We start from the raw sequence: 55,227 nt of genomic DNA, 5'->3' as shown, positions 1-55,227 counted from the left end.
TCCGACCACGAGGTCGCCGACGACCGGCACGCGATCGAGGCCACGCCCGAGGTCAAGGCCAAGGTCATGGCCGACTTCGCGGACGGTGCCCGGGAGTCCGTGATCGGCCGGCGCCCGCTGATCCGCAACACGATGTTCGGCGCGCTGGCCATGGTGCCCCTCTCCGGTGTGGTGCTGCTGCGCGAGCTGGGCCCGCTGCCCGAGAAGAAGCTGTTCCACACGTCGTGGGACAAGGGCAAGCAGCTCATCAACATGAACACGAACGAGCCGCTGCGTCCCGAGGACGTCGTCGTCGGTTCACTCACCTTCGCCAAGCCCGAGGGCCTGGAGGAGGACGACCACGAGTTCAACAACAAGATCGCCAAGGATGCCTTGATGATCGTCCGGATCCAGCCGGAGGACATCAAGGACAAGCGCGAGCTGGAGTGGTCGCACGAGGGCATCGTGGCCTTCTCCAAGATCTGCACCCACGTGGGCTGCCCGATCTCCCTGTACGAGCAGCAGACCCACCACGTCCTCTGCCCGTGCCACCAGTCCACCTTCGACCTCTCCGACGGCGCCCGCGTCATCTTCGGCCCGGCCGGTCACGCCCTTCCGCAGCTGCGGATCGGCGTGAACAACGAGGGCTTCCTCGAGGCGCTCGGCGACTTCCCCGAGCCCGTCGGCCCTGCATTCTGGGAGCGCGGATGAGCACCACGACCGCAACACAGTCACCGGGCGCCGACGCGCCGGGCAACCGGAAGGCCCCCGCCGGCGAGCGGGTGGCCGACTGGGCCGACGGCCGGCTGGGGATCTACTCGCTGGCCAAGGCCAACATGCGGAAGATCTTCCCGGACCACTGGTCCTTCATGCTGGGCGAGATCTGCCTCTACAGCTTCATCATCATCATCCTCACGGGTGTGTACCTGACGCTGTTCTTCCACCCGAGCATGAACGAGATCGTGTACCACGGCTCGTACGTGCCGATGCACGGCATCCGGATGACCGAGGCGTACGCCTCGACCCTGGAGATCAGCTTCGACGTCCGCGGCGGTCTGCTCATCCGGCAGATCCACCACTGGGCCGCCGTCATCTTCATCGCCGGCATGTTCGTGCACATGATGCGCGTGTTCTTCACGGGCGCGTTCCGCAAGCCGCGTGAGATCAACTGGCTGTTCGGCTTCCTGCTGTTCGTCCTGGGCATGTTCACCGGTTTCACCGGTTACTCGCTCCCGGACGACCTGCTCTCCGGCACCGGTGTCCGCTTCACGCAGGGCGCGATCCTGGCGACGCCCGTCGTCGGCACGTACATCTCGATGTTCCTGTTCGGCGGCGAGTTCCCCGGCCACGACATGGTGGCCCGGTTCTACTCGATCCACATCCTGCTGCTGCCGGGCATCATGCTCGGCCTCGTGGTGGCGCACCTGATCCTGGTCTTCTACCACAAGCACACGCAGTTCCCCGGCCCCGGCCGGACGAACAAGAACGTCGTCGGCATGCCGCTGCTGCCGGTCTACATGGCCAAGGCCGGAGGCTTCTTCTTCCTGGTCTTCGGTGTCATCGCGGCCATCGCCGGCATGTTCACCATCAACCCGGTGTGGGCCCTCGGTCCGTACCGTCCGGACCAGGTGTCCACCGGCGCCCAGCCCGACTGGTACATGGGCTTCGCCGAGGGTCTCATCCGTGTGATGCCGGGCTGGGAGATCAACCTGTGGGGCCACACGCTGGTCCTGGGCGTGTTCATCCCGCTGGTGCTCTTCGGCGTGATGCTCATCGCGATCGCGGTCTACCCGTTCATCGAGTCGTGGATCACCGGCGACAAGCGGGAGCACCACCTCCTGGACCGGCCGCGCAACGCGCCGACCCGGACCGCTCTCGGTGTCGCCTGGGTCACCGCCTACATGATCATGCTGCTGGGTGGCGGCAACGACATCTTCGCCACCCACTTCCACATGTCGCTCAACGCGATCACCTGGTTCGTCCGGATCGCCTTCTTCGTCGGCCCGGTCGTCGCGTTCATCGTCACCAAGCGGATCTGCATGGGTCTGCAGCGGCGTGACGCGGAGAAGGTGCTGCACGGACGTGAGTCCGGCATCATCAAGCGGCTGCCGCACGGCGAGTTCGTCGAGATCCACGAGCCGCTCAGCCAGGACCAGCTGTACAGCCTCACGGCGCACGAGCAGTACACGCCGGCCGAGGTCGGTCCGTCGGTCGACGAGAACGGTGTCGAGCGCAAGGTGACCCGTGGCCAGAAGCTCCGGGCCAAGCTCAGCAAGGGCTACTACGGCGAGGGCAACCAGGTCCCCAAGCCGACCGCCGAGGAGTACAAGGAGATCACCAGCGGCCACGGCCACCACTGATCCCTCTGGTCTTCGGCCAGACCGGCCTGACACAGGTCGCCACAGCAGGAGCCCCGTCCACGCGCCGGACGGGGCTCTTCGCTGTCCCCGGGCTGGATAGGGTAGGAGGCACTCTTACTGGCTGTGGACCCTGGAGCGGACCATGAACGTTGTGACCCCGGTCGGCGGCGACAGCGTGGCGGCCGGCTCCTGGCCGGGCGTGCTGAACCCCCTGCTGCGCGGCGAGAACCTGTCCGCGGACGACACCGCCTGGGCCATGGACCGCATCATGAGCGGCGAGGCGACCGACGCCCAGATCGCCGGTTTCGCGGTGGCGCTGCGCGCCAAGGGCGAGACGGTCGGTGAGGTCACCGGGCTGGTGCGGGCCATGTACGCGCACGCCAACACCATCGAGGTGCCCGGCCGTACGGTCGACATCGTCGGTACGGGCGGCGACCTGGCCAAGACGGTCAACATCTCCACGATGTCGGCGATCGTCGTCGCGGGCACCGGGGCCAAGGTCGTCAAGCACGGCAACCGGGCCTCCTCGTCCGCGAGCGGGGCCTCGGACGTACTGGAGAAGCTCGGCGTCAACCTGGAGCTGACTCCGAAGCGTGTCGCCGAGGTCGCGGAGGAAGCGGGCATCACCTTCTGCTTCGCGGTGAAGTTCCACCCGGCCCTGCGGTACGTCGCGAAGGCGCGCAAGGAGCTGGGCGCGCCGACGACGTTCAACATCCTCGGCCCGCTGACGAACCCGGCGCAGGTGAAGGCGCAGGCGGTCGGTGTCGCCGACGCCCGGATGGCCCCCATCGTGGCGGGTGTGCTCGCCGAACGGGGGAATTCCGCGCTGGTCTTCCGGGGCGACGACGGCCTGGACGAACTGACCACCACCGCGACCTCGCGCGTGTGGATCGTACGGGACGGGGCGGTCCGGGAGCAGTCCTTCGACCCGCGCGACGTGGGCCTGGAGATCGTGCCCGTGGAGGCGCTGCGGGGCGCGGACGCGTCGTACAACGCGGATGTCGCGAGGCGGCTGCTGGCCGGCGAGACCGGCCCCGTGCGGGAGGCGGTGCTGCTCAACACGGCGGCGGCGCTGGTCGCCCTCGACCCGACCGACGCGTCCCTCGACGAGCAGATCGCGGCGGGGATCGTCAAGGCGGCGGAGTCGATCGACTCGGGGGCGGCCCGTGCGGCGCTGGAGCGCTGGGTGGCTGCCAGCAACAGCTGAGCGACCGGTGCGGGACGCAAGGCGCAGTCCAGACCTCTTCGGTCTCACACAGTGGACTGCGCCTTGCGTCTTCTTGATCGTGTGGCAGGATGCTTGACAGGTCATGAGTGACAGCGTTTTGGCCCCGGCTTGCTGTCCGGCAACCCTCCGTCCGTGGCGGGGTGCCCCGGGTGAAGACCAGGTCGTGGACAGAAAGGTCCACGGCAAGCGCGGACCCCTCGAAACCTTGGGGTCCTGGTCCTCAGGGAGCCTCTTGTGAGCAAGCGAATGCGATAGGGCCTTCCGCCCCTTCTTCGCACACCCCTTTTCTCTTTCTTCTCCAGCGCTGCCGCGTATCCGCCGGCGCGGGGAATTCGCCTGCCTGTTCCGGGAGTTCGCCATGTCTGTCTCCACCGCTGCCGCCGACCAGACCGTTTGTACGCCCCTGCCCGTTCTCGGACGAGATGTCCTCGTGCCGCTCGTGACGGGTGGTGAGGTCACCTACGCCGCCCTCGACTACGCGGCGAGCGCCCCGGCCCTCCAGCGTGTGTGGGACGACGTGGCGGCGTACGCCCCGTACTACGGCAGCGTGCACCGCGGCGCCGGCTACCTCTCGCAGCTGTCGACGGACCTCTTCGAGAGCAGCCGCGCCACCGTCGCGGAGTTCCTCGGCTGCCGCGACAGCGACCAGGTCGTCTTCACCCGCTCCACGACCGACTCGCTCAACCTGCTCGCCGCGGCCCTTCCCGCCGGCTGCCAGGTGTTCGTCTTCGAGACCGAGCACCACGCCTCGTTGCTGCCCTGGCGCGATGCGGAGGTCAACTTCCTGAACGCGCCCCGGACTCCGGCCCAGGCCGTCGAGACCCTGGAGCGGGCGCTGGCCGACCGTGATCCGTACGGCCCCGCCCTCGTCTGCGTCACCGGCGCCTCGAACGTCACCGGTGAGCTGTGGCCGGTCAAGGAGCTCGCCGCCGCAGCCCACGCCCACGGCGCGCGGATCGTGCTCGACGCCGCGCAGCTCGCGCCCCACCACCCGCTGGACATCGCCGAACTGGACGTCGACTGGGTCGCGTTCTCCGGGCACAAGCTGTACGCGCCGTTCGGCTCCGGCGTACTCGCGGGCCGCGCCGACTGGCTGCAGAGCGCCGAGCCGTACCTCGCGGGCGGCGGCGCCTCGCGCAAGGTCGCCCGCCGCGCCGACGGCGGCGTGGACGTCGAGTGGCACACCACGGCCGCCCGCCACGAGGCCGGTTCGCCCAACGTCATCGGCGTGTACTCGATCGCCTCCGCCTGCAAGGCGCTCACCGAGGCCGGCTTCGACTCCCTCGTCGAGCGCGAGCAGGCGCTGGTGACGAAGGTCCTGGAGGGGCTGGCCGGGGTCGGCGCGGTCAGGGTGCTCTCCCTCTTCGGGGACGACGCCCCGCGCGTCGGCGTCATCTCCTTCGTCGTCGAGGGCTGGAACAGCTCGCACTTCGCGGCCGCGCTCTCCGCCGAGTACGGAATCGGCGTACGCGACGGCCTGTTCTGTGCCCACCCGCTGGTCCGGACCCTGCTCGGCAGCGACCCGCAGGACCCGGGCGAGTGCGGCGCGCCGGAGGCCGAGCCGGGCGAGCGCTCGCTGAACGCGATCCGTGTGAGCTTCGGTGCCGGTACGCCCGACGAGCACGTGGAGCGGTTCCTGCGTGCCGTCAGGGAACTCGTCGAGGACGGCGCGAAGTGGAACTACCGCACCGAGGAAGGCCGCTGCGTCCCGGCGGTCTGAACGGCCCGGGCTCCCATCAGGACCATCCGCAGCGCCCGCTCGGTCGCGTCGGTGAGGAACTCGGCCCCGCGCCCGAGCGCTTCGGTCAGTGACATCGGCGCGGGCAGGATCGAGCTGTACGCGTCGACGCCCGCCGCGCGCACCTCGTGGGCGCCCTCCCCGATCGTGCCCGCCAGCGCGAGCACCGGGCGTCCCGACAGCTTGGCGCGGCGGGCCACTTCGGCCGGGATCTTGCCGCACGGCGTCTGCTGGTCCAGGGCTCCCTCGGCGGTGACGACCAGGTCGGCGCGGGCGAGGCGGGCGTCCAGGTCGATGTGGTCCAGCAGAACGTCGAAGCGGGGGAGCAGCCGGGCGCCGAGCGCGGCGAGCCCGGCGCCCAGGCCGCCGGACGCGCCGGTGCCCGCGCCGAAGCGCAGGTCGGTCCCGGTGGGGGCGAGGGTGCGTTCCAGGACGTACGCCCACTGGTCGAGGGCGGCCGCGAGCTCCTCCACCTGGGGCGGGGTCGCGCCCTTCTGCGGGCCGAAGACGCGGGCCACGCCGCGGGGGCCGCACAGGATGTTGTACGGGTTGCAGGCGACCAGGATCTCGACGTCCCCCAGGCGCGGGTCGAGTCCGGTCGCGTCGATGTCGTGGAGGCGGTTCAGCTCCCTCCCGCCGGGCGCCAGTTCGCGGCCGTCCGCGTCCAGCAGGCGGGCGCCGAGGGCCTGGAGCGCGCCGGCGCCCCCGTCCGACGTACCGGAGTCGCCGCAGCCGACGAGGATGCGGCGCACGCCCTGGCCGAGCGCGGCGCGGATCAGTTCGCCGACACCGTACGTCGTCGTCGCGCCGGGGTCGCGCAGGGAGCGCGGGACCAGGGACAGGCCGGCCACGGCCGCCATCTCGACGACCGCGCTCCCGTCACCGAGCAGCGCGAAGTGGGTGCCGACGGGCCGGCCGACGGGCCCGGTGGCGGACAGCGCCACGAGGCGGCCGCCGGTGGCCGCGGCGAGCGCACGGGCGGTGCCCTCGCCGCCGTCGACCAGGGGGATCAGGTCGATGTCCGCGTGGGGAACGACACGGCGCACCCCGGCGGCGATGGCCTCGGCGGCCGACTGGGCGGACAGCGACTCCTTGAAGCCGCTGGGCGCCACGGCGAAACGGGTGAGGGCGAGAGGCATGGCTTCAACTTCCTTGGGTGAGGACGGGGACGCCGAACAGCGGCCAGACGGCGAGGGCGAACGCCAGCACCACGGCCGCCGTCAGCGGGGCGAGCACGGCCGACAGCCGCAGCAGGTCGCGCGAGGTGTACGTCGGGGTGCCCGGGAGGTCGGAGAAGAGCGTCACCGGCTTCGCGGACGCGGGCAGGGTGTGGCAGAAGCCGGCCGCCGCGGTCGACGCGAGGGCGGCCGCGACCGGGTTGACGCCGGAGCCGGCCGCGGCCGCGACCACCAGCGGCACCAGCACGCTGGAGCGGGCCGAACGGGACTGGAGGACCAGGTGGGCGGCCGTACTGACCGTGATCACGGCGGCCAGGAAGAGCCACGGCGGAACGCTCACCGGCAGCCCCGACACCAGCCAGCGGGCCGCGCCCGAGTCGGCGAGGGCGACGCCCATCGCCATCGTGGCCGCCATGAAGAGCAGCAGTGACCACGGCACGGTTCTGAGGGCGTCCTTGAGGCGTACGGTGCCGAGCGCGGGGGACGACGCGACGACCGCGCCGATGAGGGCGACGACGGCGGGCGGCACCTGGTGCAGCGGCTCGCTGCACCACAGCACCACCACCGTGGCGAGCAGTGCCGCGCACCGGGTCTCGGCGGGGCCGAGCGTGCCGGTGACCGGTTTCTCGCTGTGTTCCTGGATCTGCCCGGCGGTGATGCGGACCGGACCGCGGCGGTCCGTGCGGCGCGTGGTCGTCAGCAGCACCGCCTCCGCCGCCAGATGGGACGACACGGCGGCGAGCGGCAGCCCGAGCAGCAGCCACTGGGTGAAGCCGATGCGCTCGCCGGTCGCCTCCCAGAGCACGGAGACCGTGATCAGGTGGGCGCCGGCGCCGATCAGGGTGGCGACCGCGGACAGCAGGATCACCGTGGGGAAGAGCAGGGCCAGCATGACGACCAGGCGGCGGCGGTCCGTGAGGACCTTGGCGAGGGCGAGGAAGACGGGCAGGGCGAGGGCCGCGCGGCCGGAGGTGGCGGGCACGGCGAACGCGGTGACGACCAGGGCCGCGGTGGTGAGGTGCGTGAGCTGGCGTACGGTACGGGCGCCGCTCACCAGGAACGCCGCGGCCCGGCCCGCGAGACCGGTCCGCGCCACGGCCGCCGCCAGCACGAACGCGCAGATCAGCAGCCATACGGTCTCGTCGCCCAGGGTTCCGAAGAGGGTCTCGCTGCTGATCACACCGGTCGCGGTGAGGGCGAGACCGGCGCCGAGGGCGATGTAGGTGTCGTCCACGGGGGTGGCGATCCAGGCGCAGGTCGCCAGGGTGAAGACGGCGAGGGTCAGGCGGGCGTCACCGGACAGGCCGGGGGACACGCCGGGGACGGCGAGCAGTGCGCACAGGGTCAGCGCGGTGCAGAGCGCCGCGTACTGCCACGGCTTCAGCGGGGTCAGGGTCACACCGAGAAGCCTCGGAGGCCCGGGTGAGCCTCCCATGAGCCGTACATGAAGGGAACTTCACCCGGTACGGCCGGCCTCCTGCCCCGTGGGAAGGCGGTAGCCCATGCCGCGCACCGTCTCGACGCGCTCCGCGCCCAGCTTCTTGCGCAGGGCCCGGACGTACACGTCCACGATGTTCGAGCCGGGGTCGAAGTCGTAGCCCCACACGTGGGAGAGGATCTGCTCGCGCGACAGGACCTGGTCCGGGTGGCGGAGGAACAGCTCCAGCAGCACGAACTCACGCGCCGTCAGGTCCACCGTCCGCTCGCCCGACCGCGCCCTGCGCGTCCGCAGGTCCAGTGACAGCTCGCCACTGCGCAGCACCGTGACCTCCGGCGCCCGCGCCGCCGTGCGCAGCCGCAGCCGGACCCGGGCGAGCAGCTCCTCGAAGCGGAAGGGTTTGGTCATCCAGTCGTCGGCGCCGCCTTCGAGGCCGGCCACCGTGTCCCGTACGGAATCGCGCGCCGTCAGGACGATCACCGGCACGCTCACCCGGGCCTCGCGCATCTCGCGCAGCACCGTGAAGCCGTCCTTGCCGGGGAGCCCGATGTCGAGGACGACCAGGTCGAAGCCGCCGGTGCAGGCGTAGTCGTACGCCGTCTCACCGTCGGAGGCGACCGTCGTCGTGAAGCCGTTGGAGCGCAGGCCCTTCTCCACGAAGGAGGCGATGCGCTCCTCGTCCTCGACGATGAGAATCCTGCTCATTGGTCCTCCAGTCCGACGACGAGTACGAAGGTGGCCCCGCCACCCTCGGTGGGGCGCAGCTCGACACGGCCCCGGTGCCCCTCGGCGATCGCCTTGACGATGGACAGGCCGAGCCCCGCGCCGGTCCCGCGCGCCCCGCGCCGCGCCGTCCCGCGCCGGAACCGTTCGAAGATCACTTCGGTGTCCTGCTCCTGTACGCCCGGCCCGCTGTCGGCCACGTACAGCTCGGCCCGGCCCTCGCGGACCCGCGAGCCGATGCGCACCCGCTGCCCCGGCACGGTGTGCTGCACGGCGTTCTGCGCGAGCTGCACCATCGCCTGCGTGATGCGCTGCGGATCGAGGTGCGCCTCCCGGTCGGCGACCGTGTCCAGTACCCACGCGCGGTCGCCCAGGGTGCGCGCCTTCACGTAGACGTCCGCCGTCAGCTCGGCCAGCTGCACCGGCTCCGGCGTCACGAAGTCGGGACGCTCCGCCTTGGCGAGCAGCAGCAGGTCCTCGACGATACGGCTCATCCGGTCGAGCTCGTCGGTGACCAGACGTACGGTCTCCTCGCGTTCGGCCGGGTCGTCGCCCATCAGCTCCAGGTGGCCGCGCACGATCGTGATGGGTGTGCGCAGCTCGTGGCCGGCGTCGTCGACGAACTCCCGCTGCGCGGCGAAGGCCCGCTCCAGCCGGTCGAGCATGGCGTTGAAGGTCTCGGCGAGCGCCGCGATGTCGTCCCGTCCCTGGACGGGGATGCGCCGGGTGAGGTCCTGCTCGGTGAGCTGCGCCGCTGTCATGCGTACGACCCGTACGGGGGCGAGGATGCGGCCCGCGACCGCCCAGCCGATGCCGGTGGTCATCAGCAGTGCCACCCCCGAGATGGCCAGCAGCGTACGGAACGCCTCCTCCGCGATGGCCCGCTCGTTCTCCGCGTGGAAGGCGACGACGAAGGCGGCGGGCGGCGCGGCGCCGGCCGGGGCGATCTCGACCTTGGCCCAGCGGACCTCGCCCTGCGGCCTGCGCAGGGTGCCCGAGGACGCGTCGGAGGCGAAGACCTCGGCGAGCGAGGCCCGGTCCCGGTGCAGGGGGGTGCCGACCGGGATGTCACGGGGCTGGCGCAGCACGTCCGGCACGGGGTTCGGCGACCGGGTGAGGCCGAGCAGTTCCTCGTCCGGGTCGGAGTACTGGCGTTGCAGGAAGACCTCGAGCAGCCTGCGCGGTTCGCCGAAGCGGCCGCCGGTGGCCGGGTCGACCCCCTGGTCCACGAAGTTCGCGAACTCACGGGTCTCCTGGGTGAGCAGCCGGCCGATCCGGTGGTCGAGGTCCCGCAGCAGGATCGAGCGGGTGGTGGTCGCCACGGCGCCCAGCGCCACCGCCATCACCGCCAGCAGCCACAGCAGGATGCGGACCCGCGCGGAGATCCTGCGTGATTCAGTCCTTTTCACCGGGATCGTCGTCGTCGGAGTCCGGGTCGTCGTCGGCGTCGTCGTTCGTGGCCGTGGGGCCCGGGACGACCGCGTCGCTCGGAGTGGTGCTGGGGGTGGCGCCGGGTGTGGTGCCCGGAACCGTACGGGGCGAGGGCGGCCGGGTGTCCGGAGCGGTGCTCTCCAGCTCGACCTTGGACGGCACCTTCGGCGGCTCGGGGCTGTCGGTCAGGGCGTAGCTGGTCGCGGCGATGCCGAGCGGGATCGCGACGACGGCCGCGAGCGTCGCCAACCGGTGGGAGAAAGCCATGGACGCCATCGTGACGGGGGCGCGTGGAACCCGGATGAGGCCGGGATGAAGAATCCTTCATGTGCGCGCCGGGAAGCCGGAGGCGTTACGCGTCGAGCCCGATCGCGAAGGCCGCTTCCAGGTCGTGCTGCGAGTACGTGCGGAACGCGACATGCGTGTCGGTGCCCTCGACGCCGGGGATCTTGCTGATCCGGCCGGGGATGACGTCCGCCAGGTCGTCGTGTTTGGCCACGCGGACCATGGCGATCAGGTCGTACGTACCGGTGACGGAGAAGACCTCGCTGACGCTGTCCAGCGCGGCGATCGACTCCGCGATCTCGGGGATCCGGTCCACGCTGGTCTTGATGAGCACGATCGCGGTGATCACGGTTGGCTTTCTCCCTGGGTGGCCGACGCTGAGGTCTTCACTCTATCCGTACGCCGGTAGCGCCCCCAGGTGTAGAGGAAGCCCGCGCAGAACCCCGCCACATGTGCGAGATACGCCACTCCGGGGCCCGGGTCCGCGCTGCGCGCCGCCAGCCACTGCAGGACGAACCAGAAGATCAGGACGATCCACGCGGGGAAGCGCAGCGGCAGGAAGAGGAGGAAGGGGAACAGACTGGTGACGCGGGCGCTGGGAAAGAGGAAGAGGAAGGCGCCGAGCACCGCCGAGATCGCTCCCGAAGCCCCTACCAGCGTCTCGTCGGAACCGGCGTGGGCGACGGCGTACGCGAGCAGGGCGAGGTAGCCGCAGCCCATGGAGAACAGGATGAACTGGACGCGGCCCATCCGTTCCTCGGTCATCACCCCGAAGACGTACAGGAAGAGCATGTTGCCCAGCAGGTGGAGCCAGTTGCCGTGCACGAACAGGGCGGTGAGCGGAGTGAGCAGCGCGGCCGGGGTGCCGCTCAGCAGCTCGCTCGGGATCACCCCCCAGCGCTCGAAGTACGCGCTCTGCGCGGCGAGGAGGATGTCGCCGGTGCCGTAGGACGGATTGAGCCCCGAGAGGGGGCCGAGGGCGAAGACCAGGCAGCAGAGACCGATGGCGCCGTACGTCACCACGGGCCCCCGGGCCGCTTCCCGCCAACTGATCATGCCCGGATCATCCCGTAACGGGAGCGGGCGGGGCGGACCGCCTCGCCGGGCCCCGTCCCGCACGGTGGACTGTCCGCCGCACGGGGTACCTGTGAGGCCGTAGGGTTACGGGCAGTAGGCACGAAGAAAGAGGACGCACGATGACCACGGTTCCCCTGCCGACTGCCGAGACCCGGTGGCGCTGCGCCCTGTGCGGCAACCTCACGCGTTTCGATGTGACCCGCTCGTCCAAGGTGGTCGAGTACGTCCACCTCGACCTGGCCGGAGAGCCGAAGGTCGAGGAACGCGAGGTGGTCAGTGAGACCATCGAGTCCGTGCGCTGCCGCTGGTGCAACGCGGTGGACCAGATCGAACTGGTGGACAGGCCGGGTGCCGGCTCCTGAGAGGACCGGCCGAGAAGTAGTGGGGTGACGGATTGTGGAGCATGCAAGCGGCGCTGAACCGGCCGAATCGGCCGGGGACGCCGCGGAGGTGCTCGACCGCCCGCTGCCCGAAGGCGTACGGCACAAGGTCGTCGCGCTGGTCTCGGACGCCTTCGGCGGGCTCACCGTCGCCGAACTCCCGGCCCAGCTGAGGCAGTACGCCCGCTTCACCCCGACCCGGCGTGCCAAGTTCGCGGGGAACGCGATGGCCGCGGCGCTGGAGGGGGACCCGGTGTTCCGCCAGCGCATCGGCGAGCGGCTGCGCGAGGCGCAGCCCGAGCTCGCCCGCGCGCTGGAGTCCGGTGCCCCCCCGGCCGCCGCCGACCCCGCCGACGTGGCGGCCGCGGCGTACGTGCTGCGTCCCGTCGGCTGGGTCAAGCTGGTGGCGGCCGCGGGCGAGGAGGCCCTGCGGGCGGACGCCGAGCGTGCCGACGAGGCCGCCCAGCGCGAGCTGGAGCGGCTGCGCGGGGAGCTCGCGCAGGCGCGCGAGCACACGAAGAGCGAGACCGAGCGGCTCCGCACGGAGCTGGAGGCCGCCCGCAAGGAAGCCGACGTACTCCACCGCAAACTGCGCAGCGCGCTGAGCGACGTGAAGCGCGGCGAGGCCGCCCTGCGCCGTACGAACGCCGAGACCGAGGCGCTCAGGACCGAGGCCGCCGCCCAGGTCGCCGCGGCCGAGAGCGAGGCGCGGCGGCTCAGGACCCGGCTCGGCGAGGCGGAGGCGGCCGTCGAGTCGAGCCGCAGGGCGGTGCGCGAGGGCCGCAGCATGGAGGACATGCGGGTGCGGCTGCTGCTCGACACGGTGCTGGACGCCGCCCAGGGGCTGCGCCGCGAACTGGCCCTGCCGCCGGCGTCCGTACACCCCGCCGACACGGTGGAGGCCGTCGAACCGGGTCGTATGACCCCCAAGGACATCGCGGCCAGGGCGCTCTCCGAGACCGACCCCGCGCTGCTCGACCAGTTGCTGGAGCTGCCGCAGTGCCATCTGGTCGTGGACGGCTACAACGTCACCAAGACCGGCTATCCGCAGATGCCGCTGGACAAGCAGCGGTTGCGGCTCCTGGGCGGTCTGTCGATGCTCGCGGCGCAGACGGGCGCCGAGGTGACGTGCGTCTTCGACGGGGCGGAACTGGTGGCGCCGGTGCTGCTCGCGCCGCCGCGCGGCGTCCGCGTGCTGTTCAGCAAGCCGGGGGTGACCGCCGACGAGCTCATCAGGCAGCTCGTACGGGCGGAGCCGCCGGGGCGGCCCGTGGTGGTGGCCTCCACCGACCGCGAAGTGGCCGACGGGGTCGCGAAGGCGGGCGCCAGGCCGGTCGCGTCCGCCTTGCTGCTGAAGCGGCTTTCGCGCGTCTCATAACTCTTCGGCGTAATGCCCGGATTGAGGAAACGTAACGTCAAGTGGCCATTACTACGCGTGTGATGTAAGTAAATAATGTGACCAGGGGGTGAGTTTTTAGCCCTTGGGATTTGATCTGATCACAAGAAGGTCACTAAGGTCTGCCCTCGAACCTTCGCACGGTTGATCGCCCACCCGGGGCGGCAGCGGAGGTACCGCCGAGTCCATGCAATTCGGTCCAAAGTTCCGCGGGGGAACCGAATCGTGGAGCCGGGGACGACGTCCCCCGCCCCGGTAGGCGGCTCGAGGAAGAAGGAGCTCGCCTTCGTGGCGTCCCACCGTCGTCCCAAGCAGCCGAGCCGCACTCGTGTGACTGTGCTCACAGCGACCGCAGCCGCAGCCGTCGCTCTCACGTCCCAGACCGCTCAGGCCGACCCCAAGCCGTCCAAGAGCGAAGTCAAGGCCAAGGTCGACAAGCTGTACCACGAGGCCGAGGTGGCCACGGAGAAGTACAACCAGTCCAAGGAGCGGCAGGACAAGCTCAAGGAAGAGGTCGACAACCTCCAGGACAAGGTCGCCCGCGGCCAGGAGGACCTCAACGACCTGCGCGGCCAGCTCGGTTCGGTGGCCAGCGCGCAGTACCGCTCCGGCGGCATCGACCCCTCCGTGCAGCTCTTCCTCTCCACCGACCCGGACAGCTACCTCGACAAGGCCGGCGCGATCGACCAGTTGAGCGCCAAGCAGGCCGAGTCGCTGGAGAAGATCCAGGCGAAGCAGCGCGCCCTCGCGCAGCAGCGCGCCGAGGCGACCGACAAGCTCGCCGACCTCGAGGACGTGCGCAAGGAACTCGGCGACAAGAAGAAGAAGTTCCAGGGCAAGCTCGCCGAGGCGCAGCGCCTTCTCAACACGCTCACCGCCGAGGAGCGGGAAGAGATGCGGGAGAAGGAGCGGGAGAAGGAGCAGCGCGCCAGCCGCGCGGTCAGCGACCGGGTGGAGCTGGGCAAGGAGCAGGCCGCTTCCGGGCGCGGCGCCGCGGCACTGGCCGCCGCCGCCACCCAGATCGGCAAGCCGTACGTCTCCGGCGGATCCGGCCCCAGCTCGTACGACTGTTCCGGGCTGACCCAGTGGGCGTACGCCCAGGCCGGTGTCTCCATCACCCGGACCACGTACACGCAGCACAACGACGGCACCAAGATCGGCCGCGGTGAGCTCAAGCCCGGCGACCTGGTGTTCTTCAGCAACCTCTCCCACGTGGGGCTCTACGCCGGCAACGGGCAGGTGCTGCACGCCCCTTACCCGGGAACCAACGTCCGCTACGAGGCGATGGAGTACCTGGGCACCTTCCAGTTCGGCGTGCGTATCTGACGGCGCGCGCCCGACGAACGCCGAAGGCCGTCGCCACACCGCCCGTTCGGGCGAATTCCGGCAACGTCCGCTGACTGTCCGCCCCGCCGGTGACCTGGTTCTCCGGCGGGGCGTCACTGTCTGTGCCCGGCCGCGGTCTTTGGTCACTGTGTGATCGCACCGCTACTGTCTGCACGCGCAGCTCCCCGGTCCATCGGTCCGCCCGCCCGGGCGGCAGGGGGCTGCACGCAGCGGAAGGGAGTGCGGCTTCCTGTGGCGACCCATCGGCGTCCTTCACAGTCCGGCCTCACACAGAGCGCCCGGGTCACAGTTCTGTCCGCTGCCGCGGCCACGGCGGCGGCAGCGTTCGCCGCCCCGCCGGCGGGCGCCGACCCCCACGACACCTCCTCGGCCACCACCACGGCCACCCAGGCGCGGGTCGACCGGCTCTTCGCGCAGGCCGAACAGGCCACCGAGAGGTTCAACGAGGCCGACGAGCGCGCGGACCGGCTGCGGGAACAGGTCGACCGGGCCCGGGACGAGGCCGCGCGCGGCCAGGAGCGCATCAACCGCATGCGGGGCGCGCTCGGTGCGATCGCGGGCGCCCAGTACCGGGAGGGCGGCATGGACCCGGCACTCGCCCTGCTGCTGACCGAGAACCCCGACAGCTACCTCGCCAAGGCCGCGGCGCTCGGCCGCGTCAGCGCCCGCCAGGCCGCCGCCCTGACCGAACTGCGGTCCGCGCAGCGCGAGCTGAGCCAGGAGCGCGCGGAGACCTCCGCCGCCCTCGGCGAGCTGGAGCGCAGCCGGGCCGCCGTCGCCCGCCACAAGCGCACCGTGGAGCGCAAGCTCGCCGAGGCGCGGCGGCTGCTCAACTCGCTGTCGTCCGCCGAGCGCGAGGAGTTCGACGACCGGGCGTCCCGTTCCGGCCGCAGCGGGACGCCGCCCACGGCCGTGCCGGCCGGGGCGGCGGGAGCGCCCGCCTCGTCGCGCGCCTCGGCGGCCGTGTCGGCCGCGCGGCAGGCCGTGGGAAAGCCGTACGTCTGGGGCGCCAACGGCCCGACCGGCTTCGACTGCTCGGGCCTCACCCAGTGGTCGTACGCGCAGGCGGGCGTCTCCCTGCCGCGCACCTCGCAGGCGCAGCGGTACGCCGGACGGCAGGTCCCCCTCGATCAGGCGCAGCCCGGCGACCTCGTGGCGTACCGCGACGACGCGAGCCACATCGGGATGTACATGGGCAACGGCCAGGTGGTGCACGCGCCCTACCCCGGCGCCCCGGTGCGCTACGACCCGGTCGGCATGATGCCCGTCTCCTCGGTGACCCGGGTCTGACCCGGTCGCGCGCCGGGGCCCGTACGATCGGCCGGGTGGCAGGACGGCGGCGCGGGACTCGGTGGCAGCGGTGGGCGGGGCCGGGCCCCGCCGCGCTCCTCGCCGCGCTCCTGCTCGTGTCCGGGTGCGCGGCCCCCGGGGAGCCGGCGGACACCGCGGCCCAGGACATCCGGCGGGCACTGGACCGCAGGGCGGCGGCCGTCGTCGACCGTGACGAGAGCGCGTATCTCGCCGCCCTCGACCCGGCGGCGGCGAGCCTGCGGGCGGCGGGGCGCAGGGAGTTCGCGAACCTCGCGCAGGTGCCGCTGCGCTCCTGGGAGTACCGGCTGACCGCCCTCGACCGTACGGGCGCGGAACGCGCCACCGCCGAGGTCGAGCTGCGCTACCGGTTCGACGGGTACGACGACGCGCCAGTGAAGGCGGCCGAACGGCTGGACCTGGTCCGGCGGGACGGGCGCTGGTACGTCGCCGCCGAGCACCCGGGCAGCGGCGGCGGGCGCCAGTTCTGGGAGCAGGGCGAGGTCACGGTCGTACGCGGCGCACGCAGCCTGGTCCTCGGCGCCGGCCAGGACGAGCAGCGGCTGCGCGCCATGGCGGACGCAGCCGACCGCGCGGTGCAGGCGGCGGACCGGGCCTGGCCGGGCCGGTGGGCGCGGCGCCTGGTGGTCCTGGTGCCCCCCTCGCTCGACTCCATGGGCTCGCTGCTCGGCGCTCCGGCGGCCGGGTACCGGGGCATCGCGGCCGTCACCACCGGGAAGACGGGCGGCTCGGGAGCCGCGCCGGCGGACCGGGTGATCGTCAACCCCGAGGCGTACGCGCTGCTCGGCGGCTTCGGACAGCAGATCGTCCTCACCCACGAGGCCGCCCACGTCGCCACCCGTGCCGACACCTCGGCCGCCACCCCGATGTGGCTCTCGGAGGGCTTCGCCGACTGGGCGGCGTACCGGGAGACCGGGCGCACCGCCAGCGAGGCCGCCCCCGAGCTCGGGCGGGCCGTGCGGAAGAAGGACCTGCCCGCCGCACTGCCGACGGACCAGGAGTTCGGCTTCGGCTCGGGCGCGGACACGGACACGCTGGCGCGCTCGTACGAGGGCGGCTGGCTGGCCTGTGCGCTGATCGCGCAGGAGTGGGGCGAGGAGAGGCTGACGGCCTTCTACCGGGCGGTCGGCGGGCACGGGCGGCGCGAGGGCGCGGTCGAGAAGGCGATGCACGAGGTGCTGGACACGACTCCGGAGGACTTCACGGCGCGGTGGCGCGCGTACGTGCGGGAGCGGCTCGCGTAACCGCGGAGCCGGGGCGGGGCGGTCGGGGGAGAGGCTCCGCGGGGTGCGGTGCCCGGCCTGTCGCGCCGGCGGGCCGGGCCGTTCGGTACTGTCGGCGGCGATGCACAAGACCTTGATCGTGACCAACGACTTCCCGCCCCGCCCCGGCGGCATCCAGGCGTTCCTGCACAACATGGCGCTGCGCCTGGACCCCGAGCAGCTCGTCGTCTACGCCTCCACCTGGAAGCGCGGCAGCGAGGGCGCGGCGGCCACCGCGGCCTTCGACGCCGAGCAGCCGTTCACCGTCGTACGCGACCGGACGACGATGCTGCTGCCGACGCCGCGCGTCACCCGGCGCGCGGCCGGGCTGCTGCGCGAACACGGCTGCGGGTCCGTGTGGTTCGGGGCGGCCGCGCCGCTCGGACTGATGGCTCCCGCCCTGCGCAGGGCGGGAGCGGAGCGGATCGTCGCCACCACGCACGGCCACGAGGCGGGCTGGGCCCAGCTGCCCGCCTCCCGGCAGCTGCTGCGCAGGATCGGCGAGGGTACGGACACGATCACCTATCTCGGCGAGTACACCCGCTCGCGGATCGCGGCCGCGCTCACGCCCGAGGCCGCCGCGCGCATGGTCCAGCTGCCGCCCGGCGTCGACGAGAAGACCTTCCACCCCGGCTCCGGCGGCGACGCGGTCCGTGAGCGGCTCGGGCTCGCCGGCCGACCCGTGGTGGTGTGCGTGTCCCGCCTGGTGCCGCGCAAGGGCCAGGACACGCTGATCCTGGCGATGCCCCGGATCCTGCGCGAGGTGCCCGACGCGGTGCTGCTGGTCGTGGGCGGCGGGCCGTACGCCAAGGAGCTGAGGAAGCTGGCCGCCGAGACCGGTGTCGCCGGCTCGGTGCGCTTCACCGGGCCGGTGCCGTGGGCGGAGCTGCCGGCGCACTTCGGCGCGGGCGACGTCTTCGCGATGCCGTGCCGTACGCGCCGGGGCGGGCTCGACGTCGAAGGGCTCGGCATCGTCTACCTGGAGGCGTCGGCGACCGGACTGCCGGTGGTGGCGGGCGACTCGGGCGGGGCGCCCGACGCCGTACTGGACGGGGAGACGGGCTGGGTGGTGCGCGGCGGGCCCGCTGAGGCCGCGGCCGAGGAGTCCGCGGAGCGGATCGTCGCGCTGCTCCAGGACCCGCAGCTGCGGCGGCGGATGGGGGAGCGGGGCCGGGAGTGGGTCGAGGAGAAGTGGCGCTGGGACCTGCTCGCGGAGGAACTGAAGGCATTGCTGTGAGGCAATGAGGCGGTGGGGGCCGGAGGCTGGGGGGCGACGCCGTGCGGGGCGGCCGGTGGAGGCCCGGTTCCGGGACTCCACCGGCGCCGGGCCGTCAGCTCCGGTAGAGCGCCTCGATCTCGTCGGCGAAGTCCTTCGCCACCACGTTGCGCTTCAGCTTGAGCGACGGCGTGATGTGTCCGGCCTCTTCGGTGAACTGGGCCGCCAGCACGCGGAACTTGCGCACCGACTCGGCCTTCGACACCGCCGCGTTGCCGTCGTTCACCGCCTGCTGGACGACCGCGAGCAGCTCGGGGTCCTCGCGCAGCGCCGTCGCGGTCGAACCGGCCGGCTTGCCGTTCTCGGCGGCCCAGCGGCCGAGGAACTCCTCGTCGAGGGTGACCAGCGCGCCCACGAACGGCCGCCCGTCGCCCACCACCATGCACTCCGCGACCAGCGCGTGCGCCCGGATGCGGTCCTCGATCACCGCGGGGGCGACGTTCTTGCCGCCCGCCGTGACGATGATCTCCTTCTTGCGGCCGGTGATCGCGAGGTAGCCGTCCTCGTCCAGCGTGCCGATGTCGCCGGTGTGGAACCAGCCGTCGGTCAGCGCCTCGACGGTGGCGCTCTCGTTGTTCCAGTAGCCGGAGAAGAGGTGCTCGCCGTGGAGCAGCACCTCGCCGTCGTCCGCTATCCGCACGACCGAACCCGGCAGCGGCTGGCCGACCGTACCGATCTTCTGCCGGTTCCACGGGTTGAAGGCGGTGGCCGCGCACGACTCGGTCAGGCCGTACCCCTCGAGGACGGTGAAGCCGATGCCGCGGAAGAAGTGGCCGAGGCGCTCGCCCAGCGGGGCGCCGCCGGAGATCGCGTACTCGCCGCGGCCGCCGAGCACCGCGCGCAGCTTGCTGTAGACCAGCTTGTCGAAGACCTTGTGCTTGAGCTTCAGGCCGAAGGACGGGCCCTGCGGGGTGCCGATCGCGCGGCTGTAGGCGATCGCGGTGTCCGCGGCCTTGTCGAAGATCTTGCCCTTGCCGTCCGCCTGCGCCTTGGCGCGGGCCGAGTTGTAGACCTTCTCGAAGACGCGCGGCACACCGAGGACCATCGTCGGCCGGAAGGAGGCGAGTTCGTCGGTGAGGTTCTTGATGTCCGGTACGCAGCCGAGTTTGATCGGCGCCATCACCGACGCCACCTCGACCAGCCGGCCGAAGACGTGCGCGGCCGGCAGGAAGAGCAGTACGGAGCACTCGCCCGTACGGAACAGCGGCTTCAGGCGCTCGACGACGTTGCCGCACTCCGCGAAGAAGCTGCGGTGCGTGAGCACGCAGCCCTTGGGGCGGCCGGTGGTGCCGGAGGTGTAGACGATCGTGGCCGGGTCGTCCGCCTTGGCGCTCGCGCTGCGCTCGTCGACCGTCTCGTCCGTGACCCCGGCGCCCGAGGCGCACAGGTCCTCCACGGCGCCCCCGTCGATCTGCCAGACGTGCTCCAGGGCGGGCAGCCGGTCGCGTACGGACTCGACGGCGGCGGCGTGCGCGCCGCTCTCGACGATCACGGCCACCGCGCCGGAGTCGCCCAGGATCCACTGCACCTGCTCGGCGGAGCTGGTCTCGTACACCGGCACGGTCACCGCGCCCGCGCTCCAGATCGCGAAGTCCAGCTGCACCCACTCGTAGCGGGTGCGGGACATCAGGGCGACCCGGTCTCCCGGCCGCACGCCGGCCGCGATCAGGCCCTTGGCGGCGGCGCGGACCTCGGCGAGGAACTCGGTGGCGTTGACATCGGTCCAGGCGCCCCCGACCTTGCGGCTCATGACCGCCACTTCTGGGTGCTGCGTGGCGTTGCGGCGGATGAGATCTGTCAGGTTGCCGTCCGAGGGGACCTCGTACAGGGCCGGAAGGCTGAACTCGCGCAAAACTGCTGCTCCTCATCGGGCGCCGGCGCCACGTCGGTGTGCGCGTCGACTGCGGTCCAAGACCGGGCAGGTGCTCAGTGGGGTGAGCACATTTGGACTGCCCGGACGTTACCCATCAGTAGTCGGTTCCCGATAGGGGGGTAAGACCAGATGTTCGCTGCGTCACACGTCGCGGCGGTGCTCCGCGCAGACTAGTCCAATCCGGCGGCAACCTGGAAGTAACCGCAGGTCCGACCCCCTCTACCCAGGCCCGGGCGGGCATCCTAGGGTGATCGTCATGCGAGTCCATGTGGTCAGCGACGTACACGGGAACGCCAGGGACCTGGCCAGGGCGGGAGACGGTGCCGACGCGCTCGTCTGCCTCGGTGACCTGGTGCTCTTCCTCGACTATGCCGATCATTCCCGCGGGATCTTCCCCGATCTCTTCGGCACGGAGAACGCGGACCTGATCGTCGAGCTGCGCACCGCCCGCCGCTTCGAGGAGGCCCGCGAGCTCGGCCGCAGGCTGTGGGAGGGCATCGACCGGGCGGCCGCCACCGAGAAGGCGGTGCGCAAGCAGTACGCCGAACTCTTCGCGGCGTTCCCCACCCCGACGTACGCCACCTACGGCAACGTCGACATGCCGCAGCTGTGGCCCGAGTACGCCGGGCCCGGCACCACCGTCCTCGACGGCGAGCGCGTCGAGATCGGCGGCCGCGTCTTCGGCTTCGTCGGCGGCGGCCTCAGGACGCCGATGCGCACGCCCTACGAGATCGGCGACGAGGAGTACGCCGCCAAGGTCGAGGCGCTGGGCGAGGTGGACGTGCTGTGCTCGCACATCCCGCCCGAGGTCCCCGAGCTCGTGTACGACACCGTCGCCCGCCGCTTCGAGCGCGGCAGCCGGGCCCTGCTCGACGCGATCCGCCGTACTCGCCCCCGGTACGCGCTCTTCGGCCACGTCCACCAGCCGCTGGCCCGGCGCATGCGTGTCGGCGCGACGGAATGCGTGAACGTCGGTCACTTCGCTTCCACCGGCCGCCCCTGGGCGCTGGAGTGGTGAGCCCGGAGCGGTGACGGGCCCCCCGGCCGATCGCGGTAGCCTTCACGCGGACATGCCCCCGAAACCCCTGTCCCCTGACCGGAACCGCACTGGAGGAGCCACAGCGATGGCGGAACACACCAGCTCGAGCATCACGATCGAGGCGGCGCCGGCCGACGTGATGGGCGTGATCGCCGACTTCGCCCGCTACCCCGAGTGGACCGGCGAGGTGAAGGAGGCCGAGGTCCTGGCCACCGACGCCGAGGGCCGCGCCGAGCGGGTGCGCCTGCTCCTGGACGCCGGCGCGATCAAGGACGACCACACCCTCGCGTACACCTGGACCGGTGGCAACGAGGTCAGCTGGACGCTGGTCAAGTCCCAGATGCTGCGCGCCCTCGACGGTTCGTACAGCCTCGCCCCGCTGGACGGCGGCCGCACCGAGGTCACCTACCGGCTGACCGTCGACGTCAAGATCCCGATGCTCGGCATGATCAAGCGCAAGGCCGAGAAGGTCATCATCGACCGCGCCCTGGCCGGTCTGAAGAAGCGCGTCGAGAGCCACCCGAGCCAGCCGAAGGGCTGATGTCCCGCATGCGTACGGTCCTCGTCACCGGCCCCGGCGGCGCGGGCCGCACCACGGTCGCCGCGGCGACCGCCCTCGCGGCGGCACGCGGCGGGGACGGGTCCTCCCCCTCCCGGACGCGGCCGGGGGGCCGGGGAAAGGTCCTCGTCCTCTCCACCGACGCGACGGACACCCTGGGCGCGGTCCTGGGCACGGCGACCGGCCCCGCGCCCGTCGAGGCGGCCCCGGGGCTCTGGGCCGCCCGGCTCGACTCCGGCGCCCACTCCCGCGCAGAGCTCCTGGCGTTCCAGGAGCGGGCGGCTTCCATACTCGACCTGCTCGGCGCGAACCGGCTGGCCGCCGAGGAACTGACCGAGCTCCCGGGCGGCGAGCAGTTCGCCCTCCTGCGCGCCCTGCGCGCCTGCGCCGAGGCCGGCGACGGCACCGGCGGCCTTCCGGGAACGTACGACCTGGTGGTGGTCGACCTGCCGCCACTGTCCTCGGCCCTCGCCGTCCTCGCCCTCCCCGAACAGCTGCGCCGTTACCTGCGCCGGCTGCTGCCGCCCGAGCGGCAGGCGGCCCGCGCGCTGCGGCCCATGCTCGCCCAGCTCGCCGGTGTCCCGATGCCCGCGCAGTGGCTGTACGAGACGGCCGCCCGCTGGGACGGGGAACTGGCCGCCGTCCAGACCCTGCTCGCCGACCCCGGCACGACCGTACGGCTGGTCGCCGAGCCCGGGCCCGCCGGAGCCGACGCCCTGCGCACCGCCCGTACCGGACTGGCCCTCTTCGGCCTCGGCGTCGACGCGGTCACGGCGAACCGGACGCTGCCGCAGGACTCCCCGGACACCTGGCTCGCGACGCTCTCCGCCCAGCAGCAGAAGTGTCTGGCCGAGTGGTGCGACGTGTGGCAGCGGGCGGCGCCGGTCCGCGAGGTGCGTCACCTAGGCCGCGACCCGCGCGGTCTCGACGATCTGGACGCGCTGGCCGGGGACGGGGCCCTCGCGGTGGAGCCGGGGCGCGGGGACGCGGACGAGCCCTGGCCCGTGGAGGACCGGCTCGCCGACGACGGCGTCCTCGTCTGGCACCTTCCGCTGCCCGGCGCCGTGAAGGAGGAGATCGGCCTGGTCCGACGGGGCGACGAACTCGTCCTCGACGCGGGCCCGTTCCGCCGGATCCTGCCGCTGCCCTCCGCCCTGCGCCGCTGCGACGTCTCGGGCGCGGGCCTGACGGGCGGCGTGCTGAAGGTGCGGTTCACGCCGGACCCCCGGTTGTGGCCGCAGACCAAGTGAACCGCCTGCCGCCGTTCGGGTAACGTCAGTGGTACGAGGCGTACGTACGGTACGAACCGCCCCCTGTCGCAGGAGTCCGCCATGAGCGATGCCACCGAGCTCCCCCACGGCTCGAAGAGCATGGGAGGGGCCCCCTTCTCCCCCGAGCCCGCCGAGGCCCCCGACGCCGACGCGTGGGCGAAGGCGTGCGCCGAGGATCTCGCCGCCGAGAGGGCCCGTCGCCGCGCCCAGGACGGCGGGGCGCAGCCGGGGTCCGCCGCCGAGGAGCTGCGCAAGCTCGTCGACGCCGTCGCCGACAAGGTCGCCTCCCTCCAGTCGGCTCTGCCCGGCATGGCCGCGCAGGGCGCCGTCAGCCAGTTCATCAGCCAGGCGAAGTCCGCCGTCGAGCCGGTCATCGAGCGCAACCCGGAGGTCTTCGACCACCTGGCCGCGGCCGGCAACGAGCTGCTCGCCGCCTACCGCTCCGCCGTCCAGGGCCAGGAGGGCCGCTGGACCCGCGGCCCGTCGCAGCCGGAAGAGCGCAAGCCGGAAGAGCACAAGAAGGACGGCGCCGACGGCGAGGACGGCCCCGAAGGCCCCTCGTCGAGCACCCACATCGATCTGGACTGAGCCGGGCCTCGGGTACGGTTGCCCTAGCGGGGCTCGACCGAAAACTGAGGGACACATGGGACTCACCATCGGCGTCGACATCGGCGGCACGAAGATCGCGGCAGGCGTGGTCGACGAAGAGGGCGCCATTCTCGACACCCACAAGGTGCCCACTCCGTCGACTGCCGAAGGCATCGTCGACGCGATCTGCGCGGCCGTCTCGGAGGCGGGCAAGGGCCACCAGATCGAGGCGGTCGGCATCGGCGCCGCCGGGTACGTCGACGACAAGCGCGCCACCGTTCTCTTCGCGCCGAACATCCACTGGCGGCACGAGCCGCTGAAGGACAAGGTCGAGCAGCGCGTCGGTCTGCCGGTCGTCGTCGAGAACGACGCGAACGCGGCGGCCTGGGGCGAGTACAAGTTCGGCGCCGGCCAGGGCCACGAGGACGTCATCTGCATCACCCTCGGCACCGGTCTCGGCGGCGGCATCATCATCGGCAACAAGCTGCGCCGCGGACGCTTCGGCGTGGCCGCCGAGTTCGGCCACATCCGGGTCGTCCCCGACGGCCTGCTGTGCGGCTGCGGCAACCAGGGCTGCTGGGAGCAGTACGCGTCCGGGCGGGCCCTTGTCAGGTACGCCAAGCAGCGTGCCAACGCCACCCCCGAGAACGCCCGGCTCCTCCTCGCCCTGGGTGACGGCACGGTCGAGGGCATCGAGGGCAAGCACGTCAGCGAGGCCGCCCGGCAGGGCTGCCCGGTGGCGGTCGACTCCTTCCGCGAGCTGGCCCGCTGGGCGGGCGCGGGCCTGGCCGACCTGGCCTCGCTCTTCGACCCGTCGGCGTTCATCGTCGGCGGCGGTGTCTCGGACGAGGGCGAACTCGTCCTCGACCCGATCCGCAAGTCCTTCCGGCGCTGGCTCATCGGCGGCCAGTGGCGTCCGCACGCGCAGGTGCTCGCGGCGCAGCTGGGCGGCAAGGCCGGCCTCGTCGGGGCGGCGGACCTGGCCCGCCAGGGCTGACGCCCGCACGCCCGTACGTGTGCGGAGTGCCCGCCATGCCCTCTTGGGGCGCGGCGGGCATTTCCGTATCTTGATCCGCATGGCGACGAGTAGGACTGCGACGAATACGCTGCCCGCTTCCCGTACCGAGCCGGACGGTTCGGCCGTGATCCGTGTCCTCAGCTACAACATCCGCTCCATGCGCGACGACCGCGAGGCGCTGGCCCGGGTGATCGCCGCCTGCGAGCCCGACCTCGTCCTCGTGCAGGAGGCCCCGAGGTTCTTCCGCTGGCGCAAGCGCGCGGCGTGGCTCGCCGCCCACAGCGGCCTGGTGGTGCTCGGCGGCGGAGCCACCGCTTCGGGGCCGCTGCTGCTGTGCTCGCTGCGCGTGACGGTGGAGCGCACGGAGGACGTGCTGCTGCCGCGTACGCCGGGGCTGCACCAGCGGGGGTTCGCGACGGCGGTGGTACGGATCGGGGGTGCCCGGCTCGGCGTACTGAGCTGCCACCTGAGCCTCCAGGGCGAGGAGCGGTACGCGCAGGGCGGGATGCTGCTCGACCGCGTCGGGGAGATGGGCGTGGAGCACGCGGTCGTGGGCGGCGACCTCAACGACCGGCCGGACGGGCGGACTTTCCGCCGGCTGGCGGGTGAGCTCCAGGACTGCTGGGCGGCGAAGCCGTGGGGCGGGGAGTTCACCTCGACCCCGGAAGACCCCCGCCAGCGCATCGACGCGGTCTTCGCGACGCCGGGGATCGAAGTCCTGGGCTGCGGCGTCCCGCCGGACCTCCCGGAGGCGGACGTGAGGGCGGCCACGGACCACCTGCCGGTGCTGGCGGCGCTGCGGGTCCCGGCAGCCTAGGCGCGGGCGTGCGCTCGCACCGGGCGGGCTCGATCCGGGCCCGCCCAGTGCGTGAGGGCACGGGGGAAGGGGCGGAGGAAAGCCCCTACACGACCGCGCCGCGGCCGGGGTCGTCGCCGTCCTCGTCGTCGTCGTGCGTCATCCGCGCCACCAGCGTGGCGAAGCCGCCCAGGAAGCCGCCGACGCCGAGCGTCGTCAGCCACCACGTCATGTCCCACCGGAACAGCACGGCGACGAGCAGCAGCAGCGGGCCGCCGAGGACCGCTATCCAGGCGAACTTGGCCGTGGCGTCGGCGGGCGGCAGCGGGGGCGGCTCCGGAGGGACGAAGTGGCCCTCGTCGCTTCCGTCGAGGTCGTCCTCGCGCGGCTCCGCCAGGGAGTAGTTGCGCGGGCCGCCGATGCCGGGGGCGAAGACGACGGAGCTGCCGAGCGGCCTGTCCGGGTCCGGATCCGTGTCCTTCTGCCCGGTCCCGGTGTCCGCCCCGGCCTCCGGGCCCTTCTTCGGCGGCTTCTCCGGCCGGTCGGTGACGGCGCCGGTGCCGGCACCGTTGAGGTCGTCGTCGCCCTCCGGCAGGAAGAGGTCCTCGATCGGCTTGAACGGCTTCGCGCCCGGCGGATCCGGCGGCTCCTCGCCGTACCCGGCGACGATCGCGGCCCATGCCGCGTCCTCGTCGACAGGGGGCCCGGCGGACGGCCCGGCGGGCGCCCCGGCAGCGGGCGCCCCAGTGGCGGGCGCCCCGGTGGCGGCCGCCTCTGCCGCCCCCGCCGTCTCGTCCGGCTCCCGCCCCTCCTCGCGGCCCGCAGGCTCCGCGTCGTGCTCAGCCACCGGTGGTGCTCCCCTTCTTCCCGACACGTGGAGCGAGGCGGCCGATGAACGCATGACTCTCGTCGAAGATCCGCTCCGCGTCATGGTCCAACGTCGCGACGTGGTAGCTCTGTTCCAGCAGGATCTCGGTGACGTCCGTCGACGAGACCCGGCTGAGGATGCGGGCCGAGTCGGCCGCCGGCACCACATGGTCCTGCGGGCTGTGCAGGAGCAGCAGCGGCTGGGTCACCTGCGGCAGCTCGGAGTCGACGATCCGGAAGAAGTTCCGCACGGAGTGGGCCGCGTGCAGCGGGACGCGGTCGTAACCGACCTCCTCCACCCCCGTCCTGGCGATGTCGCTGCGCAGCCCCTTCGTCGTACGTACGAGATGGCGGGCCACCGGCAGCGCGTACGCCGACAGGCCGTGCACCTTGTTCGCCGGGTTGACCACGGCGATCCCGCTGATCGCGTCCCCGTGCTTCGCGGCCAGGCGCAGCGTCAGGGCCCCGCCCATGGAGAGCCCGAAGACGAAGACCTGGCTGCACTGCCGGCTCAGCACGCGCAGTTCGCGGTCGACCTCCGCGTACCAGTCCTGCCAGCCCGTGAGCTGCATGTCCTCCCAGCGGGTGCCGTGACCGGGCAGCAGCGGGAGGGAGACGGTCAGTCCGCGCTCGGCCAGGTGGTCGGCCCAGGGGCGCAACGACTGCGGGGAACCGGTGAAGCCGTGGCAGAGGAGGACGCCGACCTCTCCGCCCTCGTGGCGGAACGGCTCGGCTCCAGGGAGGACCGGCACCGGGGTCTCCTGTTCATGAGTCTTGGACGGCGAAAGGGGGAGCGCACGATGTACTTCACCGTACGCGACCGGACCGACACCGACCAGGTCCGTCGGGCGGCCTTGTGCGGAGAGAGCGCAGGCCCCGCACCGGTTATGGTCTTGTCGACAGACACAGGGAAGGCACTCGGTTGATCTACGGCGCAATGAAGTTCTCCATCGGAGGGCCATTGAAGGCTGCCTTCAGGCCCTGGGTGGAGGGACTGGAGAACATTCCCGCCGAGGGCCCGGCGATCCTCGCGAGCAACCACCTGTCCTTCTCGGACTCCTTCTTCCTGCCCGCCGTCCTCGACCGCAAGGTCACCTTCATCGCCAAGGCCGAGTACTTCACCTCGCCCGGTGTGAAGGGGAAGCTCACCGCCGCCTTCTTCAAGGGCGTCGGCCAGCTGCCCGTGGACCGCTCGGGCGCGCGCGGCGCGGGCGAGGCGGCGATCAAGGCCGGCATCCAGGTCATCAGGGGCGGCGGCCTCTTCGGCATCTACCCCGAGGGCACCCGCTCGCCCGACGGCCGTCTCTACCGCGGAAAACCGGGCGGCCTCGCGCGCGTGGCGCTCGCCACCGGCGCTCCCGTGATCCCGGTCGCGATGATCGACACCGAGAAGATCCAGCCGCCCGGCAAGGTCATGCCCAAGCTGATGCGGCCGGGGATCAGGATCGGCAAGCCGCTGGACTTCGGCCGCTATCACGGGATGGACGGAGACCGGTTCATTCTGCGGTCGGTGACCGACGAGGTCATGTACGAGATCATGAAGCTCTCCGGCCAGGAGTACGTCGACATCTACGCGACGGCGGCGAAGCGCCAGATCGCCGACGCGGAGAAGGCCGCCAAGGCCGAGAAGGCGGAGCAGGGCGGCGCGTAACCGCGTCCGTCCGGGGGGATGGGGATGATGGCCAAGGCTCGGCGCGAGCGGGTCGTACGCATGTCGGTCGAGCAGCCGCTGTGGCGTGCGCTCACCGCCTACCGCGTCCTGACGATGCTCTACGCGGTGTTCCTCTTCGTGTTCACCCGGGAGAAGTTCGAGCGTCCGTGGGTGGCCGTCGCCTTCCTCGCGGTGATGTCCCTCTGGACCCTCGTCACGCTCCCCAAGGTGGCGAACGCGGCGAGCTGCACCAAGCGCTTCCTCGGCGTCGACCTCGCCGTCGCCCTGACCGGCATCCTGCTCACCCCGCTCGCCGACTTCCACGCGCAGCAGGTCGACGGCTCCACCCTGCCGTCGATATGGACCGCGGGTTCCGTCCTCGCGTTCGCCATCAAGGGCGGCTGGCGCTGGGCGGCCTTCGCCTCCTCCTTCGTCGCCGCCGCCAACATCGTCGAGCGCGGCCACCCCAGCCGGGACACCCTCCACAACGTCCTGCTGGTGTGGGTCGCCTCCATCGCGATCGGTTACGTCGTCGAGGTCGCCCGCGCCTCCGAGCGCACCCTCGCCCGCGCCCTGGAGATCGAGGCCGCGACCCGTGAGCGCGAGCGCCTCGCCCGTGACATCCACGACAGCGTGCTCCAGGTCCTCGCCATGGTGCAGCGGCGCGGCGCGGCCCTCGGCGGCGAGGCGGCCGAACTGGGCAGGATGGCCGGGGAGCAGGAGATCGCCCTGCGCACCCTGGTCTCCAGCGGCCTCGTACCGGCGACGCGCGCCTCGGAGGACGCCGCGCAGGGCGCGGTGGTCCGTACGGTCGAGGTGGACGACGGCGACGAGGACGGCGGCACGGGCGACGGGTGCCCCTGCGATCTGCGCTCCCTGCTCGCCCCGCACGCCGGTTCCAGGGTCACCTTCGCCGAGCCCGGCGCCCCGGTCCTGCTGGAAGCGGCGGCGGCCCGGGAGCTCGCGGCGGCTGTCAGTGCCGCACTGGACAATGTCCGCAGGCACGCGGGAGAGGACGCCCGGGCCTGGATCCTGGTCGAGGACTGGCCGCAAGAAGTGATCGTGACGGTGCGGGACGACGGCCCCGGCATCCCCGAGGGCAGGCTCGCGCAGGCCGAGGGGGAGGGGCGCCTCGGCGTCGCCCTGTCGATCCGAGGGCGGTTGCGGGACATCGGGGGCACCGCCGAGCTGATCTCGGTGCCGGGGCAGGGCACGGAAGTAGAACTGAAGGTTCCACGGGGGAAGGCAGGACAGGCGCGATGAGCGAAGAGCAGCAGCAGGCGATCAGGGTGATGGTCGTCGACGACCACCCGATGTGGCGGGACGCGGTCGCCCGCGACCTCGAAGCCGCGGGGTTCGACGTGGTCGCCACGGCGGGCGACGGGCCGCAGGCGGTGCGCCGCGCCCAGGCCGTCGGACCCCAGGTCCTCGTCCTCGACCTCAACCTCCCCGGCATGCCCGGCGTCCAGGTCTGCAAGGAGCTCGTCGGCGCCGACCCGGCGCTGCGGGTCCTCGTGCTGTCCGCGAGCGGCGAGCACGCCGACGTACTGGAAGCGGTGAAGTCCGGCGCGACGGGCTACCTGCTGAAGTCCGCGGGGCCCGACGAGCTCATCGACGCGGTACGGCGCACGGCCGCCGGCGACCCGGTCTTCACCCCGGGCCTGGCGGGCCTGGTCCTCGGCGAGTACCGCCGGCTGGCCTCCGACCCGGCGCCCGCGGCCTCGCCGAACGAGCCGAAGGCACCCCAGCTCACCGACCGCGAGACCGAGGTGCTGCGGCTGGTCGCCAAGGGGCTCTCGTACAAGCAGATCGCCGAGCGCCTGGTGATCTCGCACCGCACCGTCCAGAACCACGTGCAGAACACCCTCGGCAAGCTCCAGCTGCACAACCGCGTGGAACTCGTCCGCTACGCGATCGAACGCGGCCTCGACGACGCCTAGTGCGCCCGGTGCGGCCCAGCCGAACGGGGCGAAGGGACAGCTCCGCGCGGCCCGGAGCACTGACCGGGGAGGCGGCGGCGCGGCTCAGGACGGCCGGCCCGGAGCTCTGCGCCGGGGCCGGGGGCTTCTTCGGCCGAGCGGGACGAGGACATGGGCCGTATATTCGCGATGTCCGCGCGGTACAGCCCCTCTCTCCGCTTTCCCCCTCCCGGGAGACGTCGTGGAAATCCTGGCATTCGGTGTGCAGTCCGACGAGAGACCACTGATCGAGAACGCCTTCGCCGGTCACCACGACATCCGCTGTCTCGATGTCTTCCTCAGCGAGGACACCGCCCCCATCGCCGCCGGCCACGAGATCATCAGCACCAGCGTCAACGCCGATCTGGGGGCGGGCGTCCTGCGCGCGCTCGCCGCCGGCGGAACGAGGATGATCGCCCAGCGCTCCACCGGCTTCAACAACATCGACCTCGACGTCGCCGGGCAGCTCGGCCTGACGGTCGCCCGCGTCTCGTACTACTCGCCGTACTCCGTCGCCGAATTCGCCTGGACCCTCGCGATGGCCGTCAACCGCCGCATCGTGCGCGCCGCCGGACGCACCCGCGACTTCGACTTCCGCCTCGACGGGCTCCTCGGCCGTGACATGCGCGGCCGTACGGCCGGTGTCCTCGGCACCGGAAAGATCGGCGAGGCGTTCACCCGTATCGCCCACGGCTTCGGCATGAACCTGCTCGGCTGGGACCTCGTCCAGAACCCCGCCTGCGTCGGGCTGGGCATGGAGTACGTCGACAAGGACCGCCTCCTCGCCGAGTCCGACCTGGTCAGCCTGCACCTGCCGCTGATGCCCGCCACTCACCGTCTCATCGGAGCCGTCGAGCTGCGTGCCATGAAGGACGACGCGATCCTCGTGAACTCGAGCCGCGGTGGTCTCGTCGACACCGCGGCTCTCGTCCGTGAACTGCGCCTGGGCCGCTTCACCGGGGTGGGGCTCGACGTGTACGAGGCGGAGGCCGGGCTCTTCTTCCTGGACAAGTCCCTGGAGGTCGTCGACGACGACACCCTGGCCCGGCTCGTCACCCTCCCGAACGTCCTGGTCACCTCGCACCAGGCGTACTACACCGTCGACGCGGTCGGCCAGATCGTCGAGGCGACGCTCGGGAACGTCCTCGACTACACGGCGGGCCGCCGCAGCGAGAACGTCCTGGTCCCGGCGGAGCCGGCCGTGAGCTGACCGAGCATCTCGCCCACGATCACGGTGCCCCGCAGCGTCAGCACCGACTCCGGGTGGAACTGCACGCCCGCGAAGCCCGGCCCGCGCAGGGCGTGCACCTCGCCGGAGACCGGGTCGCGGCTGACCTCGACGCCGTGCGCGGCCAGCTCCGCCGCCTCGTCCTCGCCGCAGCGGGCGACGAAGCTGTTGTAGAAACCGACGGTCTCCGGTCGCCCGAAGAGATCGATCCGGGTCTGCGCCCCCTGGTACGGCACTCGCTTGCGCACGGTCCCCAGGCCCAGCTCGGCCGCCAGCAGTTCGTGCCCCAGACAGACCCCGAGCAGCCCGTGCCGGTGTTCGCGCACCAGCTCCGCCGTGAGTCCGCGCAGGAACCGCATCTTGGGGTCGTCCTCGTCGGAGGGGTTCCCGGGCCCGGGGCCGAGCACCACGGGACCCCCGTGCGCGAGCGCGGCCTCCCGCAGGCCCGGCTCGTCGTACCGCCGTACGGACACGTCGAGCCCGGACGAGCGCAGCAGATGCGCGAGCATCGCCGTGAAGGTGTCCTCCGCGTCGATCACCAGCGCGTGTCCGGTCAGGGACGACGTGCGCTCCTGCATGCGCAGCCAGAACGGCGCGAGGGACGCGCGCCGCGAGTCGAGCGCCTCCCGTACGCGCGGATCGTCCGCCAGCCCCGGCCGTACGTCCTCGCGCTCCGGCCTCGCGGGGCGCACCCCCAGCGCCGCCAGCACCCCCGCCGCCTTGGCGTGGGTCTCGGCGACCTCGCTGTGCGGGTCCGAGTCGCGCACCAGCGTCGCCCCGACCGGCACCCGCAGCCGCCCGTCCGGTGCGATGTCGGCGGTGCGGATGAGGATCGGCGAGTCCAGGGTCTGGGCGCCGCCCGCGTCACGGCCGACGAGGGCCAGTGCGCCCGCGTAGTAGCCGCGGCCCCCGGTCTCGTACCGCTCGATGACCCGGCAGGCGTTCTGCACCGGCGACCCGGTGACGGTCGCCGCGAACATCGTCTCCTTCAGCACCTCGCGCACGTCCAGGGACGTCCGGCCCCGCAGCTCGTACTCGGTGTGCGCGAGGTGGGCCATCTCCTTGAGCCGCGGGCCGACCACGACCCCGCCCCGGTCGCCGACGGTGCACATCATCTTGAGCTCTTCGTCGACGACCATCGAGAGCTCCGCGGTCTCCTTGCCGTCGTCGAGGAAGTCCAGCAGCCCCTCGGTGCTCGGCCCCTGGGCCGGGTAGCGGTACGTACCGCTGATCGGGTTCATCACGACGGTCCCGCCGCTCATCCGCACGTGCACCTCGGGGCTCGCGCCGACCAGCGTGCGCTCCCCGGTGTGCACGACGAAGGTCCAGTACGCGCCCCGCTCACCGGCGAGCAGCCGCCGGAAGAGCGCCAGCGCGTCGGCCCGCCCGAACCCGGGGACGCTGCCCTCGAAGGTCCGGCGGATGACGAAGTTCGCGCCCTCGCCGCGCCCGATCTCGTCCTCGATGACCCGCCGCACGATCCCGGCGTACTCCTCGTCGGCGACGTCGAAGGCCCCGCCCTCGACCCGCACCTCGTGCGCGGGCAGCTGCGCGAGGACGTCGTCGAGCGGCAGGGCGTACGCCTCGTCGGCGACCAGCACACTCAGCGGTGTCCCGTCGTCCCGCACGTCGAACCCGCGCTCCCTGATCTGCCGGAACGGCACCAGCGCGAGCACGGGCAGGTCGCCGGAGCCGGCCGGGACGTCGGCGAGGCGCGCGGCCTCGCGCACGTCCCCGATCAGCAGCTCGACGGTGTCGTGGTCGTGGCCGGGGGTCCGCCTGCGCAGGAGGGCGAAGGGGCGGGTGTCGTCCAGCAGTGCGCTGATGAGCATCGGTGGTGTTCCTTCCGAGTCCGGGGGGAGTCCGAGTGGAGCCCGAGCGCGGAGCCGAGTGGAGAGGAACAGCCTCTGGAAACACCGAAGGCCGCCTCTCGGGCGGCCTTCGCGGTTCAGTGGTGCGCGCGATTGTCAGTGGGCCGCCGGATGAGCGGTCCACCACCAGGTCTGAGTCGTCTGCGCGAACATGCTCCGAACCCTAGCGGACCCGGGCGCGCGCGTCATGCATGTCCGCCGTTCCGCGCGTCCCGTGGACCCGGCCCGTCTCATCTGGTGAGCCGAGGGATGGACGGACGGGCCGACCACGTAATGTTGTCAAGGTGACCGTGAACGCTAAGACCACCCCCAACGGTGGCAACACCTGGCGAGACCTTCCCGCGGCGCAGCAGCCCGAGTACCCCGATGCCGAGGCTCTGCGCGATGTGATCGCGGACCTCGAGTCGTATCCGCCGCTCGTCTTCGCGGGCGAGTGCGACCAGCTGCGCGCCCGACTGGGAGCCGTCGCCAAGGGCGAGGCGTTCCTGCTGCAGGGAGGCGACTGCGCCGAGGCATTCGACGCCGTATCCGCCGACCACATCCGAAACAAGCTCAAGACCCTTCTCCAGATGGGCGCGGTGCTGACGTACGCCGCCTCCGTGCCCGTCGTGAAGGTGGGCCGGATCGCCGGCCAGTACTCCAAGCCGCGCTCCAAGAACACCGAGACCCGCGACGGCGTCACCCTGCCGACCTACCGCGGCGACTCGGTCAACGGCTTCGAGTTCACCGAGAAGGCCCGGATCCCGGACCCCGAGCGGCTGAAGCGGATGTACCACGCGTCCGCCTCGACGCTGAACCTCGTGCGCGCCTTCACCACCGGCGGTTACGCGGACCTGCGCCAGGTGCACGCCTGGAACCAGGACTTCGTGAAGTCGTCGCCCTCCGGACAGCGCTACGAGCAGCTGGCCCGCGAGATCGACAACGCGCTGAACTTCATGAAGGCCGCCGGGACCGACCCCGCGGAGTTCCGCACGGTCGAGTTCTACGCCTCGCACGAAGCGCTGCTCATGGACTACGAGTCCGCCCTGACCAGGGTCGACTCGCGTACGGGCCACCTGTACGACGTATCGGGCCACATGCTGTGGATCGGTGAGCGCACCCGCCAGCTGGACGGCGCGCACATCGAGTTCGCCTCGAAGATCCGCAACCCGATCGGCGTGAAGCTCGGTCCGACGACCACGGTCGACGAGGCGCTGAGCTACGTCGACAAGCTCGACCCGGACCGCGAGCCCGGCCGGCTGACCTTCGTCGTCCGCATGGGCGCCGACAAGGTCCGCGACAAGCTCCCCGAGCTGGTCGAGAAGGTCACGGCGTCCGGCGCGGCCGTGGCATGGGTGAGCGACCCGATGCACGGCAACACCTTCGAGGCCGCCTCCGGCCACAAGACGCGTCGCTTCGACGACGTGCTCGACGAGGTCAAGGGCTTCTTCGAGGTGCACAAGGGCCTCGGTACGCACCCGGGCGGCATCCACGTCGAGCTGACCGGTGACGACGTCACGGAGTGCGTGGGCGGCGGCGACGAGATCTTCGTCGACGACCTGCACCAGCGCTACGAGACGGCCTGCGACCCGCGGCTCAACCGCAGCCAGTCGCTGGACCTGGCGTTCCTGGTCGCCGAGATGTACCGCGACCAGTAAGAACCGGCAAAACCGGACCGGAAAAAGGCTGTGGGGCGCGGATCGAATGTGATCCGCGCCCCACAGCCGTGTCCGGGACTTTTGCGTACGGGGGGCGACGGGTAAGGTTAGGTTGACCTTACCGATTAGTCGTCCCCCTCGGCCCGCGTCAGGAGGTGTACCGCGTGTTCGTCTGCTCTTGCTTCGGCGTGACCGACCAGCAGATCAAGGAGCACGCGGCCGCCGGTGCCTGCACACCGCGCCAGATAGCGTCGGTCAGCAAAGCGGGTACGGACTGCGGTTCCTGCGTACGCACGATCCAGGGGCTCCTGGGCCGTGGCGGGTGCCCGCGCCGCGCACTGGTCGAACAGGGCGGGGCGGCGCTCACCGGGACGCCTCTCCCCGAAGCCGCCTGACCGGAGCCCGGCCGGCTGTCAGCTGCTCGGCTGCTCGATCAGCTGGGCGATGTAGAGCGCCTCGCCGAGTTTCTCCACCAGCTCCAGCTGGGTGTCGAGATAGTCGATGTGGTGCTCCTCGTCCTTGAGGATGTCCTCGAAGATGTTCGCCGACGTGACATCGCCCTTGGCCCGCATGACCTCGATGCCGCGCTTGAGGCGGTCGATCGCCTCGACCTCGATCTGCCGGTCGGCCTGGAACATCTCGGTGACGGTCTGGCCCACCCGCACATGGAAGAGCCGCTGGTAATTCGGCAGGCCGTCCAGGAAGAGGATCCGGTCGGTCAGTGTCTCCGCGTGCCTCATCTCGTCGAACGACTCGGCCCGGGTGTACTTGGCGAGCTTCGTCCAGCCGAAGTTGTCCTGCATCTTGGCGTGCAGGAAGTACTGATTGATGGCGGTCAGCTCGGCGGTCAGCTGCTCATTGAGGAATTCGATGACCTCGGGGTCGCCCTGCATCGCAGAGGCTCCTTCCAAGCGTGGTAATGGGCAGGTCCGCGCATCCTCGCACCATGAATGGGAGGCGTCCAGTAAGTGCAGGCTTATCAGGAGTTGCCCCGAATAGGGTCAGACCTGGTCATGACCACCCCTTGCGGTCTGTCACCATGGAGTCATGGGTCAGCCGGAAAGCCGGGAACATCACGAATCAGCACAGCCCGAGCTTCCGCCGGGACAGCGGCTGCAGCGTGGCTGGCCGGTCACCCACTACGGTCCTGTACCCAAGTTCAAGCCGGACCGCTGGGAGTTCAGGGTTTTCGGCGCCACGGCGGACGGCGACAAGCACTGCTGGAACCACGAGGAATTCTCGGCGCTCCCGTTCGCCACGGTCGAGGCCGATCTGCACTGCGTCACGAAATTCAGCATGCTTGGGGCCGAATGGGGCGGTGTGCTCGCTCGTACGCTCGTCGAACTCGCGCCCCCCGCGCCGAGCGTCACGCACGTCATGGTCTGGGCCGAGTACGGCTTCAGTGCGAACCTGCGGCTCGCGGACTTCACTTCCGACCGGACGATCTTCGCCACCCACAAGGGCGGTGAGCTGCTGACCGCCGAGCACGGGTTCCCGCTGCGCCTGGTCGTACCGCACCTGTACGCCTGGAAGGGGCCCAAGTGGGTCCGGGGCGTCGAGTACATGACGGCGGACCGCCGCGGTTTCTGGGAGGAGCGCGGCTATCACAACGTCGGCGACCCCTGGCGTGAGCAGCGGTACTCCTACCAGGAGGAGCCGGGGGACGGCCCCGAGCTGTAGGGCCCGGCGGCCGCGCCCTCCGGTCGGTGCCCTCCGGTCGGTGCCTTCCGGTCGGTGCCTTCCGGTCAGTGGTGGTACGGGTGGACCACCGCGTGGCCCTTGCCGCGGCCGATCATCCACTTGTTGACGGGTGTGGTGATGAGGAAAGCGGCGAAGAGCGCGAAGGCGAGCACGCCCCAGAACATTCCGTCGGTGAGGTGCGCGTCCATCGCGCCGGGCCACAGCGCGAGCACGCCGTTGTCGATCAGCTCCATCACCGCGATGGAAAGGGTGTCGGCGGCGAGGGCGACCCGGAAGGCGGTCCTGAAGCCGACGCCGGCCTTGAGGACGCCGCGCAGGGTGAGGGCGTAACCGAAGAAGAAGGCCAGGGCGATCGCCAGGACCATCGTCTGCACGTTGCCCCACCCGAGCGCGGTGCCGATGACCATGCCCAGCACCTCGCCGATGGCGCAGCCGGTGAGGCAGTGGAGCGTGGCCTGGGCGGCCATGGACCAGCTGACCTTGCCGTGGCCGGCGTGGGCTCCGTGATCCACGGGGTCCGCGTGGGCTGCTTGATTTTCGTGCCCCGCGTGACCGTCAGGGCCGTGGTGCATGTCGTGCGTGTGTGCGTCGTGCTGCATGGCGTGCCCTCCAGGGGCGGGCAGCGGTTCCTGTCGACAAACAGAACCGTATACCCCTTGGGGGTATTCCTCAAGGGGCTTCAGCGGTTCTCAGCAGGAGTCGCGCAGCTCCTTCAGCCGCGCCACATCGGCCGCGTGGCCTTCCTTGCCGCCCGGCGTCTCGATCGTCAGCGGTACGCCCTCGGTCGCCGGGTGCGCGAACAGTTCCCGGAACGGCTCCGCGCCGATGTGGCCGGAGCCGATGTTCTCGTGGCGGTCCCTGTGCGCGCCGACGCCCTCCTTCGAGTCGTTGGCGTGGATCAGCTTGAGCCGGCCCTCGCCGACCGTGTCCACCAGCAGGTCCAGTGTCTGCTTCATCCCGCCGGGCCCCGCGAGATCGTGCCCCGCCGCGTAGATGTGGCAGGTGTCGAGGCAGACGCCCAGCTTGGGGTGCGCGTCGAGCGCCTCGAAGTACGGGCCGAAGTCCCAGGTGCGTGAGCACAGCGAGGAGCCCTGCCCCGCCGTCGACTCGAGCAGCAGCAGCGGGTCGTCGTCGTGCGTCAGCTCGTCGAGGAGCGGCAGCAGGTACGCGCGCACCTGCGCGAGCGACTCCGAACGCGGCCGGCCACCGGTCGCCGAACCGGTGTGCACCACCACGCCCAGCGCGCCGATCTCACGTCCGCGGCGCAGCGAGTGCCGCAGCGACTCCACGGACTTCTCGGCGGTCGCCTCGGTGTGCGAACCGAAGTTGATCAGGTAGGGGGCATGGACGTACGCCGGTATCCGCTCGGCGGCGCAGGCCGCGCGGAACAGCTCGTCCTGGGCGGGATTTCCGGTGGGCGTCGCCCAGCCGCGCGGGTTCGCGACGAAGACCTGAACGGCCTCGGCGCCCAGCTCACGGGCGTACGCGAGACCGTTCGTGGCGAGACCGCCGGCTACGGGGACATGACTGCCGACGGGGTTTCGGGAGGGAAAAGGTGCGTTGCTCATCGGCATCAAGGATGCCAGGACGCCGGTGCGAAGGGCCGCCGGCCGGGTGGCGGCCCCTCGCGGGCGGACTCCTACAGGCCCTTGGTCCTGAGGGTGATCGTGCTGCCCTCCGGAGCCTTGCCGCCCTCCCCGACCGACTGGCTCGCGATCTTGTCGCTGAAGGAGAGGAAGGGGCGGTCCACCTTCACCTCGAAGCCCGCCTCCCGGAGCGTGCGCTTCGCGTCGTCGACGTCGTCACCGACCACATCGGGCACGGAAACCATGCGCGGCCCCTTGGAGACCGTCAGCGTGACGGTGTCGCCCTCGGCGAGCCGGTCGCCCTCGGCCGCGGACTGCCCGACGACCGATCCCGCCTCCTCCCGGGACGTGACGCGCCCGGGCGCGACCTTCACGGTGAGCCCGGCCTCCTCCAGCTCGGAGGTGGCGTCCTCCACGCTCTCGCCGGTCACGTCGGGCACCTCCACGGGGGCGCCCTTGCTGACGACGAGGGCGATCGCGGAGTCCGGGTGCCGCTCGGTGCCGGCGCGCGGAGTCGTACTGACGACGGAGCCCTGCGGGACGTCCTCGTCGAATGTCCTGGTGACGATGCCGGGGGCCAGACCGGCCTTCTTGAGCTTGTCCCTGGCCTCGGTCAGCGGCAGCCGCCCGACGTCGGGCACCTTCACGGTTTCCGGGCCGCGCGAGACGACCAGCGTGACGGAGCCGTTGCCACGGATACGGGCACGGGAGGCGGGGTCGCTGTTCATGACGGTGCCGCGGTCGTACGCCTTGCTGTACTCGCGCCGCACCTCCTTCACATCGAGACCGGCGGCGGAGAGCCGCGCGGTGGCCTCCTTCTCCGTCTGGCCGAGGAGTGAGGGGACGCGGGTGAACTGCCCGGAGTTGATGTACCAGACGCCGGCGCCGACTCCGAGGACGAGCAGGACGGCGGTCACGGCCGCGAGCACGCCGCGCCCGGGCGCGACGGCGCGCCTGGAGGGCGCCGCCGCCGACTGCGGCGGGGGCATCCGGAGCCGACTGGTGCGGTTGAGGGGCTCGTCGCAGGGGCCGCCGGGGGCCCCGGTCGCGCGCGGGATGACGCTCGTGCGGTCCTCGGCGCCGTCGTGCGTCTGCGCGCGGGCCTGCGGCGGCACCGCGTCGAGCTGCTCGTCGCTGAGCGCGGCGCGCGCCTCCCTGGCCTGCGCGAGGAGCGCCACGGCGTCGTACGGACGGATCTCCGGATCGCGCGCGGTGGCGCCCGCGACCAGCTCGTCCAGTCCGGCCGCGAGCCCGGGAACGGCGGCGGACGGGACAGGCACGTCCTCGTGGAGGTGCTGGTAGAGAACCTGCGCGGGGGTGCTGCCGGAGTGCGGTTTGGCGCCGGTCAGCATCTCGTACAGCACGACACCGCAGGCGTAGACGTCGGCGCGGGTGTCGGCCGTGCCGTGCTCTATCTGCTCGGGCGCGAGGTACGACACGGTGCCGAGGACCGACCCGGTGGTGCTGGTGACGGTGTCCACGGCCCGTACGAGACCGAAGTCGGCGACCTTGACCCGGCCGTCGTCCCCGATCAGGACGTTCTCCGGCTTCATGTCCCGGTGCACGAAGCCGGCGCGGTGCGCGGCCCCGAGCGCGGCCAGCACCGGCTCCAGGATGTCGAGGGCGGCACGGGGCTGGAGAGCGCCGCGCTCGCGCAGTACGTCGCGCAGGGTGCACCCGGCGACGTACTCCATGGCGAGGTAGACGTACCCCCCGTCCGTTCCCTGGTCGAAGACGCCGACCACATTCGGGTGCGCGAGCCGGGCGACCGACTTCGCCTCCCGGATGAACCGGTCCACGAAGGAGCCGTCGGCGGCGAGGGCGGGGTGCATCACCTTGAGGGCGAGCACCCGGTCGAGGCGGGTGTCGACGGCCCGGTAGACCGTGGCCATGCCACCGACGGCGATGCGCGCATCGACGCGGTAGCGGCCGTCGAGCACGTGCCCGACGAGCGGGTCCTGAAGGGTCGTATCCACGGAGCGAGTCTACGAGCCGCCGCCGGCACCTCCGGCAGGCGTGGGTTTCCCGGGCCGGTATTGCAGCGGAGCTGTGACAGCGGGTGGCGCCCGCGGGGCTCCGTCCCGGGGCCCGGCGGGCGTCCGGGGGAGTCCGGGGCGGGGCCTGCTCCCCCTGGTTTACGTTTACGGGAAGGGGCGGGGCGGGGAAGAGGCCCGCGCGGCGGCCCGCCGGTCAGAACGCCGGGCGTTCCGGGTCCAGCACCGCCCGCCCCGCCACCGGCGACGACGCCTCCGCGAAATGCCGCCGCGGGATCCGTCCCGCCCGGTACGCGAGCCGCCCCGCCTCCACCCCGTGCCGCATCGCCTCGGCCATCAGCACCGGCTCCTGCGCCCGGGTCACCGCCGACGCCAGCATCACCGCCGCGCATCCCAGCTCCATCGCCAGCGCCGCGTCCGACGCGGTGCCCGCCCCCGCGTCCAGCACGACCGGCACACGCGCGTGCTCCACGATCAGCTGGAAATTGTGCGGGTTGCGGATACCGAGCCCCGACCCGATCGGCGACCCCAGCGGCATGATCGCCGCACACCCCACGTCCTCCAGCTTCCGCGCGAGCACAGGATCGTCGTTCGTGTACGGCAGGACGGTGAAGCCGTCGTCCACCAGCGTCTCCGCCGCGTCCAGCAGCTCGATCGGATCGGGCAGCAGCGTCCGCTCGTCGGCGACGACCTCCAGCTTCACCCAGTCCGTGCCCAGTGCCTCCCGCGCGAGGCGCGCCGTCAGCACGGCCTCGCCCGCCGTGAAACACCCCGCCGTGTTCGGCAGCACCCGGATGCCCAGTTTCTCCAGTACGGAAAGCACCGATCCCTGGACGGTCGGGTCCAGCCGCCGCATCGCGACGGTCGTCAGCTCGGTCCCGGACGCGACGAGGGAGCGTTCCAGTACGTCGAGGCTCGGCGCTCCGCCCGTTCCCATGATCAACCGTGAGGAGAACGTGGTGTCGCCGATGGTCAGAAGGTCGTCGGCCATGGTTCAGCCTCCCTGGACTGCGGTGAGGACTTCGACGCGGTCGCCGTCGCCGAGCACGGTGACGCCCCACCGCCCGCGCGGTACGACGGTTTCGTTGAGGGCGGCGGCGACCCCCGAAGGGGCCCGGGTGAGGGTCGCGACGAGCGCGCCCAGCGTCGTACCGGCGTCGACCTCACGGTTCTCGCCGTTCACGGAGATGGTCATACGGGCTGCTCCTGCGGTACGGAGACGGAGGAAGGGAGGGAGGCGGAAGGGGCGGCCGGCGCGAAACGCAGCGGGCTGAACGGACGCGCCTCGTCCGGCAGTTCCCCGCCGGCCAGGACAGCGGCCATCGCATCACCGGTGACCGGCGTGAGCAGCACCCCGTTGCGGTAGTGCCCGGTGGCCAGGTGCAGCCCCTCCAGCGCGGTCGGCCCGAGCAGCGGCGCGTTGTCCGGGGAGCCGGGCCGCAGCCCCGCGCGGGTCTCCGTCAGCGGCAGCTCGGTGATGCCCGGCATCAGCTCGTGCGCGTCGCGCAGCAGCTCGTACACCCCGCCCGCCGTGACCGTCGTGTCCCAGCCGAGCTCCTCGCTGGTCGCCCCGACGACCAGTTCGCCGTTCTCGCGCGGTACGAGGTAGACGTGGCTGCCCCGCACCACGGCACGCACCGTCCGGCTCAGGAAGGGCGCGTACGCGCGTGGCACGGCCAGCCGCAGCACCTGCCCCTTCACGGGCCGTACCGGCGGCAGCACCTCCCGCGGTACGCCCGCGAGCCGGCCGCTGAGGCTTCCGGCCGCCAGCACCACCTGGCCGGCGGTGAGCTCCGTCCCGTCCGCCAGTACGGCGCCGGCGGCCCTCTCCCGTACGACACGGAGCCGTTCGGCCCAGCCGCGGTGGAAGATCACCCCGGCCCGCTCACAGGCCGTCAGAAGGGCTGCGGCCAGCCGCCTCGGGTCGACCTGGTGGTCACCGTCCACCCGCAGGCCCCCGCGCACGCCCGGCGCGAGCATCGGCTCCAGGCGGCGGCACTCGCGCCCCGTGAGCCACTCCGACGCGAGCCCGGAGCGGCGTTGCAGGGCATGGAGCTCGCGCAGGTGGGCGCGGTCGTCCGTGTCGAGCGCGACGGCGAGCGTGCCGCAGGAGCGGTAGCCGGTGGTCTGCCCGCTCGCCGCCTCCAGCTCGGCGACGAACGCGGGATAGCGCTCGGCGGACGCGAGGTTGAGGCCGAGGAGCGTCTGCTCCCCGTAGTGGAGTTCGGTGACGGCGGCGAGCATTCCGGCCGCGACCTGTGCGGCCCCGCCGCCCGGCTGCGGGTCGGCGACGGCGACGCGCAGCCCGCGCTGCGCCGCCCGCCAGGCCGTGACCAGGCCGATGATTCCGCCCCCGACGACGAGGACGTCTGACGATGTACGCGGCATGGGCGTCCAGCCCCTCCCTTCGCCGGCATGACCCGGATCAGGTTCGTACGGTCGGAGGCCGTCCAGCCTCCCTCTCAGCCCGGTACGTCCGGGCTCCCGCGAGTGCTTTACGGTGGCCACCCTAACGCCAGGCCCCGACGCGCTGTAAGGGAGCAACTCCTGTGGCCCGCTCGCTCGACGGACTCGTCCTCTCGCCGGTCGCCGACCAGGCGCCCGGCCAGGTCGGGACACGGACCCGGTTCACGTACCACGAGGAGGACGGCCGGATCTGGGCCGAGTACGCGGGCGGCGACGTCGTACGGGGCCATCTCGTCGGCACGCGCGAGGGCGACGCGCTGGACTTCCGTTACGTACAGCTGAAGCAGGACGGCACGACCTCGTCGGGGCACTGCGCGTCCACCGTCGTCGACCTCCCCGACGGGCGCGTGCGGCTGGAGGAGACCTGGGTCTGGGAGTCCCAGGAGGGCAGGGGGACGAGCGTCGTCGAGCAGCTGCCCCTGTGACGCTGCGCCGGAGGTCTTCCTCCCCGGTCCCGGCGAGGGCGGCGGAACGCGCCGTCCTACAGTGACCGGGTGAGCGAGCAGAGGCAGACAGAGCGGCGCGTCGTCATCGTCGGCGCGGGAATGGCCGGTGTCCAGACCGCGGTGTCCCTGCGCGAGCAGGGCTGGACCGGCTCCGTCACGCTGATCGGCGCCGAACCGCATCAGCCGTACGACAGACCGCCGCTGTCCAAGGCGGTGCTGCTCGGCCACGCCGAGGAGTCGGCCTTCGACGTCGACTTCGAGGCGCTCGGCATCGAACTCCACCTGGGGCGCGAGGTGACGGGCGTGCGCCCCGGGGCGCACGAGATCGACACACCCTCGGGCCCCGTTCCGTACGACGCGCTGGTCGTCGCCACCGGAGCGCTGCCCCTCACGCTGCCCGGCGGCGAAGGCGTACCCGGGGTCCACCTCCTGCGCACCCTCGACGACGCCGCGCGGCTGCGGCCCGTGCTCGGCCGGCGGCACGACATCGTGGTCGTCGGGGCGGGCTGGATCGGCGCGGAGTTCGCCACGGCCGCCCGCGAGGCGGGCTGCGCGGTGACCGTCGTCGAGGCCGCGGACCGGCCGCTCGCGGGCACCCTGCCCGCCGACGCCGCCGCCCCGATGGCCGCCTGGTACGCCGAGAGCGGCGTGGAACTCCTCACCGGCGCGCGCGTCGCGCACGTCGAGCCCGGCACGGTCGTCCTCGCCGACGGCCGTCGGCTCGCGGCCGGCGCGGTGGTCGTCGGCATCGGCGCCAGGCCCGCGACGGCCTGGCTCGCGGGCTCGGGGATCGAACTCGGCCCGGACGGGTCCGTCACCGCCGACGCCCGCCTGCGCACCTCGGTCCCCGACGTGTACGCGGTCGGGGACTGCGCCTCCTTCCCCTCCGCCCGCTACGGCGAACGCCTGCTCGTCCACCACTGGGACAACGCGCTCCAGGGCCCGCGCACGGTCGCGGCGGACATCCTCGGCGAGACACCGCGGGACTACGACCCCGTCCCGTACTTCTGGTCCGAGCAGTTCGGCCGCTTCGTGCAGTACGCGGGCCACCACGCCCACGCCGACACGACGGTGTGGCGCGGCGACCCGGTCGGCGCCGCCTGGTCGGTGTGCTGGCTGCGCGAGGGGGCGCTGGTCGCGCTGCTCACCGTGGCCCGGCCGCGCGACCTCGCGCAGGGGCGCAGGCTCATCGCGGCGGGTGCCCCGATGGACCCGGACCGGGTCGCCGATCCGTCCGTCCCGCTCAAGACCGCCACCCTTTAGGCCGGTAGTCGGGGCCGCACGGCAGGCCCCGACTACCGACTGTCAGTCCCAGATGGCACGCTTGTCCCGTGACCGAGATTGACGCAAAGATCGATGCTCTCGTCCCCGCCTGGTTCAACCTCCCCGACATCGCGGAAAAGCTCGGTGTCGAGGTGACGCGCGTCCGGCAGCTGGTCAAAGAAGGCCAGCTGATCGCCGTACGCCGCGGAGAGAACCGGGTGCTTCAGGTGCCTGCCGCCTTCATCGACGGCGACAAGGTGGTCAAGGGTCTCGCCGGGACCCTGACCCTCCTGAGGGACGACGGCTTCTCCGACGAAGAGATGCTCGAGTGGCTCTTCACCCCCGACCCGACCCTGCCCGGCACCCCCGCGCAGGCGCTGAGTGAGAATCGCGGCACGGAGGTGAAGCGGCGAGCCCAGGCGCTCGCCGTCTGATCACTGACGACACAACCGCACGCGGTGCACGGGCCTTCGCCGGCCTGTGCACCGCCCGCCCACGGGGGGACACCACCATGCCCACGTCCACGGAGAGTTCCACGACGGCGCGCGAGCAGCTCGCCGGTGCCCGGCTGTACCTGTGCACGGACGCGCGCAAGCGCCAGGGCGACCTCCCCGAGTTCCTGGACGCCGTCCTTGCCTCCGGCGTGGACATCGTGCAGTTGCGCGACAAGGGCATGGAGGCCGCCGAGGAGCTGGAGCACCTCCAGGTCTTCGACGACGCCTGCCGCAGGCACGGCAAGCTGCTCGCCGTGAACGACCGGGCCGACGTGGCCCACGCCGTCGGCGCCGGTGTGCTGCACCTGGGACAGGGTGACCTGCCGGTTCCGGCCGCGCGCGTGATCCTCGGCGCCGACGTCCTCGTCGGCCGCTCCACGCACGGCGAGTCCGAGGTGGACGCGGCCGTCGCGGAGCCCGGCGTGGACTACTTCTGCACGGGGCCCTGCTGGCCCACCCCCACCAAGCCCGGCCGGTACGCCCCGGGCCTCGGCCTCGTCCGGTACGCCGCCGGGCTGCGCCAGGACCGCCCGTGGTTCGCGATCGGCGGCATCGACGCGGGCAACCTCGACGAGGTGCTGGACGCGGGTGCCCGCAGGGTCGTGGTCGTACGGGCGATCACCGAGGCCGACGATCCGGCGGCCGCCGCGGCGGAACTCGCGAAGAGGGTCAGGGCGTACGCCGTGTAACTGCCCCGGCCGTCCGTGACCGCCTGCGGCTGTCCGCGGTTGTCCACGGCTGTCCACAGAGTGGACAACAGTCCGGCAATACGGATAAAACGCCTGCTCTGGTTGGGTCATCGCCGAGCCCTGGTTAACCTGCGGATATGGCCCTTGGCACAGCTTCGACCAGGACGGATCACGCGCCTACTGTGCGTGATCTGCTCGCGACCGGCAAAACTTCGTATTCGTTCGAGTTCTTCGCCCCCAGGACCGAAAAGGGGGAGCGGAGTCTCTGGAACGCGCTGCGCCGGGTCGAGGCGGTGGCCCCCAGCTTTGTCTCCGTGACCTACGGGGCGGGAGGGTCCACCCGCGCCGGCACGGTCGGCGCCACCCAGCAGATCGCCGCCGACTCCACGCTCACCCCGGTCGCGCACCTCACGGCGGTGGACCACTCCGTCGCCGAACTGCGCAACATGGTCGGGCAGTACGCGGACGCCGGGATCCGGAACATCCTCGCCGTGCGGGGAGACCCGCCCGGCGACCCGATGGGCGAGTGGGTCGAGCACCCGGAGGGCGTGCGGTACGCCGCCGAACTCGTCCGGCTCATCAAGGAGTCCGGCGACTTCTGCGTGGGCGTCGCGGCCTTCCCGGAGATGCACCCGCGCTCGACCGACTGGGACACCGACATTCGGCACTTCGTGGACAAGTGCCGCGCGGGCGCAGATTACGCGATTACCCAGATGTTCTTCAATCCGGAGAATTATTTGCGGATGCGCGACAGGGTCCAGGCAGCCGGCTGCGAGACCCCGATCATCCCCGAGGTCATGCCTCTCACCAGCGTCAAGCAGTTGGAGCGGTTCCCGCAGCTCAGCAACGCCACGCTCCCGGCGGAGCTGAAAGAGCGGATCCTCGCGGTCAAGGACGATCCCGCGGCTGTACGCTCCATTGGCATCGACTTCGCCACGGAGTTCTGCGCGAGGCTGCTCTCCGAGGGTGTACCCGGATTGCACTTCATCACGCTCAACAACTCCACGGCGACGCTCGAAATCTACGAGAATCTCGGACTGCACGCGCAGTCGTGACCGGCCGTACCCGCTCCCTTCCGCGGCGACGGCCGCAGGAGGGGGCGGGCATGGGCGGCTGGACGGTCCTCTACATCGCATTCGGAATCGTCGCACTGTGGCTGCTCGGCGAGGTGCTGTTGCAGTACAAGGCGCGGCTGAGATGGCGGCTGCTGGCCTTCAGCGGCTTCATGGGCGTGGTTCTCGGGGTGCTGCTGCCCTCCGTGTACGTGATCGCGGGCGGTGCCGTCGCGTTCGCCATCGGCCAGACGTACGTCACGCTCTCGTTCCGCCGGGGCTTCTCGACGGGCTGGGCGATCGGCGGCAGGCCCGGTGAGAGCCGCCGCCGCAAGCGCGGTGCGCGGGCCGTCGAGCAGGAGCCGACGCTGCAGGTGTCGGACCTCGAGTACGAGCCGGCCGCTCCGGCGGAGCCGGTGTACGCGTCCGTGGAGCCCCTCCCGGACGAGACCGGGCAGTACGGCGTGTACGACGCGGCGGCGTACGCGGCACAGCAGCAGCCCCGGAGCGACGGCTTCGGCGCCGGGTACGACGTGTACGACTCCCACTCCGGCCACGGCCGGCCGGGCCAGGACACCTACACCGGCCAGGACACCTACACCGGCCAGGACACCTACGCAGGCCAGGACACCTACGCCGGCCAGGACACCTACGCCGGTCAGTACGACTACGCCTCGGACCGGCAGCAGTACGCCGCGTACTCCGACCCGTACATCGGCAGCCAGCCGTACGGCGGTCAGCAGTACGGCGACCAGCAGTACGCCAACGAGACACCGCCCGGCGGTGTGTGGGTCCCGCAGCAGCGCGACGGCGAGCAGCCCTTCGGGAGCCCGCAGCCGTCCCAGGAGCAGTACCAGAACGACTACGACACCACCGGCTACAACGAGCAGTACCGCTACTGAACGCCCGCTACTGCGAGCCGCGGAAGCCGTCGCCCTCGACGACGAGTCCCGCGACGAGCGCCCCGGACATCCCGGCATGCGCGAGCCCGCCCCCGGGATGCGCCCAGCCCCCGGCCAGCAGCAGACCGGGCAGCCGCGTGGTGTTGGCCGCGTGCAGATGGCGGCCCCCGGCCCCCGCCAGCGCGGGCGGCGGCACCGAGCCCCCCGCGGCGCCGGTCGCGGCCGCGGTGTCCGCCGGGGTGCGGACCTCGCGCCACAGCAGCCGCTCCCGCAGGTCCGGCACGGCCGCGAGCGCGGCCTCGGCCACCTCGTCGGCGTACCGCGCGACGAGCGCCTCGTCCGTCCAGTCGACCGGCCCCTGCGCGGCCACGGTCGCCGTGAGCGTGACCGCCTCGTGGGCGTCGTCCGGCCGCGTCAGCGGGTCGTCGGGCCGCAGCACGGTGACGGTGGGGCGCTCGGCGTGCTCACCGCGGAACGCCGCGGACGCCTCCGCGCCGGCGTCGGGGGAGTGGACCACCGTCCGGTGGACCGTGCCGTCCGGGCGGCCGCCGCGCAGCGCGAGGAACACCGTGAACCGGCCCGGGGGCACGGGCCCCGGCTCGACGTCGCCCGGCGCCCACACCTCGCGTCCCTGCATCATCCCGGCGAGGGCGCGGGGGTCGGCGCCGAAGACCACCGAGTCCGCTGCGACGACCGTGCCGTCCGCCAGCTCCACACCCGCCGCGCGGCCGTCCTTCTCCGTGACCGCGGCCACCTCGGCACCGAAGGTGAACTCCACCTTCCGGGCCAGGCACCGCTCGTACAGCGCCCGCGCCAGCTCCCGCATCCCGCCGCGCACGTACCAGCTGCCGAAGGTCTGCTCCATGTACGGCAGCACGGCCGCCGCCGCGGGCGCGGTGCGCGGGTCGAGTCCGTACGCCAGGGCGTAGCTGTCCAGCAGGGCCGCCAGCCGGGGCTCCGCCAGTTCCCACGCTCCGACCTCCCCGACCGTGGCCGCCTGCCGGTCGCGCCGCAGCACCCTGCGCCGGCGCACCGACGGATACGGATCGCGGCCGAGCACCTGCCAGTCCGGCCGCAGCGGTTCTTCGAGCAGCGGCCGTCTGGTCATGTCCCACGCGTCACGGGCGCGGTTCAGGAAGTCGCCCCAGCGCTCGCCGGCCCCCGCGCCCAGCGCGGTGTCGAGCGCGGAGACGACCCGGGCACGCGAGGCGTTGGGCAGCGAGAGATCCGTACCGTCGTCGAAGAGGTGCCGGCTCGCGGGGTCCACGGGCGTGAGCGCGACGCACTGCTCCAGGGGCTCCTTGCCGGTCTTGACGAACAGGTCCCGGTAGACGGCGGGCAGGTGCAGCAGTCCCGGCCCCGTGTCGAAGACGAAGCCGTCCCGCTCGAACCTGCCCAGCGCGCCGCCGTACGTCGCCGCGCGCTCGTACACCGCCACGCGGTGGCCCGCGACGGCCAGCCGGGCGGCGGACGCCATCGCGCCCATCCCGGAGCCGATCACCACAATCCGTGCCATGCCAGGGACTGTATCGGCCGCCACCGACAACCCGTTCAGGAGGCCGCGAGGAGGCGGAGGGGTGGGGGAGTACGAACACGGACGTGATCGGGACCAGCCGTCGCCGGGCCGGACTGGGGTCGAACGCGCAGGTCTGAGTATCCGTACCTAGTGCGGGAGATGAGTAGGTGCGCGGATGGGCCCCGGCCCGCGCAGACGGAAGAGTGGGGACCACGGAAGGGGCGCAGCGCCGGCACCGCCGACACGGGGCGGCGGAGACGGCGCGGCTCCCCTGACGGAGCGGGGGTGTACACGGGGGTCGGGGGACCCACGGGGGAGCACGGGGAAACGCCGGTCCGGCGAGGCTCGGGGGGATCGAGCCTCGCCGGACCGGCTTTTCCGCTGCCGTTTGCTAGTGGCCGCTCACCCGGCCGCGCAGCAGCAGGGACAGCGCCGAGTGGACGTCGTCGATCGTCCGTTCCCGCTGGAACGCCTGCCAGTCGAGCGCCGCCACCAGCACCATGCCGACCAGCGCGGCCGCCGTCAGCGGAATGTCGATCTCCTTGCTGAGCTCGCCGTTGGCGACGCCGTCGCGCAGCACCGTCTCGACGACGGCGACGGCTTCCTGCCGTACGACCAGGAGCGTCGACTGCCAGGCCCTGTTGGTGCGCCACAGCTCGGCGACGTACAGCTGGGTGAAGGCCGGGTAGCGGTCGATGAAGCCGAGGCCGGCCCTGATCATCGCGTCGAGGGCCTCCACCTTGGTGCCCCCGCGTTCCGCCGTCTCGTCGGCCGCCGCCTGGAGGGAGGCGGTGAGCAGTCCGACGCCGTGCCGCAGCAGCTCTTCGAAGAGCTCCGTCTTGCTCTTGAAGTTGTAGTAGACCGTGCCCTTGGCGACCCCGGCGCGCTCGGCGATCTCGTCCACCGTCGTCGAGGAGAAACCCTGCTCCGCGATGAGGGTGACGGCTGCCTCGTAGAGCTTCTGCCGGGTGACCTCGCGGCGCGTTCTGCTGCTTTCCATGGACACGATTCTCACAGGCTGAGCTCCGGGTGGAGACGGTCGAGCGTCCACACCTGCTTGCGCCGGGCGGAGACGGCCGTCAGCGCCAGCGCTCCCACCGTGAAGGCGAGCAGCACCAGGCTGCCCGTCCAGACCGGTTCCAGACCGCCGCCCGTGATCAGCCGGCGCAGGCCCTCCACGACGTAAGTCATCGGCAGGAAGGGGTGGATGGCGTTGAAGAAGCCCGGACTGGTCTGTACGGGATAGGTGCCGCCCGCCGAGGTCAGCTGGAGCATCAGCACGGCGAGGACCAGGATGCGGCCCGCCGCGCCGAAGCGGGCGTTGAGCCACTGCACGATCGCCGCGAAGCAGCCCGTCACGAGGACCAGGAAACCGGCCGTTCCCGCGACGCGCGCCAGCTGCAGCCCGAGACCCCAGTGGAGTACGGACATCAGAGCGGCACTCTGCAGCGCCCCGAGCGCGGCCACCGGCAGCCAGCCCGCGAGAGCGGTCCGCCAGGCGGAGGCCCCCGCCGCGAGGGCGCGGCGGTTGAGCGGCTGGATCAGCATGTACGCCACCATCGCGCCGACCCACAGGGACAGCGGGATGAAGTACGGGGCGAATCCGGTGCCGTAGTTGGGCGCCTTGTGCATCGACTGGGAGGCGAGCTGGACCGGGTCGGCCATCACCTGGGTGCGCCGGTCGCGGTTCTTCTCGTCGTAGTCGGGGATCTGGCCGACGCCCTTGTGCAGGCCCGTGGCGAGTTCGCCGGAGCCGTCGGCGAGTTTGACGAGGCCGCCGTTCAGCTCACCGGCACCGGACTTGAGCCCGCCGATGCCGCTGTCCAGGTCGGTGGCACCGGTTTTGAGCCTGCCGATGCCGCTGTCGAGGCCGGTGGCACCGCTCTTCGCGGTGGCCAGGCCGGTGTTGAGGTCGGCGGCGCCTCGGGCCACCTTCCGGGCGCCGGCGTTGAGCGCGTTGACCTCGCTGACGGCGCTGCTCAGGTCCTCGTCGAGGTGGGGAGCGCGCGTCGAGAGCTTGCGCGCCTGCTGCTGGAGCTCGGCCAGGTACTTGTCCAGCTGCGTCAGGTCGCCACGCTGGTCCTTGACCAGGTCGTTGACGTCCGCGGCGACGAGCGCCGCGTCCGCGGCGGCCTTGTCGGCCTTCTTCAGCTGCGGGCAGGCGGGGTCGGCGAGCGGCTGGTCCACACAGAGCGACTGGTAGACGGTGTGCAGGTCGTCGGCGGCCGCCCGGGACGCCTCTGCCGCGACGGGCGCGTCCTTCACGAGCTTGCTGAGATTGTCGCGGACCACCCGGGTGCCGTCGGCGACGAACTTCGCCGTGTCCCCGACCGTCCTGCCGTTGTCCTTGAGGTACGGGCGGACGGTTCCCGCGATGCCGTTGACCGTGTCGGCGAGCTTCTGCGTGCCGTTCGCCACCTGCTGCGAACCGCTCTTCAGATCGCCCGATCCCTTGTGCAGCTTCTTCAGTCCGCCGGACAGGTCACCACTGCCCTTCTTGGCGTTCCCCAGACCGTCCACGAGATCCTTCGAGCCGGCCTTGGCCTTGTCGAGGCCCCCCTTGAGGTCGTCGGAGCCCTTCTTCGCCTTTCCGATGCCGCCCTTGATGCCGTCGGCGCCCTCGGCCGCCTTCTGCGTGGCGTCATGGATGTCGGAGAAGGAGATGAAGATCTTGTCGAGGAACGAGCGGGAGGCGTTCTTCGAAGCGGCGGTGCGCACCTCGGAGAAGACCGTTCGCGAGATCTGCCCGACGATGTAGTTGTTGGCGTCGTTCGTGCGCACCTGAAGGGCGCTCGCTTCGGGAGCGTCGCCCGAGCTGGACGCGATCCGCTCGCTGAAGTCCGGCGGCATGGTCAGGGACAGGTAGTACGCGCCGTCCTCGACGCCCCTGCGGGCCTCGCCGGCGCTCACCTCGTGCCACTCGAAGACCTTGCTGTCGCGCAGCTTCCCGGTGATCTCGTCACCGGCGGCGATCTTCTGTCCGTCTGCGGTGGCGCCCCTGTCGTCGTTGACGAGGGCGACGGGTATCCGGTCGAGCCTGCCGTACGGGTCCCAGAAGGACCACAGGTACAGCGCGCCGTACAGCAGCGGAAGCAGCAGCAGCGCGACGAGCGCGGCGCGCGGCAGCTTCCCCCTGCCGAACCGCTTGAGCTCAAGCGCGGCCAGTTTCGGCGAGCGCATCGGCCGCCCCCTCTTCGGTGTCGTCGGAGTTCCCGGTCCCGCTCTCGTTCTCGCTCGCGCTGCCGGTGGTGACCCGCAGCGCGTCGTCGGGCGCCTCGCTGCACACCGCGACGACGGTCGTCCCCGCCCGGGCGACGGAGCGCAGCAGCTCCCAGGCCAGAGCGCGTTCGGCGTCGGAGAGCTTGAGGTCCAGATCGTCCACGGCGAGCAGCCGGGGACGACCTGTCAGCGCCAGCCCGACGGACAGACGCAGCGCCTCGAGACGCTCCAGATCCCGTACGGACGTACGCGTCCCCTTGGGCAGCGTGTCCAGGTCCAGCCCCGCGGTGTCGAGCGCGGCGTCGAGCCTGGCCCGTGCTTCGGCGGCGCGCTCGGCGCGGGGCCGCAGCAGCGCGCGCAGCGAGCCGTCGAAGCGGCGCTGGAGGAGCGCGCGCTCCCGCAGGTGCTCGGCGACCGTGAAGGCCGGGTCGAGTTCGCTGACGCCGGTGACCGGACCCAGCGCGCTCATGCGGCGTACGGCGGCCATCTTCTTCGGCAGCCGTACGCCACCGACCTCCGCGTGGCCCTCGGTGGCGCGCATGCGGCCGGTGAGGGCCAGCAGAAGACAGGTGCGGCCTGAGCCGGAGGGTCCTTCGACCGCGATGAGCGTGCCGGGCTCCGCCGCGACGCGCACGTCGCGGAACACCCAGCCGCGAGGACCCTTCAGTCCGAAGTCCTCCGCCGCCACGGCTGCCCCGTGCGGGCTGTCCACAAGCCCTCCCTATTTTTGAACTGACCAGTCAGTTCAAAAACTATCCCGAACATGCGGTCGAAGCAAAAAGCCAGGTCAGCGGCGACTGTCAGTGGCGCCCTTCACGATGGGTACATACGGCTACAGAGCCGTCACGCGACGAAGGAGGTTCGTCATGGCCCGCACGTCCGCAGCCGCCGCACACCGGCGCCGCGCCACCGGCCCTGCCCCCTCACCGGCCGGCCCCGCCGCCGACGTCCACCCGGTGCTGCGCAGGGCCGGTGCCCCGCCCGCCGCTCTCGACCTGCTCGCCCAGGCCCGCGGCGGACTGGACGAGGCCGCCGCCCTCGAAATGCCGAACGAGCGGTACGCCACGGCCCACCTCGCCGCCCTGCGCACCGCTGCTGCCGTCCTCGCGGCCCGTGGACGGCCCGAGACCACCGCGTCCCGGCGCCGGCGGATCCGCAGCGCCTGGGAGGTCCTCCCGGAGATCGCGCCGGAACTGGCCGAGTGGAGTGCTCTGTTCGCCTCGGGCGCCGCCCGCCGGGCGCGCGCCGAAGCGGGCATACAGGGGGCGGCGAGCGCCCGCGACGCCGACGACCTGCTGCGCGACGCGGCGATGTTCCTGCGCCTGGTCGAGCGGCTGCTCGCGCTGGATCCGGTGCTTCCCCAGGCCCGGATCGAGGGAGCGGACCACCCGGACGCGGGATGACAGGACCGGTTCCCGGAGGCAATAGGGTGGGCATGGCGTTCACCGCCCGCACCGTTCACCGCCCCGCCGCCCGCGGCGGCACCGCGCCGAGGAGTCAACTGCCGTGTCGGACCCGATGCGCCCCCGCGCCTCCCTCCGTACCGCCGTGGTCTGGGAGGTCCTCAAGGACGCTCTCGACCACAAGGTCAAGGCGACCGGGAGCGACGCCCTGGACGTTCTCGACACCGGCGGCGGCACGGGCAACTTCGCGGTGCCCGTCGCCCGCCTCGGCCACCGCGTCACCGTCGTCGACCCCAGCCCCAACGCGCTGTTCGCGCTGGAGCGCCGGGCCGCGGAGGCCGGCGTCGCCGACCGCGTGCGCGGTGTGCAGGGCGACATCCACGGCCTCTTCGACGTCGTCGACCGCGGCGGCCACGACGTGGTCCTGTGCCACGGCGTCCTGGAATACGTCGACGACCCGGCCGAGGGTGTGCGCAACGCCGTCGACGCGCTCCGCCCCTCCGGCATCCTCAGCCTGCTCGCCGCCGGTCTCGGCGGCGCCGTTCTGGCCCGGGCCCTGGCCGGTCACTTCACCGAGGCCAGGCAGGCCCTCGCCGACCCGGCGGGCCGCTGGGGCGAGGGCGATCCCGTGCCCCGGCGCTTCACCGCGGAGCAGCTCACCGGGCTGGTCGGCGCGGCCGGTGTCGAGGTCGGTGCCGTCCACGGCGTACGGGTCTTCGCCGACCTCGTGCCCGGCGCCCTGGTGGACACCGAGCCCGGCGCCCTGGACGCCCTGCTCAAGCTGGAGGCCGCGGCCGCCGAGCTGTCCGCCTTCCACTCCGTCGCGAGCCAGCTGCACGTCCTGGGGCAGAAGCAGGAGCCCGGCGACGGCTGAGGAACCGTCCTGCGCGGCACGAGAAGCGGCTGATCAGCAACGCAGTGGTACATGGAGTCCGCCACAGGCCCCCCGATCGGCCGCCTTGCCCCGTATGATCGGAGCACACCGTGCGCATGGCGGATCAGCCAATGGGGAATGTACTCCTCAGGCAACTGAGACGGCGTGGCGGCCCGGATTGTGAATTGGCGTAGAGGGCGGGTTTCACGGGGGCGATTCCCTGCCTATTCTGAAAGGGCCGCAAACGGTCGCCCCCCGCGACCGACGAGTAGGAGGACTCCCGTGCCGCTCTCGGAGCACGAGCAGCGAATGCTCGAGCAGATGGAGCGAGCGCTGTACGCCGAAGATCCCAAGTTCGCGACAGCGCTTGAGGGAAGCGGGCTGCGTACGTACACCCGGCGACGGGTCTACCAGGCAGTCGCAGGCTTTCTGGTGGGTATCGCGCTCCTCATGGCCGGAATGGTCGCACAGCAGATCTGGGTCAGCGTGGTGGGCTTCCTTGTGATGCTCGGCTGCGCGGTGCTCGCGGTTACCGGCTGGCGCAAGGCCCCGAAACCGGGGGAGCAACCTGCTCCCGCCGGTACCGGTCCGGCCGCTCGCAGCCGCCCCCGGCAGCGACGGTCGGTCATGGACCGCATCGAGCAGCGGTGGCAGCGCCGCCGCGAAGAAGGCCAAGGACACTGAGACAGGTCACTGAGCACCGGCCGCGCGCACACCGACCGCGTCCGATTCTCACTGACCGCATCCGACACTTGCTGTACGAGTGAGGGGTGACCGGGGAGAGGGTAAGTGCCCTCGTACTCCACGGGGTTCTGGGTCGCGGCGACCAGGAAGGGGTC

General features: G+C 71.9%; 55 protein-coding genes, 1 pseudogene and 2 riboswitches (1 of these 58 only partly in view). Of the genes and pseudogenes, 32 read left to right on the top strand and 24 right to left on the bottom strand.

Annotated elements, in window-relative coordinates; all coding sequences use genetic code 11:
• The 4 genes from qcrA to ACWD0Y_RS03500 all read left to right on the top strand — a co-directional run.
• Positions 1-690, top strand: partial view of a cytochrome bc1 complex Rieske iron-sulfur subunit gene (gene qcrA, locus ACWD0Y_RS03515; RefSeq protein ID WP_093801219.1) — the 3' portion only. It extends 363 nt beyond the left edge of the window; only the last 690 of its 1,053 coding nucleotides appear in the window; the start codon falls outside the window, past its left edge; the stop codon is at positions 688-690.
• A complete protein-coding gene (qcrB, locus tag ACWD0Y_RS03510; RefSeq protein WP_450258814.1) occupies positions 687-2,339 on the top strand; it encodes a cytochrome bc1 complex cytochrome b subunit in 1,653 nt (550 codons plus the stop codon). Before qcrA ends, qcrB begins: the two co-directional genes overlap by 4 nt.
• Positions 2,340-2,481: 142 nt before the next feature.
• Positions 2,482-3,546, top strand: a complete 1,065-nt coding sequence (gene trpD, locus ACWD0Y_RS03505; RefSeq protein ID WP_450258813.1) for an anthranilate phosphoribosyltransferase — start codon at positions 2,482-2,484, stop codon at positions 3,544-3,546.
• 99 nt (positions 3,547-3,645) lie between these two features.
• A riboswitch (SAM riboswitch) is annotated at positions 3,646-3,762 on the top strand.
• A 163-nt stretch (positions 3,763-3,925) separates the two neighbouring features.
• Complete coding sequence (locus ACWD0Y_RS03500; protein WP_450258812.1) at positions 3,926-5,287, top strand: aminotransferase class V-fold PLP-dependent enzyme; 1,362 nt, start codon at positions 3,926-3,928, stop codon at positions 5,285-5,287.
• Here ACWD0Y_RS03500 and ACWD0Y_RS03495 read toward each other — a convergent pair.
• The 7 genes from ACWD0Y_RS03495 to ACWD0Y_RS03465 all read right to left on the bottom strand — a co-directional run bounded on the left by ACWD0Y_RS03495 (position 5,248) and on the right by ACWD0Y_RS03465 (position 11,416).
• Positions 5,248-6,444: a glycerate kinase family protein gene (locus tag ACWD0Y_RS03495; protein WP_450258811.1), complete on the bottom strand. Its 1,197-nt coding sequence runs from the start codon at positions 6,442-6,444 to the stop codon at positions 5,248-5,250. The two genes, ACWD0Y_RS03500 and ACWD0Y_RS03495, sit on opposite strands and share 40 nt — an antisense overlap.
• Positions 6,445-6,448: 4 nt before the next feature.
• Positions 6,449-7,876 (bottom strand): SLC13 family permease, encoded by a 1,428-nt coding sequence (locus tag ACWD0Y_RS03490; RefSeq protein ID WP_450258894.1) that lies wholly within the window; start codon positions 7,874-7,876, stop codon positions 6,449-6,451.
• Positions 7,877-7,939: 63 nt separating this feature from the next.
• Complete coding sequence (locus tag ACWD0Y_RS03485) at positions 7,940-8,626, bottom strand: response regulator transcription factor (RefSeq protein ID WP_450258810.1); 687 nt, start codon at positions 8,624-8,626, stop codon at positions 7,940-7,942.
• On the bottom strand, positions 8,623-9,987 hold the full coding sequence (locus tag ACWD0Y_RS03480; RefSeq protein WP_450258893.1) for a sensor histidine kinase: 1,365 nt from the start codon (positions 9,985-9,987) through the stop codon (positions 8,623-8,625). The genes ACWD0Y_RS03485 and ACWD0Y_RS03480 overlap by 4 nt, the downstream gene beginning before the upstream one ends.
• 52 nt (positions 9,988-10,039) lie before the next feature.
• Positions 10,040-10,342, bottom strand: a complete 303-nt coding sequence (locus ACWD0Y_RS03475) for a small hydrophilic protein (RefSeq protein ID WP_450258809.1) — start codon at positions 10,340-10,342, stop codon at positions 10,040-10,042.
• 85 nt (positions 10,343-10,427) lie between these two features.
• Positions 10,428-10,709 (bottom strand): Lrp/AsnC family transcriptional regulator, encoded by a 282-nt coding sequence (locus ACWD0Y_RS03470; RefSeq protein WP_005318592.1) that lies wholly within the window; start codon positions 10,707-10,709, stop codon positions 10,428-10,430.
• Complete coding sequence (locus ACWD0Y_RS03465) at positions 10,706-11,416, bottom strand: rhomboid family intramembrane serine protease (protein WP_450258808.1); 711 nt, start codon at positions 11,414-11,416, stop codon at positions 10,706-10,708. Before ACWD0Y_RS03465 ends, ACWD0Y_RS03470 begins: the two co-directional genes overlap by 4 nt.
• 140 nt (positions 11,417-11,556) lie before the next feature.
• Here ACWD0Y_RS03465 and ACWD0Y_RS03460 point away from each other — a divergent pair, with 140 nt between their 5' ends.
• The 6 genes from ACWD0Y_RS03460 (at position 11,557) to ACWD0Y_RS03435 (ending at position 18,388) form a co-directional block, all read left to right on the top strand.
• On the top strand, positions 11,557-11,799 hold the full coding sequence (locus tag ACWD0Y_RS03460) for a hypothetical protein (protein ID WP_093801229.1): 243 nt from the start codon (positions 11,557-11,559) through the stop codon (positions 11,797-11,799).
• A gap of 34 nt (positions 11,800-11,833) precedes the next feature.
• Positions 11,834-13,195: an NYN domain-containing protein gene (locus ACWD0Y_RS03455; protein WP_450258807.1), complete on the top strand. Its 1,362-nt coding sequence runs from the start codon at positions 11,834-11,836 to the stop codon at positions 13,193-13,195.
• A gap of 306 nt (positions 13,196-13,501) precedes the next feature.
• On the top strand, positions 13,502-14,539 hold the full coding sequence (locus ACWD0Y_RS03450) for a C40 family peptidase (RefSeq protein WP_450258806.1): 1,038 nt from the start codon (positions 13,502-13,504) through the stop codon (positions 14,537-14,539).
• A gap of 252 nt (positions 14,540-14,791) precedes the next feature.
• The gene (locus ACWD0Y_RS03445; RefSeq protein ID WP_450258805.1) at positions 14,792-15,850 is read left to right on the top strand and encodes an NlpC/P60 family protein; all 1,059 of its coding nucleotides are present in this window, start codon (positions 14,792-14,794) and stop codon (positions 15,848-15,850) included.
• Between the two features lie 35 nt (positions 15,851-15,885).
• On the top strand, positions 15,886-17,133 hold the full coding sequence (locus ACWD0Y_RS03440; protein WP_450258804.1) for a hypothetical protein: 1,248 nt from the start codon (positions 15,886-15,888) through the stop codon (positions 17,131-17,133).
• 100 nt (positions 17,134-17,233) lie between these two features.
• Positions 17,234-18,388, top strand: coding sequence for a glycosyltransferase family 4 protein (locus tag ACWD0Y_RS03435; RefSeq protein ID WP_450258803.1), 1,155 nt, complete (start codon positions 17,234-17,236; stop codon positions 18,386-18,388).
• Between the two features lie 94 nt (positions 18,389-18,482).
• On the opposite strand, the gene ACWD0Y_RS03430 is transcribed toward ACWD0Y_RS03435, so the two are convergent.
• Positions 18,483-20,279: an AMP-dependent synthetase/ligase gene (locus ACWD0Y_RS03430; RefSeq protein ID WP_450258802.1), complete on the bottom strand. Its 1,797-nt coding sequence runs from the start codon at positions 20,277-20,279 to the stop codon at positions 18,483-18,485.
• Positions 20,280-20,568: 289 nt separating this feature from the next.
• Here ACWD0Y_RS03430 and ACWD0Y_RS03425 point away from each other — a divergent pair, with 289 nt between their 5' ends.
• From ACWD0Y_RS03425 to ACWD0Y_RS03400, 6 genes are all read left to right on the top strand, one after another.
• Positions 20,569-21,318, top strand: a complete 750-nt coding sequence (locus ACWD0Y_RS03425; RefSeq protein WP_450258892.1) for a metallophosphoesterase family protein — start codon at positions 20,569-20,571, stop codon at positions 21,316-21,318.
• A 106-nt stretch (positions 21,319-21,424) separates the two neighbouring features.
• Positions 21,425-21,880: an SRPBCC family protein gene (locus ACWD0Y_RS03420; RefSeq protein ID WP_450258801.1), complete on the top strand. Its 456-nt coding sequence runs from the start codon at positions 21,425-21,427 to the stop codon at positions 21,878-21,880.
• A gap of 8 nt (positions 21,881-21,888) precedes the next feature.
• Complete coding sequence (locus tag ACWD0Y_RS03415) at positions 21,889-23,148, top strand: ArsA family ATPase (protein WP_450258800.1); 1,260 nt, start codon at positions 21,889-21,891, stop codon at positions 23,146-23,148.
• A 120-nt stretch (positions 23,149-23,268) separates the two neighbouring features.
• Complete coding sequence (locus tag ACWD0Y_RS03410; RefSeq protein ID WP_450258891.1) at positions 23,269-23,757, top strand: DUF5304 domain-containing protein; 489 nt, start codon at positions 23,269-23,271, stop codon at positions 23,755-23,757.
• Positions 23,758-23,812: 55 nt separating this feature from the next.
• Positions 23,813-24,754 (top strand): ROK family glucokinase, encoded by a 942-nt coding sequence (locus ACWD0Y_RS03405; protein WP_450258799.1) that lies wholly within the window; start codon positions 23,813-23,815, stop codon positions 24,752-24,754.
• Positions 24,755-24,833: 79 nt separating this feature from the next.
• Complete coding sequence (locus ACWD0Y_RS03400) at positions 24,834-25,592, top strand: endonuclease/exonuclease/phosphatase family protein (RefSeq protein ID WP_450258798.1); 759 nt, start codon at positions 24,834-24,836, stop codon at positions 25,590-25,592.
• A gap of 85 nt (positions 25,593-25,677) precedes the next feature.
• Here ACWD0Y_RS03400 and ACWD0Y_RS03395 read toward each other — a convergent pair whose 3' ends face one another.
• Positions 25,678-26,418: a hypothetical protein gene (locus ACWD0Y_RS03395; protein ID WP_450258797.1), complete on the bottom strand. Its 741-nt coding sequence runs from the start codon at positions 26,416-26,418 to the stop codon at positions 25,678-25,680.
• Positions 26,411-27,190: an alpha/beta hydrolase gene (locus ACWD0Y_RS03390; protein ID WP_450258796.1), complete on the bottom strand. Its 780-nt coding sequence runs from the start codon at positions 27,188-27,190 to the stop codon at positions 26,411-26,413. The genes ACWD0Y_RS03395 and ACWD0Y_RS03390 overlap by 8 nt, the downstream gene beginning before the upstream one ends.
• 170 nt (positions 27,191-27,360) lie before the next feature.
• Here ACWD0Y_RS03390 and ACWD0Y_RS03385 point away from each other — a divergent pair, with 170 nt between their 5' ends.
• From ACWD0Y_RS03385 to ACWD0Y_RS03370, 4 genes are all read left to right on the top strand, one after another.
• Entirely contained in the window at positions 27,361-28,089 is a 729-nt protein-coding gene (locus ACWD0Y_RS03385; RefSeq protein WP_450258795.1) for a lysophospholipid acyltransferase family protein, read from the top strand.
• A gap of 24 nt (positions 28,090-28,113) precedes the next feature.
• Entirely contained in the window at positions 28,114-29,352 is a 1,239-nt protein-coding gene (gene macS, locus ACWD0Y_RS03380; RefSeq protein WP_450258794.1) for a MacS family sensor histidine kinase, read from the top strand.
• A complete protein-coding gene (locus ACWD0Y_RS03375) occupies positions 29,349-30,029 on the top strand; it encodes a response regulator (protein WP_450258793.1) in 681 nt (226 codons plus the stop codon). Before macS ends, ACWD0Y_RS03375 begins: the two co-directional genes overlap by 4 nt.
• Positions 30,030-30,249: 220 nt before the next feature.
• Positions 30,250-31,257, top strand: a complete 1,008-nt coding sequence (locus tag ACWD0Y_RS03370; protein ID WP_450258792.1) for a 2-hydroxyacid dehydrogenase — start codon at positions 30,250-30,252, stop codon at positions 31,255-31,257.
• On the opposite strand, the gene ACWD0Y_RS03365 is transcribed toward ACWD0Y_RS03370, so the two are convergent.
• Together ACWD0Y_RS03365 and ACWD0Y_RS03360 are read right to left on the bottom strand one after the other, a co-directional pair.
• Positions 31,197-33,107, bottom strand: a complete 1,911-nt coding sequence (locus ACWD0Y_RS03365) for an anthranilate synthase family protein (protein ID WP_450258791.1) — start codon at positions 33,105-33,107, stop codon at positions 31,197-31,199. The two genes, ACWD0Y_RS03370 and ACWD0Y_RS03365, sit on opposite strands and share 61 nt — an antisense overlap.
• Positions 33,108-33,242: 135 nt before the next feature.
• Complete coding sequence (locus tag ACWD0Y_RS03360; protein WP_355716996.1) at positions 33,243-33,299, bottom strand: trp operon leader peptide; 57 nt, start codon at positions 33,297-33,299, stop codon at positions 33,243-33,245.
• A gap of 131 nt (positions 33,300-33,430) precedes the next feature.
• Here ACWD0Y_RS03360 and ACWD0Y_RS03355 point away from each other — a divergent pair, with 131 nt between their 5' ends.
• On the top strand, positions 33,431-34,783 hold the full coding sequence (locus ACWD0Y_RS03355) for a class II 3-deoxy-7-phosphoheptulonate synthase (RefSeq protein WP_450258790.1): 1,353 nt from the start codon (positions 33,431-33,433) through the stop codon (positions 34,781-34,783).
• 164 nt (positions 34,784-34,947) lie between these two features.
• The gene (locus ACWD0Y_RS03350; protein ID WP_450258789.1) at positions 34,948-35,178 is read left to right on the top strand and encodes a (2Fe-2S)-binding protein; all 231 of its coding nucleotides are present in this window, start codon (positions 34,948-34,950) and stop codon (positions 35,176-35,178) included.
• A gap of 18 nt (positions 35,179-35,196) precedes the next feature.
• Here the strand turns inward: ACWD0Y_RS03350 and bfr are convergent, their stop codons facing one another.
• Positions 35,197-35,676 carry a bacterioferritin gene (bfr, locus tag ACWD0Y_RS03345; RefSeq protein ID WP_344498300.1) on the bottom strand — a complete coding sequence of 160 codons (480 nt, stop codon included), beginning with the start codon at positions 35,674-35,676 and terminating at the stop codon, positions 35,197-35,199.
• Between the two features lie 154 nt (positions 35,677-35,830).
• Here bfr and ACWD0Y_RS03340 point away from each other — a divergent pair, with 154 nt between their 5' ends.
• Positions 35,831-36,463: a sulfite oxidase-like oxidoreductase gene (locus ACWD0Y_RS03340; RefSeq protein ID WP_093801247.1), complete on the top strand. Its 633-nt coding sequence runs from the start codon at positions 35,831-35,833 to the stop codon at positions 36,461-36,463.
• Between the two features lie 65 nt (positions 36,464-36,528).
• Here ACWD0Y_RS03340 and ACWD0Y_RS03335 read toward each other — a convergent pair whose 3' ends face one another.
• The 6 genes from ACWD0Y_RS03335 to thiO all read right to left on the bottom strand — a co-directional run bounded on the left by ACWD0Y_RS03335 (position 36,529) and on the right by thiO (position 42,452).
• Positions 36,529-37,083 carry a DUF4396 domain-containing protein gene (locus tag ACWD0Y_RS03335; protein ID WP_450258788.1) on the bottom strand — a complete coding sequence of 185 codons (555 nt, stop codon included), beginning with the start codon at positions 37,081-37,083 and terminating at the stop codon, positions 36,529-36,531.
• Between the two features lie 90 nt (positions 37,084-37,173).
• A complete protein-coding gene (locus tag ACWD0Y_RS03330) occupies positions 37,174-38,052 on the bottom strand; it encodes a deoxyribonuclease IV (protein ID WP_450258787.1) in 879 nt (292 codons plus the stop codon).
• Positions 38,053-38,123: 71 nt separating this feature from the next.
• Positions 38,124-40,046, bottom strand: a complete 1,923-nt coding sequence (gene pknB / locus ACWD0Y_RS03325) for a Stk1 family PASTA domain-containing Ser/Thr kinase (protein WP_450258786.1) — start codon at positions 40,044-40,046, stop codon at positions 38,124-38,126.
• Between the two features lie 214 nt (positions 40,047-40,260).
• Positions 40,261-41,055, bottom strand: coding sequence for a thiazole synthase (locus tag ACWD0Y_RS03320; RefSeq protein WP_093801251.1), 795 nt, complete (start codon positions 41,053-41,055; stop codon positions 40,261-40,263).
• Positions 41,056-41,058: 3 nt separating this feature from the next.
• The gene (gene thiS / locus ACWD0Y_RS03315; RefSeq protein WP_450258785.1) at positions 41,059-41,259 is read right to left on the bottom strand and encodes a sulfur carrier protein ThiS; all 201 of its coding nucleotides are present in this window, start codon (positions 41,257-41,259) and stop codon (positions 41,059-41,061) included.
• On the bottom strand, positions 41,256-42,452 hold the full coding sequence (thiO, locus tag ACWD0Y_RS03310) for a glycine oxidase ThiO (protein ID WP_450258784.1): 1,197 nt from the start codon (positions 42,450-42,452) through the stop codon (positions 41,256-41,258). Before thiO ends, thiS begins: the two co-directional genes overlap by 4 nt.
• Positions 42,450-42,562, bottom strand: a riboswitch (TPP riboswitch). Its footprint overlaps the gene before it by 3 nt.
• A 51-nt stretch (positions 42,563-42,613) precedes the next feature.
• Here thiO and ACWD0Y_RS03305 point away from each other — a divergent pair.
• The 6 genes from ACWD0Y_RS03305 to ACWD0Y_RS03280 all read left to right on the top strand — a co-directional run bounded on the left by ACWD0Y_RS03305 (position 42,614) and on the right by ACWD0Y_RS03280 (position 47,376).
• Positions 42,614-42,955 (top strand): hypothetical protein, encoded by a 342-nt coding sequence (locus tag ACWD0Y_RS03305; RefSeq protein ID WP_450258783.1) that lies wholly within the window; start codon positions 42,614-42,616, stop codon positions 42,953-42,955.
• A 69-nt stretch (positions 42,956-43,024) separates the two neighbouring features.
• Positions 43,025-44,239 carry an NAD(P)/FAD-dependent oxidoreductase gene (locus ACWD0Y_RS03300; protein WP_450258782.1) on the top strand — a complete coding sequence of 405 codons (1,215 nt, stop codon included), beginning with the start codon at positions 43,025-43,027 and terminating at the stop codon, positions 44,237-44,239.
• Between the two features lie 68 nt (positions 44,240-44,307).
• Positions 44,308-44,673, top strand: coding sequence for an Rv2175c family DNA-binding protein (locus ACWD0Y_RS03295; RefSeq protein WP_093801255.1), 366 nt, complete (start codon positions 44,308-44,310; stop codon positions 44,671-44,673).
• 77 nt (positions 44,674-44,750) lie between these two features.
• Entirely contained in the window at positions 44,751-45,422 is a 672-nt protein-coding gene (gene thiE / locus ACWD0Y_RS03290) for a thiamine phosphate synthase (protein ID WP_450258781.1), read from the top strand.
• A gap of 137 nt (positions 45,423-45,559) precedes the next feature.
• Complete coding sequence (gene metF / locus ACWD0Y_RS03285) at positions 45,560-46,477, top strand: methylenetetrahydrofolate reductase [NAD(P)H] (RefSeq protein WP_093801257.1); 918 nt, start codon at positions 45,560-45,562, stop codon at positions 46,475-46,477.
• Between the two features lie 50 nt (positions 46,478-46,527).
• Positions 46,528-47,376, top strand: a complete 849-nt coding sequence (locus tag ACWD0Y_RS03280; protein ID WP_450258780.1) for a hypothetical protein — start codon at positions 46,528-46,530, stop codon at positions 47,374-47,376.
• Between the two features lie 7 nt (positions 47,377-47,383).
• Here the strand turns inward: ACWD0Y_RS03280 and ACWD0Y_RS03275 are convergent, their stop codons facing one another.
• From ACWD0Y_RS03275 to ACWD0Y_RS03260, 4 genes are all read right to left on the bottom strand, one after another.
• A complete protein-coding gene (locus tag ACWD0Y_RS03275) occupies positions 47,384-48,892 on the bottom strand; it encodes a phytoene desaturase family protein (RefSeq protein WP_450258779.1) in 1,509 nt (502 codons plus the stop codon).
• A gap of 391 nt (positions 48,893-49,283) precedes the next feature.
• Complete coding sequence (locus ACWD0Y_RS03270) at positions 49,284-49,892, bottom strand: TetR/AcrR family transcriptional regulator (protein WP_093803593.1); 609 nt, start codon at positions 49,890-49,892, stop codon at positions 49,284-49,286.
• 11 nt (positions 49,893-49,903) lie between these two features.
• Complete coding sequence (locus ACWD0Y_RS03265; protein WP_450258778.1) at positions 49,904-52,072, bottom strand: YhgE/Pip family protein; 2,169 nt, start codon at positions 52,070-52,072, stop codon at positions 49,904-49,906.
• On the bottom strand, positions 52,044-52,823 hold the full coding sequence (locus ACWD0Y_RS03260) for an ATP-binding cassette domain-containing protein (RefSeq protein WP_450258777.1): 780 nt from the start codon (positions 52,821-52,823) through the stop codon (positions 52,044-52,046). Before ACWD0Y_RS03260 ends, ACWD0Y_RS03265 begins: the two co-directional genes overlap by 29 nt.
• A 154-nt stretch (positions 52,824-52,977) precedes the next feature.
• Here ACWD0Y_RS03260 and ACWD0Y_RS03255 point away from each other — a divergent pair, with 154 nt between their 5' ends.
• From ACWD0Y_RS03255 to ACWD0Y_RS03245, 3 genes are all read left to right on the top strand, one after another.
• A complete protein-coding gene (locus ACWD0Y_RS03255; RefSeq protein ID WP_450258776.1) occupies positions 52,978-53,514 on the top strand; it encodes an SAV_6107 family HEPN domain-containing protein in 537 nt (178 codons plus the stop codon).
• 103 nt (positions 53,515-53,617) lie between these two features.
• Positions 53,618-54,388: a methyltransferase gene (locus ACWD0Y_RS03250; RefSeq protein WP_450258775.1), complete on the top strand. Its 771-nt coding sequence runs from the start codon at positions 53,618-53,620 to the stop codon at positions 54,386-54,388.
• 282 nt (positions 54,389-54,670) lie between these two features.
• Entirely contained in the window at positions 54,671-55,072 is a 402-nt protein-coding gene (locus ACWD0Y_RS03245; protein ID WP_093801263.1) for a DUF3040 domain-containing protein, read from the top strand.
• Between the two features lie 92 nt (positions 55,073-55,164).
• On the opposite strand, the pseudogene ACWD0Y_RS03240 reads toward ACWD0Y_RS03245, so the two are convergent.
• Positions 55,165-55,227, bottom strand: a pseudogene (locus ACWD0Y_RS03240) (AAA family ATPase); the annotation flags it as partial.

The sequence above is a fragment of the Streptomyces altiplanensis genome (assembly GCF_053591575.1).
Note: the sequence above shows the minus strand (reverse complement) of the source record. Positions and strands in the feature narration are given on the sequence as shown.

Excerpts from the sequence above, each read along its gene's own strand:
- ACWD0Y_RS03475 (WP_450258809.1), bottom strand. The coding sequence starts at position 10,342 with ATGGCTTTCTCCCACCGGTTGGCGACGCTCGCGGCCGTCGTCGCGATC.
- ACWD0Y_RS03365 (WP_450258791.1), bottom strand. The coding sequence starts at position 33,107 with ATGCTCATCAGCGCACTGCTGGACGACACCCGCCCCTTCGCCCTCCTG.
- ACWD0Y_RS03435 (WP_450258803.1), top strand. The coding sequence starts at position 17,234 with ATGCACAAGACCTTGATCGTGACCAACGACTTCCCGCCCCGCCCCGGC.
- metF (WP_093801257.1), top strand. The coding sequence starts at position 45,560 with ATGGCCCTTGGCACAGCTTCGACCAGGACGGATCACGCGCCTACTGTG.
- thiS (WP_450258785.1), bottom strand. The coding sequence starts at position 41,259 with ATGACCATCTCCGTGAACGGCGAGAACCGTGAGGTCGACGCCGGTACG.
- ACWD0Y_RS03340 (WP_093801247.1), top strand. The coding sequence starts at position 35,831 with ATGGGTCAGCCGGAAAGCCGGGAACATCACGAATCAGCACAGCCCGAG.
- ACWD0Y_RS03280 (WP_450258780.1), top strand. The coding sequence starts at position 46,528 with ATGGGCGGCTGGACGGTCCTCTACATCGCATTCGGAATCGTCGCACTG.
- ACWD0Y_RS03320 (WP_093801251.1), bottom strand. The coding sequence starts at position 41,055 with ATGGCCGACGACCTTCTGACCATCGGCGACACCACGTTCTCCTCACGG.
- ACWD0Y_RS03405 (WP_450258799.1), top strand. The coding sequence starts at position 23,813 with ATGGGACTCACCATCGGCGTCGACATCGGCGGCACGAAGATCGCGGCA.
- ACWD0Y_RS03265 (WP_450258778.1), bottom strand. The coding sequence starts at position 52,072 with ATGCGCTCGCCGAAACTGGCCGCGCTTGAGCTCAAGCGGTTCGGCAGG.
- ACWD0Y_RS03270 (WP_093803593.1), bottom strand. The coding sequence starts at position 49,892 with ATGGAAAGCAGCAGAACGCGCCGCGAGGTCACCCGGCAGAAGCTCTAC.
- ACWD0Y_RS03400 (WP_450258798.1), top strand. The coding sequence starts at position 24,834 with ATGGCGACGAGTAGGACTGCGACGAATACGCTGCCCGCTTCCCGTACC.
- ACWD0Y_RS03480 (WP_450258893.1), bottom strand. The coding sequence starts at position 9,987 with ATGGCGGTGGCGCTGGGCGCCGTGGCGACCACCACCCGCTCGATCCTG.
- ACWD0Y_RS03500 (WP_450258812.1), top strand. The coding sequence starts at position 3,926 with ATGTCTGTCTCCACCGCTGCCGCCGACCAGACCGTTTGTACGCCCCTG.
- ACWD0Y_RS03465 (WP_450258808.1), bottom strand. The coding sequence starts at position 11,416 with ATGATCAGTTGGCGGGAAGCGGCCCGGGGGCCCGTGGTGACGTACGGC.
- ACWD0Y_RS03485 (WP_450258810.1), bottom strand. The coding sequence starts at position 8,626 with ATGAGCAGGATTCTCATCGTCGAGGACGAGGAGCGCATCGCCTCCTTC.
- ACWD0Y_RS03460 (WP_093801229.1), top strand. The coding sequence starts at position 11,557 with ATGACCACGGTTCCCCTGCCGACTGCCGAGACCCGGTGGCGCTGCGCC.
- macS (WP_450258794.1), top strand. The coding sequence starts at position 28,114 with ATGATGGCCAAGGCTCGGCGCGAGCGGGTCGTACGCATGTCGGTCGAG.
- ACWD0Y_RS03420 (WP_450258801.1), top strand. The coding sequence starts at position 21,425 with ATGGCGGAACACACCAGCTCGAGCATCACGATCGAGGCGGCGCCGGCC.
- ACWD0Y_RS03330 (WP_450258787.1), bottom strand. The coding sequence starts at position 38,052 with ATGAGCAACGCACCTTTTCCCTCCCGAAACCCCGTCGGCAGTCATGTC.
- ACWD0Y_RS03275 (WP_450258779.1), bottom strand. The coding sequence starts at position 48,892 with ATGGCACGGATTGTGGTGATCGGCTCCGGGATGGGCGCGATGGCGTCC.
- ACWD0Y_RS03255 (WP_450258776.1), top strand. The coding sequence starts at position 52,978 with ATGGCCCGCACGTCCGCAGCCGCCGCACACCGGCGCCGCGCCACCGGC.
- qcrB (WP_450258814.1), top strand. The coding sequence starts at position 687 with ATGAGCACCACGACCGCAACACAGTCACCGGGCGCCGACGCGCCGGGC.
- ACWD0Y_RS03375 (WP_450258793.1), top strand. The coding sequence starts at position 29,349 with ATGAGCGAAGAGCAGCAGCAGGCGATCAGGGTGATGGTCGTCGACGAC.
- thiO (WP_450258784.1), bottom strand. The coding sequence starts at position 42,452 with ATGCCGCGTACATCGTCAGACGTCCTCGTCGTCGGGGGCGGAATCATC.
- trpD (WP_450258813.1), top strand. The coding sequence starts at position 2,482 with ATGAACGTTGTGACCCCGGTCGGCGGCGACAGCGTGGCGGCCGGCTCC.
- ACWD0Y_RS03410 (WP_450258891.1), top strand. The coding sequence starts at position 23,269 with ATGGGAGGGGCCCCCTTCTCCCCCGAGCCCGCCGAGGCCCCCGACGCC.
- thiE (WP_450258781.1), top strand. The coding sequence starts at position 44,751 with ATGCCCACGTCCACGGAGAGTTCCACGACGGCGCGCGAGCAGCTCGCC.
- bfr (WP_344498300.1), bottom strand. The coding sequence starts at position 35,676 with ATGCAGGGCGACCCCGAGGTCATCGAATTCCTCAATGAGCAGCTGACC.
- ACWD0Y_RS03415 (WP_450258800.1), top strand. The coding sequence starts at position 21,889 with ATGCGTACGGTCCTCGTCACCGGCCCCGGCGGCGCGGGCCGCACCACG.
- ACWD0Y_RS03495 (WP_450258811.1), bottom strand. The coding sequence starts at position 6,444 with ATGCCTCTCGCCCTCACCCGTTTCGCCGTGGCGCCCAGCGGCTTCAAG.
- ACWD0Y_RS03335 (WP_450258788.1), bottom strand. The coding sequence starts at position 37,083 with ATGCAGCACGACGCACACACGCACGACATGCACCACGGCCCTGACGGT.